At 68.3% G+C, this 57532-nt stretch carries 51 protein-coding genes (2 of these 51 running past the window's edge); 24 read left to right on the forward strand and 27 right to left on the reverse strand.

From position 1 onward, the window contains the following. Positions 1 to 676, reverse strand: the 5' portion of a protein-coding gene (locus tag BKA25_RS06810) for a dihydrodipicolinate synthase family protein (protein ID WP_069851217.1). It extends 482 nt beyond the left edge of the window; only the first 676 of its 1158 coding nucleotides appear in the window; its start codon is at positions 674 to 676; its stop codon lies off the left edge, out of view. A gap of 176 nt (positions 677 to 852) precedes the next feature. Here BKA25_RS06810 and BKA25_RS06815 point away from each other — a divergent pair, with 176 nt between their 5' ends. Further along, positions 853 to 1917, forward strand: a complete 1065-nt coding sequence (locus tag BKA25_RS06815) for a LacI family DNA-binding transcriptional regulator (RefSeq protein WP_069851215.1) — start codon at positions 853 to 855, stop codon at positions 1915 to 1917. A gap of 969 nt (positions 1918 to 2886) precedes the next feature. On the opposite strand, the gene BKA25_RS06820 is transcribed toward BKA25_RS06815, so the two are convergent. Next, complete coding sequence (locus BKA25_RS06820; protein WP_069851213.1) at positions 2887 to 3228, reverse strand: histone-like nucleoid-structuring protein Lsr2; 342 nt, start codon at positions 3226 to 3228, stop codon at positions 2887 to 2889. A 333-nt stretch (positions 3229 to 3561) separates the two neighbouring features. On the opposite strand from BKA25_RS06820, the gene BKA25_RS06825 reads away from it, so the two are divergent. Beyond that, complete coding sequence (locus BKA25_RS06825) at positions 3562 to 4053, forward strand: histone-like nucleoid-structuring protein Lsr2 (protein ID WP_069853951.1); 492 nt, start codon at positions 3562 to 3564, stop codon at positions 4051 to 4053. Positions 4054 to 4310: 257 nt separating this feature from the next. Here BKA25_RS06825 and BKA25_RS06830 read toward each other — a convergent pair whose 3' ends face one another. Together BKA25_RS06830 and BKA25_RS06835 are read right to left on the reverse strand one after the other, a co-directional pair. Continuing rightward, positions 4311 to 5378 carry a LacI family DNA-binding transcriptional regulator gene (locus BKA25_RS06830; RefSeq protein ID WP_069851211.1) on the reverse strand — a complete coding sequence of 356 codons (1068 nt, stop codon included), beginning with the start codon at positions 5376 to 5378 and terminating at the stop codon, positions 4311 to 4313. Between the two features lie 124 nt (positions 5379 to 5502). Further along, a complete protein-coding gene (locus BKA25_RS06835; protein WP_069846115.1) occupies positions 5503 to 6597 on the reverse strand; it encodes an ABC transporter ATP-binding protein in 1095 nt (364 codons plus the stop codon). Between the two features lie 343 nt (positions 6598 to 6940). On the opposite strand from BKA25_RS06835, the gene BKA25_RS06840 reads away from it, so the two are divergent. Beyond that, positions 6941 to 8053, forward strand: a complete 1113-nt coding sequence (locus tag BKA25_RS06840) for a Ppx/GppA phosphatase family protein (protein ID WP_069851209.1) — start codon at positions 6941 to 6943, stop codon at positions 8051 to 8053. A 413-nt stretch (positions 8054 to 8466) separates the two neighbouring features. Here BKA25_RS06840 and BKA25_RS06845 read toward each other — a convergent pair whose 3' ends face one another. Beyond that, entirely contained in the window at positions 8467 to 8718 is a 252-nt protein-coding gene (locus BKA25_RS06845) for a hypothetical protein (RefSeq protein ID WP_157421200.1), read from the reverse strand. Positions 8719 to 9248: 530 nt separating this feature from the next. Here BKA25_RS06845 and BKA25_RS06850 point away from each other — a divergent pair. The 3 genes from BKA25_RS06850 to BKA25_RS06860 are packed head-to-tail and all read left to right on the forward strand — an operon-like array spanning position 9249 to position 10383. Then, positions 9249 to 9671: a phage holin family protein gene (locus BKA25_RS06850; protein WP_069851207.1), complete on the forward strand. Its 423-nt coding sequence runs from the start codon at positions 9249 to 9251 to the stop codon at positions 9669 to 9671. Further along, the gene (locus BKA25_RS06855; protein ID WP_084643292.1) at positions 9668 to 10096 is read left to right on the forward strand and encodes a DUF3618 domain-containing protein; all 429 of its coding nucleotides are present in this window, start codon (positions 9668 to 9670) and stop codon (positions 10094 to 10096) included. The genes BKA25_RS06850 and BKA25_RS06855 overlap by 4 nt, the downstream gene beginning before the upstream one ends. Further along, a complete protein-coding gene (locus BKA25_RS06860; protein WP_311734454.1) occupies positions 10093 to 10383 on the forward strand; it encodes a DUF4235 domain-containing protein in 291 nt (96 codons plus the stop codon). The genes BKA25_RS06855 and BKA25_RS06860 overlap by 4 nt, the downstream gene beginning before the upstream one ends. Positions 10384 to 10407: 24 nt before the next feature. On the opposite strand, the gene BKA25_RS06865 is transcribed toward BKA25_RS06860, so the two are convergent. Both BKA25_RS06865 and BKA25_RS06870 read right to left on the reverse strand, forming a co-directional pair. After that, on the reverse strand, positions 10408 to 11616 hold the full coding sequence (locus BKA25_RS06865; RefSeq protein ID WP_069851203.1) for an AI-2E family transporter: 1209 nt from the start codon (positions 11614 to 11616) through the stop codon (positions 10408 to 10410). Positions 11617 to 11795: 179 nt separating this feature from the next. Next, the gene (locus BKA25_RS06870; protein WP_069851201.1) at positions 11796 to 12368 is read right to left on the reverse strand and encodes a type 1 glutamine amidotransferase domain-containing protein; all 573 of its coding nucleotides are present in this window, start codon (positions 12366 to 12368) and stop codon (positions 11796 to 11798) included. A 290-nt stretch (positions 12369 to 12658) separates the two neighbouring features. On the opposite strand from BKA25_RS06870, the gene BKA25_RS06875 reads away from it, so the two are divergent. Continuing rightward, the gene (locus tag BKA25_RS06875) at positions 12659 to 13609 is read left to right on the forward strand and encodes a 1-phosphofructokinase family hexose kinase (protein ID WP_311734455.1); all 951 of its coding nucleotides are present in this window, start codon (positions 12659 to 12661) and stop codon (positions 13607 to 13609) included. A gap of 4 nt (positions 13610 to 13613) precedes the next feature. Further along, a complete protein-coding gene (gene surE, locus BKA25_RS06880) occupies positions 13614 to 14450 on the forward strand; it encodes a 5'/3'-nucleotidase SurE (protein ID WP_069851199.1) in 837 nt (278 codons plus the stop codon). Between the two features lie 25 nt (positions 14451 to 14475). On the opposite strand, the gene BKA25_RS06885 is transcribed toward surE, so the two are convergent. Next, on the reverse strand, positions 14476 to 15096 hold the full coding sequence (locus BKA25_RS06885) for an SRPBCC family protein (protein WP_069851197.1): 621 nt from the start codon (positions 15094 to 15096) through the stop codon (positions 14476 to 14478). Between the two features lie 168 nt (positions 15097 to 15264). Next, complete coding sequence (locus tag BKA25_RS06890) at positions 15265 to 15675, reverse strand: ChaB family protein (RefSeq protein ID WP_069853948.1); 411 nt, start codon at positions 15673 to 15675, stop codon at positions 15265 to 15267. Between the two features lie 227 nt (positions 15676 to 15902). Between BKA25_RS06890 and BKA25_RS06895 the strand changes: the two genes are divergently transcribed. Genes BKA25_RS06895 through BKA25_RS06905 form a run of 3 tightly spaced genes read left to right on the forward strand, consistent with a single transcriptional unit; the run spans position 15903 to position 18695 of the window. Continuing rightward, the gene (locus tag BKA25_RS06895) at positions 15903 to 17417 is read left to right on the forward strand and encodes an aldehyde dehydrogenase family protein (RefSeq protein ID WP_084643780.1); all 1515 of its coding nucleotides are present in this window, start codon (positions 15903 to 15905) and stop codon (positions 17415 to 17417) included. Then, complete coding sequence (locus BKA25_RS06900; RefSeq protein ID WP_157421199.1) at positions 17410 to 18072, forward strand: hypothetical protein; 663 nt, start codon at positions 17410 to 17412, stop codon at positions 18070 to 18072. Before BKA25_RS06895 ends, BKA25_RS06900 begins: the two co-directional genes overlap by 8 nt. Before the next feature lie 5 nt (positions 18073 to 18077). After that, entirely contained in the window at positions 18078 to 18695 is a 618-nt protein-coding gene (locus BKA25_RS06905) for a DUF488 domain-containing protein (protein ID WP_069851191.1), read from the forward strand. A gap of 44 nt (positions 18696 to 18739) precedes the next feature. Here the strand turns inward: BKA25_RS06905 and BKA25_RS06910 are convergent, their stop codons facing one another. Both BKA25_RS06910 and BKA25_RS06915 read right to left on the reverse strand, forming a co-directional pair. Next, positions 18740 to 19174, reverse strand: coding sequence for an ATP-binding protein (locus tag BKA25_RS06910; RefSeq protein ID WP_172803845.1), 435 nt, complete (start codon positions 19172 to 19174; stop codon positions 18740 to 18742). A 377-nt stretch (positions 19175 to 19551) separates the two neighbouring features. Then, on the reverse strand, positions 19552 to 19872 hold the full coding sequence (locus BKA25_RS06915; protein ID WP_069851189.1) for an STAS domain-containing protein: 321 nt from the start codon (positions 19870 to 19872) through the stop codon (positions 19552 to 19554). A 381-nt stretch (positions 19873 to 20253) separates the two neighbouring features. Here BKA25_RS06915 and BKA25_RS06920 point away from each other — a divergent pair, with 381 nt between their 5' ends. Further along, a complete protein-coding gene (locus BKA25_RS06920) occupies positions 20254 to 20553 on the forward strand; it encodes a WhiB family transcriptional regulator (RefSeq protein WP_069851187.1) in 300 nt (99 codons plus the stop codon). A gap of 43 nt (positions 20554 to 20596) precedes the next feature. Here BKA25_RS06920 and BKA25_RS06925 read toward each other — a convergent pair whose 3' ends face one another. The 7 genes from BKA25_RS06925 to BKA25_RS06955 form a co-directional block, all read right to left on the reverse strand. Further along, a complete protein-coding gene (locus BKA25_RS06925; protein WP_069851185.1) occupies positions 20597 to 21376 on the reverse strand; it encodes a SigB/SigF/SigG family RNA polymerase sigma factor in 780 nt (259 codons plus the stop codon). Then, positions 21373 to 21801, reverse strand: a complete 429-nt coding sequence (locus BKA25_RS06930; RefSeq protein WP_084643290.1) for a hypothetical protein — start codon at positions 21799 to 21801, stop codon at positions 21373 to 21375. Before BKA25_RS06930 ends, BKA25_RS06925 begins: the two co-directional genes overlap by 4 nt. A gap of 167 nt (positions 21802 to 21968) precedes the next feature. Further along, positions 21969 to 23315 carry a glutamate-cysteine ligase family protein gene (locus BKA25_RS06935; protein ID WP_069851183.1) on the reverse strand — a complete coding sequence of 449 codons (1347 nt, stop codon included), beginning with the start codon at positions 23313 to 23315 and terminating at the stop codon, positions 21969 to 21971. 275 nt (positions 23316 to 23590) lie between these two features. Beyond that, positions 23591 to 24538, reverse strand: coding sequence for a glycoside hydrolase family 16 protein (locus BKA25_RS06940; RefSeq protein WP_069853945.1), 948 nt, complete (start codon positions 24536 to 24538; stop codon positions 23591 to 23593). A 623-nt stretch (positions 24539 to 25161) separates the two neighbouring features. Further along, entirely contained in the window at positions 25162 to 27522 is a 2361-nt protein-coding gene (locus tag BKA25_RS06945) for an AAA family ATPase (RefSeq protein ID WP_069851182.1), read from the reverse strand. Positions 27523 to 27788: 266 nt separating this feature from the next. After that, positions 27789 to 30059, reverse strand: a complete 2271-nt coding sequence (locus BKA25_RS06950) for a heavy metal translocating P-type ATPase (RefSeq protein WP_069851180.1) — start codon at positions 30057 to 30059, stop codon at positions 27789 to 27791. Between the two features lie 122 nt (positions 30060 to 30181). After that, positions 30182 to 32185, reverse strand: a complete 2004-nt coding sequence (locus BKA25_RS06955) for a bifunctional copper resistance protein CopD/cytochrome c oxidase assembly protein (protein ID WP_311734456.1) — start codon at positions 32183 to 32185, stop codon at positions 30182 to 30184. A gap of 329 nt (positions 32186 to 32514) precedes the next feature. On the opposite strand from BKA25_RS06955, the gene BKA25_RS06960 reads away from it, so the two are divergent. From BKA25_RS06960 to BKA25_RS06970, 3 genes are read left to right on the forward strand one after another with little or no spacing between them, the layout of a single operon-like run. Next, a complete protein-coding gene (locus BKA25_RS06960; protein WP_069851178.1) occupies positions 32515 to 33558 on the forward strand; it encodes an ABC transporter substrate-binding protein in 1044 nt (347 codons plus the stop codon). A gap of 3 nt (positions 33559 to 33561) precedes the next feature. Then, positions 33562 to 34623 carry a FecCD family ABC transporter permease gene (locus BKA25_RS06965; protein WP_236750346.1) on the forward strand — a complete coding sequence of 354 codons (1062 nt, stop codon included), beginning with the start codon at positions 33562 to 33564 and terminating at the stop codon, positions 34621 to 34623. Continuing rightward, entirely contained in the window at positions 34620 to 35411 is a 792-nt protein-coding gene (locus BKA25_RS06970) for an ABC transporter ATP-binding protein (RefSeq protein WP_069851176.1), read from the forward strand. The genes BKA25_RS06965 and BKA25_RS06970 overlap by 4 nt, the downstream gene beginning before the upstream one ends. Positions 35412 to 35452: 41 nt before the next feature. Here BKA25_RS06970 and BKA25_RS06975 read toward each other — a convergent pair whose 3' ends face one another. Continuing rightward, positions 35453 to 36010: a sigma-70 family RNA polymerase sigma factor gene (locus BKA25_RS06975; protein ID WP_069851174.1), complete on the reverse strand. Its 558-nt coding sequence runs from the start codon at positions 36008 to 36010 to the stop codon at positions 35453 to 35455. Positions 36011 to 36093: 83 nt separating this feature from the next. Here BKA25_RS06975 and BKA25_RS06980 point away from each other — a divergent pair, with 83 nt between their 5' ends. Then, positions 36094 to 36837, forward strand: coding sequence for a zf-HC2 domain-containing protein (locus BKA25_RS06980; protein ID WP_069851172.1), 744 nt, complete (start codon positions 36094 to 36096; stop codon positions 36835 to 36837). Between the two features lie 128 nt (positions 36838 to 36965). On the opposite strand, the gene BKA25_RS06985 is transcribed toward BKA25_RS06980, so the two are convergent. Further along, positions 36966 to 38213: an MSMEG_6728 family protein gene (locus tag BKA25_RS06985; protein WP_236750345.1), complete on the reverse strand. Its 1248-nt coding sequence runs from the start codon at positions 38211 to 38213 to the stop codon at positions 36966 to 36968. 219 nt (positions 38214 to 38432) lie between these two features. Between BKA25_RS06985 and BKA25_RS06990 the strand changes: the two genes are divergently transcribed. Then, complete coding sequence (locus BKA25_RS06990; protein WP_069851168.1) at positions 38433 to 39710, forward strand: ATP-grasp domain-containing protein; 1278 nt, start codon at positions 38433 to 38435, stop codon at positions 39708 to 39710. A gap of 6 nt (positions 39711 to 39716) precedes the next feature. Then, positions 39717 to 41762, forward strand: coding sequence for a CocE/NonD family hydrolase (locus BKA25_RS06995; protein ID WP_069851167.1), 2046 nt, complete (start codon positions 39717 to 39719; stop codon positions 41760 to 41762). Here the strand turns inward: BKA25_RS06995 and BKA25_RS28600 are convergent. The 7 genes from BKA25_RS28600 to BKA25_RS07025 all read right to left on the reverse strand — a co-directional run bounded on the left by BKA25_RS28600 (position 41696) and on the right by BKA25_RS07025 (position 49555). Beyond that, positions 41696 to 42181, reverse strand: coding sequence for a DUF5957 family protein (locus BKA25_RS28600; RefSeq protein WP_375791845.1), 486 nt, complete (start codon positions 42179 to 42181; stop codon positions 41696 to 41698). The genes BKA25_RS06995 and BKA25_RS28600 overlap by 67 nt on opposite strands. After that, on the reverse strand, positions 42087 to 43718 hold the full coding sequence (gene cydC / locus BKA25_RS07000; RefSeq protein WP_069851164.1) for a thiol reductant ABC exporter subunit CydC: 1632 nt from the start codon (positions 43716 to 43718) through the stop codon (positions 42087 to 42089). The genes BKA25_RS28600 and cydC overlap by 95 nt, the downstream gene beginning before the upstream one ends. Continuing rightward, complete coding sequence (cydD, locus tag BKA25_RS07005; RefSeq protein ID WP_216637751.1) at positions 43715 to 45433, reverse strand: thiol reductant ABC exporter subunit CydD; 1719 nt, start codon at positions 45431 to 45433, stop codon at positions 43715 to 43717. The genes cydC and cydD overlap by 4 nt, the downstream gene beginning before the upstream one ends. 23 nt (positions 45434 to 45456) lie before the next feature. Then, positions 45457 to 46233: a cytochrome d ubiquinol oxidase subunit II gene (locus tag BKA25_RS07010; RefSeq protein ID WP_069851161.1), complete on the reverse strand. Its 777-nt coding sequence runs from the start codon at positions 46231 to 46233 to the stop codon at positions 45457 to 45459. A gap of 10 nt (positions 46234 to 46243) precedes the next feature. Beyond that, positions 46244 to 47518 carry a cytochrome ubiquinol oxidase subunit I gene (locus BKA25_RS07015; protein WP_157421196.1) on the reverse strand — a complete coding sequence of 425 codons (1275 nt, stop codon included), beginning with the start codon at positions 47516 to 47518 and terminating at the stop codon, positions 46244 to 46246. Positions 47519 to 47729: 211 nt separating this feature from the next. Then, positions 47730 to 48395 carry a response regulator transcription factor gene (locus BKA25_RS07020; protein WP_069851157.1) on the reverse strand — a complete coding sequence of 222 codons (666 nt, stop codon included), beginning with the start codon at positions 48393 to 48395 and terminating at the stop codon, positions 47730 to 47732. After that, a complete protein-coding gene (locus BKA25_RS07025; RefSeq protein WP_084643289.1) occupies positions 48392 to 49555 on the reverse strand; it encodes a sensor histidine kinase in 1164 nt (387 codons plus the stop codon). The genes BKA25_RS07020 and BKA25_RS07025 overlap by 4 nt, the downstream gene beginning before the upstream one ends. 247 nt (positions 49556 to 49802) lie before the next feature. Here BKA25_RS07025 and BKA25_RS07030 point away from each other — a divergent pair, with 247 nt between their 5' ends. The 6 genes from BKA25_RS07030 to BKA25_RS07055 form a co-directional block, all read left to right on the forward strand. Beyond that, entirely contained in the window at positions 49803 to 50480 is a 678-nt protein-coding gene (locus BKA25_RS07030; RefSeq protein WP_069851155.1) for a hypothetical protein, read from the forward strand. 141 nt (positions 50481 to 50621) lie between these two features. Next, positions 50622 to 51593 (forward strand): nucleoside hydrolase, encoded by a 972-nt coding sequence (locus BKA25_RS07035; RefSeq protein WP_216637750.1) that lies wholly within the window; start codon positions 50622 to 50624, stop codon positions 51591 to 51593. A 149-nt stretch (positions 51594 to 51742) separates the two neighbouring features. After that, positions 51743 to 54220 (forward strand): Tex family protein, encoded by a 2478-nt coding sequence (locus tag BKA25_RS07040; RefSeq protein WP_084643288.1) that lies wholly within the window; start codon positions 51743 to 51745, stop codon positions 54218 to 54220. Between the two features lie 304 nt (positions 54221 to 54524). Beyond that, positions 54525 to 55871, forward strand: a complete 1347-nt coding sequence (locus BKA25_RS07045) for a bifunctional o-acetylhomoserine/o-acetylserine sulfhydrylase (RefSeq protein ID WP_084643287.1) — start codon at positions 54525 to 54527, stop codon at positions 55869 to 55871. Then, positions 55868 to 57007, forward strand: a complete 1140-nt coding sequence (gene metX / locus BKA25_RS07050; RefSeq protein ID WP_084643286.1) for a homoserine O-acetyltransferase MetX — start codon at positions 55868 to 55870, stop codon at positions 57005 to 57007. The genes BKA25_RS07045 and metX overlap by 4 nt, the downstream gene beginning before the upstream one ends. Positions 57008 to 57330: 323 nt before the next feature. Next, positions 57331 to 57532, forward strand: the start of a protein-coding gene (locus BKA25_RS07055) for a helix-turn-helix domain-containing protein (protein ID WP_069851152.1). It continues 1151 nt past the right edge of the window; only the first 202 of its 1353 coding nucleotides appear in the window; its start codon is at positions 57331 to 57333; the stop codon falls past the right edge of the window.

Here is a 57532-nt window from a genome sequence, read left to right on the forward strand (position 1 = left end):
TGACGCCGTCGACCTTGTCGGCGTGATTCTTGATCACGTCGAGGAAGACCTCGGTGGCCAGATCCAGGTCCGTCGACCCCCAGTACCCGGTCAACGCCGGGTCGAACATCGGGCCGAGCCAATGCAGGATGGCGGGCGAATCGAGCTGCCCGAGCAGCGTCGAGTAGACCTGGTGATAGTCCTCGGGGCCCTTGGCGATGGCGGCCAGTCGTCGACTCGCCATCAGGATCACCGTGGCGCCCGCGTCCTGCACGACGGCGGCCTGCTCGGTGTAACCGGCGATGACCTCGTCGATGCTCGTGACGTCGTCGGCGAGCTGGTCGGTACCCGCTCCGCAGGCCAACAGCCCGTCGACGGCCTTGGCCTCTGCTCCGCTGCGCCGAATCAGCTCGGCGGCGGTGGCCCAGTCCAGCCCCATGCCTCGCTGCGCGGTGTCCATCGCGTCGGCGACGCCCAGGCCGTGCGCCCACAGATGGCGCCGGAAGGCCATGGTGGCCTCCCAATCGGGTCGGGCGGGTTGGCCGGGTGTGTTGTCGGCGAGCGGGTCGGCCACCACGTGCGCGGCGGCATAGAGCACCCGACTCGTCGGGCTCGGACCCTTGGCATCGAGCGCGCCGCTCTCGCGGGGTCGGTAATCGAGGAACTCGCCGGTCGAGGTGGGCAGCTTCAAAGTCACAGGGTCAGCTCCATGTCCACGTTCGCAAGGCGCCCGCTCGAGACCCTTGCGCAAGAAGGCCCGAGACGAGACAGTAGAAAGCGCTTACTGTAACCGTAAACTAAGCGCGCCAGTACGCGCTGTCAATAGCCGTGCCCCGTGTGACGAGGGCACTGGTTCGTGATCGGAGGTCGAGCGTGGCGCCGACGTTGGTCGATGTCGCAGCCAGAGCCGGGGTGTCCACCGCCACGGTCTCCAGGGTGCTCAATGGCAACTACCCGGTCTCACCGGCAACCAAGGCCAGGGTGCTCAGCGCACTCCAGGAACTCGACTATGTGGTCAACGGGCCTGCCAGAGCACTGGCGGCGGCGTCCTCCGACATGCTCGGCGTGATCGTCAACGACGTCTCCGACCCGTTCTTCGGCATCCTCTCCAGCGGAATCCAATGGGAGGCGGGCGGCGCCGAACTGCTCGCGGTGATCTGCAATACCGCGGGCTCACCCGCCGACGAGCTGAAGTACATGCAGTTGTTGTTGCGGCAGCGGGCCAGGGCCATCGTCCTGACGGGCGGTGGGCGGGAGGACCCGGTGCACGCCGAGCGGGTCGCGCAGCTCATCCGCCAGTGTCACGAACGCGGCGCCCGCGTCGTCTTCTGTGGACGGCAGGCGCCCCCGGACAGCGAGGCCGTCAGCATCCTGTTCGACAACCGGGGCGGTGCGCGTGCTCTGACCCGGCACCTGTTGGCCATGGGACATCGACGGATCGCCTACGTGGCCGGACCCGACGTGAACACGACGACCAGTTCTCGTGCTGCGGGCCACCAGGACGCGTTGTCCGCTGCCGGACTCGATCCGGCGGAGAGCGTGATCCTGCGCGGCGACTTCTCCAGGGCATCCGGATTCGCCGCAGGCATGGAGCTGGCCCGCCGCTCGGTGGACTGCACGGCCGTGGTCGCGGCCAACGACCTCACCGCGTTGGGTGTGATGGCCGCGCTGCGGGAACAGGGCGTTCGGGTCCCCGAGGACGTCTCGGTCGCGGGCTTCGACGATCTGCCCGCCGCGATCGACGCGGCGCCTGCACTGAGCACGGTGCGACTGCCGTTGCGGGAGGCGGCGGCGAGAGCGGGCCGCCTCGCCATCGGAGCGGAGGACATGCCGGGCCCCGATGGCCTGATCTGGTTGTCCTCGGAATTGATCGTCCGTGATTCGGTGGGCACACCGGGACGCGGACTGGTCTGGGCGTTGGCGAAGACGGGACGCTGAGTCCGCGCCGTCGCTCCGATACCCGCCCCGGGACCGGTGGACTGTCCGCGACGCCGCCGCAGCGGCCCTGCGCGCCGTCCACCGTTCTCGGGTCCCATCGCACCGGGATCATCCGGCGAGGCGCTTGTGGGACGAATCAGCCCCGTTTACCCGTCGGGTTGCTTTGTCCGGCGACCGACTGCGTCGATAGTCGCCCGGATGCGGAGATTTCTCCGCTAGCGCGGTGTTGTGGCCGAGACCGCAGATGGCACGCAGGCCACAGTGGAATTGGAGTACGCATCGGCACAGTTGTGACCGACATCCGTTATGCGCCGTCTGTGAGAGACCCAACTCGCTCCGTTGCAGTGCGAGTTCGCATCCGGCGGTACTGCTTCGACGGATCTCCTGTGCATGCTCATGTTCGTTTCAGTCATGAAGGCGGCCGGTTCGGTGGATCGGTTCCGATCAGAAGGACTTGTTCGGCACCGGGCAAACAACCGTCGGCCGGACGATATTCCCGAGGCTCGCACGGCGGGAGATCACGCCAAGCGCGTTGCGGATTTCACAATCACCATCGGCCACTGGCCATCGCGGTGGGTAGGCAATACGTACCCGATAGCGATCTCGCCTTGCCGACGAAACCGGGCTTGTGTGCTGAAGCACAAAGTCTGCCCGAGACAGTGAACCGGTCACGGAGTCCAGTTCTGAACTCGTGGGCGCCCGCCGCAATGAAGATCGGCTTTTCGCGTCTGCTTTGTGTCGCCGCACCCGCCCGCCAATTGGTTACTCGTCTTGGAGTAACGATGCGGGCGGGCGTCAGGTCGCCCATTACCCATGACCAGGTGCATCTAGCCGATGTCGGTTCGCCCGTTTGATCGGTACGCGATCTGTGTGGGGCCTTCGACATGGGTCTTACTCGCCCGCGTCCCGGCACTGGTGCTGGGGTGAGTGTCCTACTGGTGCCGGGACGGGCGATGCTCGAATCTTGGTTCAGCTCTGCTTGTCGTATGCCTCGATGACCTCGGCCGGGATACGGCCGCGGTCGGAAACCTTGAGGCCCTGAGTCCTGGCCCACTCCCGAATGGCCTGGTTGCGCTCCCGGTCGGCCTGCCCGGAAGGGGCGCCTGCGACTCGGCCACGACCCGGACGCTTACGGCCGCCAGTGCGCCGCGCGTTGTCCATGAACGGAGTCAAAGTTTCGCGGAGTTTGTCGGCGTTGGGGGTCGAGAGGTCGATCTCGAACTCCATGCCGTCTAGTCCGAACTTAACCGTCTGCTCTGCGACGGTGCCGTCGATGTCATCGAGTAGTTGGACGGTGACCTTCTGCGCCACGGGGGCTCCTCAATTTCTTCGTCTGACATTCGGATGCCTATGCGTTGACCGTGAGGTCCGCGCGCGTCAAGGTATCCCACTGGACGACAATCATAAACATGGTCGGGTGGCGATGTCGCTTCACCGCTTGTCTAAGCCGCTAACGGGGCCGCTATCGGGCGTGTGGTGCTTGACGCACGTCGTAGGTATAGGTCGTCGAGGTGGGCATAGTTGCGCTCGGCTCAGCGTGGCGACCGCGGTTTCGGTGGCCTCCGTCGATTAGGTTAGAATCAGGGACGTCGCCGCAGGTCGTAAGCGGCGGCTACGCGGTACCACGGGAAAGACTAGGTGATCATGGCCGAGCGTGTCTGCGTCGAACTGGTTGACGACCTCGACGGAGAGCCTGCCCAGCACACGGTGCAGTTCGCCTTGGACGGGGTTAACTATGAAATCGACCTCTCCGATCGCAACGCTACTTCGCTGCGCGAACTGTTGGCTCCTTATATCACGCACGGTCGTCCGGTCTCGAAGGGTATCGAGGAAGCGGACCCCGTTCACGAACGGGTGGAGCGCAAGAAGGCCACCGACCAGATCCGTGCGGTCGCCCAGCGTTCGAAGGAACAGCACCGTGCTCGTCTAGAGGCCGCTGCCGCCGCCAGGGAGGCCGAAGTGCGCCGGGTGGCCGAGGAGCGTGCCGCCGCTCGGGGTGAGATTCCGCTGGACGTCTCCGCATTGAACCTCGAGGCCGCCCCGAAGGCCGACGAGCCGCAGGAGCAGAAGTCGAAGCCCGAGGAGACGGGCAAGCCTTCGGTGTCGCTCCCACACTTCAGCTCCGCCAATCATTAGAAGGCAGCACTCGCGTCGGGGCCGCCTCGTTCGGCCCGACGCCGCCTGTGCGGTGGTTCGCCTATCGGTGGAATCGCCACGTCCGTGAGCGGCCTGCCGCGTGGCCATCGACCGCTCTTCCGTCGCCGCCGTTCTTCACACAGGCGCGCTGGCGGGCCGTCGGTATCCCGAACCGAACAGTTTTCGGTCGCAAGATTTATCGGGGCTCGCCCGCCAGTGGTGAGTTCTATCGTCGAATTCCCATCCTGCGAGATCGATTAATCGTTGATCTTCGGCGAATGGGAGTTCTGCTTGGCCCTCGGCGTGCTGGCGCGGATGACGACCTCGCCACGCACCCTCCGGGTTCGTGGCTCGGCGGGATCCGGGTCGAGTACCAGACCCACCGCCATCGTTCCGAGTTCCTCCAGCGGCACTCGCACCGTGGTCAGGGCGGGCGTCACGTCGCGCAGCGTCGCGATGTCGTCGAATCCCGCCACCGCCATCTCCTGCGGTAGTTCGCGTCCGAGATCGCGCAGCGCCGCCATCGCGCCGACGGCCATGACATCGTTTACCGCGAACACGCATTCGATGTCGTCCCGGCGGGCGAGCAGTTCCCGCAGCGCGTGGTAGCCGCCGTCCCGGGTGAAGTCGCCGTGCACCACCAGTTGTTCCGGTAGTTCGCCGCCCCGGTCGGCCAGCCCGTCGCGGAAGCCCGCGAGGCGATCGCGGGCCGTCATCAGATTCTCCGGTCCCCCGAGTACGCCGAAGCGTCGGTAACCGCCGTCATACAGGGCCAGGGCGAGGGAACGCGCACCCTCACGGTTCTCCAGGGTGATCGTGTCGACCTCGATGTGGCGCTGGCTGATCATCGCGACCCGGCCACCCGCCGCTTGGAAGCGGGCCAACTCGTCGGCCAGCCGATCCGCCAGCGCCTGATCGGTGACCCGGCTGCCCGCCAGCACCACGGCCTGGGCACGCTGCGCTCGCAGCGCGGCGACGTACTCGACCTCGCGCTCCGGCCTGCGCAGCGTGCTGGCCATGGTGACGATCAGCCCGTTGTCCTCGGCATGACGCATCACACCCGCGGAGATCGAGGAGAAATAGGGATCGGCGATGTCGTGCACGACGAGACCGACCACATTGGTGTGACCCCGAGCCATTGCCTGCGCCTGCGCATTGGGCGCGTAGTTCAGCGCAGCAGCCGCAGTCATCACGCGGACCCGCAGATCTTCCCTGACCTTGCGCGGGCTGCCGTTGAGCACCCGCGACGCGGTCGCCAGTGAGACGTCGGCGGCTCGTGCCACGTCGACCAGCGTTGCGATGCCGGTCGATGGCTGATCGAACATCGAGACTCCTGCCGTGGCCGACCCAGCGCCGATCACCAGCCCTGTCCAGGCAGGGGTATGCGCTTTTCATTCGCAAGCCTAGGCATGCGTATCTGGATGGGTCAAGCCACGGCCAGCGCCCCACTCAGTTGGTGGTGATGCGTTGTCCGGTTTCGGGGTGGAAGAGGTGGGTGTGGTGGGGGGTGGTGAGGGTGGCGGTGATGGTTTGGCCGATGGTGGGTGGGTTGTGGGCGTCGGCGCGGACGATGAAGCGTTCGGGGGTGTCGGTGTTGGTGGTGGTGGCGTAGACGTAGGCGTCGGCGCCGAGTTCTTCGACGAGGTCGACGGTGAGTCCGATGCCGGGTTGGTTGTTGGTGGTGAGGGTGAGGTTCTCGGGGCGGATGCCGAGGGTGATGGTGGTGGTGTTGAGGGTTTTCTGGGTTTCGGGGGTGAGGGGGATGGTGAGGCCGTCGAGTTGGGCGCCTTGGGGGGTGAGGGTGGCGGTTTTGAGGTTCATGGCGGGGGAGCCCATGAAGCCGGCGACGAAGGCGTTGGTGGGGGTGTCGTAGAGGGCGCGGGGGGTGTCGCATTGTTGGAGGAGTCCGTCTTTGAGGACGGCGACGCGGTGGCCCATGGTCATGGCCTCGACTTGGTCGTGGGTGACGTAGATGGTGGTGGTGTCGAGGCGTTGTTGGAGGGCGGCGATGTTGGCGCGGGTTTCGACGCGGAGTTTGGCGTCGAGGTTGGAGAGGGGTTCGTCCATGAGGAAGACGGAGGGTTCGCGGACGATGGCGCGGCCCATGGCGACGCGTTGGCGTTGTCCGCCGGAGAGGGCTTTGGGTTTGCGGTCGAGGTAGTTGGTGAGGTCGAGCATGCGGGCGGCTTCGTCGACCTTGGTTTTGATCTGGTCTTTGGGGGTGCGGCGGAGTTTGAGGGCGAAGCCCATGTTCTCGGCGACGGTCATGTGGGGGTAGAGGGCGTAGGACTGGAAGACCATGGCGATGTCGCGGCCCTTGGGTGGGGTGTGGGTGACGTCGCGGCCGCCGATGTGGATGGCGCCTTCGTCGATGTCCTCGAGTCCGGCGAGCATGCGTAGGGCGGTGGATTTCCCGGACCCGGAGGGGCCGACCAGGACGAGGAACTCGCCGTCGGCGACCTCGAGATCGAGTTGGTCCACGGCCTTGACCGGTGGGGTTCCGGTGAACACCCGAGAAGCACCCCTGTAAGCCACATCGGCCATCGCGATTCTCCTTAGTCGGCGAGTTGATCTTCCTGGAGCGCCCTGATCATGACCTCGGGCCAGAAAGCGCTTACGACCGTAGGAGTGCCTTGCATCACTGTCAATGAAGGTTGGCCGAGGCTGGCCATCGGTGTTGGACCCGGCAAATGGGAGGGCTCACCGCCACGGAGTCGGACCGGGCACACTCGCTGGTGATCTTCTGGGTTCGGTCCCCACCGCCGCGAGCTCAAAAACCATGAAAATTACTCACTGTAGCGGAGAAGGGGAACTGTGGCTACCTTGGGTAGTCGACATGGAGGAGTGTGTTGACGACGATGTCCTATCCCCCCGATAACGGTGCGCGATGAAGATCGCCGTACTCGATGTCGGTTCGGTCGCCGCGAAGCTAGAGATGGTGGACTGCCGTCCCGGCGTGCCCCTCACGATGACCAGGGCGATCAGGGTCAGCACCCGCCTGGCTGAACACACCACCCGCAGCGGCGAGATCCTGCCGCCCGGCATCGAACGGGTCGCCGAAGCGGTGCGGCGGTGCGTGCTGGCCGCCGCCGAGGGTCGGGCGACCGCCTTGCTGGCGTACGCGACCTCGGCGGTGCGCGACGCGGTGAACCAAGAGGTCGCGATCGAGTCCATCCGGGCGCAGAGCGGCATCGACCTGGCCTTCCTGCGCCCCGAGGACGAGGCGCGGCTCTCCTACTTCGCGGCCCGGCGTTGGTATGGCTGGTCATACGATCAATTGGCATTGATCGACATCGGCGGCGGCACGATGGAGGTGGCCCTGGGCGTAGGTGAGGAACCGAGCCTCGCCGCCTCGCTGCCCCTGGGGGCGGCGCGACTGACCAGGGAGTTCCTCTCCGGTGCGCCCTCGTCGATACAACTGCAATCGTTGACCGCCCATGTGCGGGAGGCACTCGAGCGGGCACTGCGCGGCCCGCGCCGCAGGCTCGACGGGCGTACCAGGTTCGTCGGCGGCTCCAAGATCCTCACCCAGCTGTACCGACTGGCGTCCGGCGCCGGGGGCGACGACACGCCTCGCCCGCTGCTGCGCTCCGACCTGCAACGCTGGATTCCGCCGCTCGCCCGACTGGAACCCCGACACCGGGCGGTGCTGCCCGGCGTCTCGTCCTCGCGATCGGCGCAGATCCTGGCGGGTGCGGTCGTCGCCGAGGCCGCGATGGAACTGTTGGGCAGCGAGGGCATCGACATCTGTCCGTGGGGCCTGCGAGACGCCATTTTGTTGCGGCTGGCCGATGCCTACCGACTGGTGCCCGACCTGCTGGAACAGTGGGTCGGCGACGACGAGCTGGTCCGGGTGCTCGGCGTGCACCTGCCCGTGGTTGCTCCGGCGGTCATCGGCGCTCCCCGCGAATCACTGGAGTCCGGCGCAACCATCTCGTCGATCTCTGCGCTTCCTGCGCCCGATCGGGACAGCCGTGTCTCGAAAGACCAGCGGTGGTGATCGGGTGAGATCGGGCGACGGCATCGCCGGTCGGCCTACCGAAATCGAATATCGATAAACCGGCGTCCCGGCTATTGCCGGGACGCACCTCATGGTTCTGGCAATGTCCGCCGGAGCGGGCTCCCGCGAACATCGACAATCACCTACTTAGTCGATCCCTCGATAAACAGTGGGCGAGTCAGCTCGCTGGATTTCGTCGTCATCGGTGGGGAAAGGGCTGTTTCCCTCCGAGATCGGCTCGCTGGTCGCCTCACGAACGCCGTTGCCCTCCTTGGCCCCGCGAGGCTGCGGGACTCCCTGTGAAGCATGTCCGAACATCGCTATCCCTTCCTGACACTCGCGACCTGCCTTGTCAGGGTCGTCAAGGTCAGTTGATCGCGATTGTTCGTCGTTGCCCGTCTCGTAGGAGATGGTCAACTACCTGGGGTGGCCAGTGCGCTCTCCACCTCGGCAAGGACCCTGGGCCCCAGAATGGTGGAAGCCCTCGAACCCCGATATCCCAATTCGTGCAACGCCTGGAGAATGTCGGCCGAGCACAGTCCGAGTCGTTCCGCGACGCAGTAGACACGTTCCCCACCGGGTTGATGGGCACACAGGTCTTCCGCGTGCTCTCGGTTCTCCGGCACGCTCTCGCGTGTCGGTTCTCCTGGCCGCCGATCGGTCATTGTGGTTCTCCTGACGCTGGTCTCGGCTCTTTCCAGACTGCAGCGACCGGGCGATCGCTTGCCACTGCCCGCCCGCTTCTCCACCGAACTGATGACGGTGTTCGTCGCTGGCGACACCCCGTGCGCGGGCGCGGGCCCCGGGCTGGCCCGGGTGGCCTAGCGATTCACTCCGTTGTCGTCCGCCGGACGTACCAGTCTCCTCGCGCTTCGCCGATGGCGCGCGTTGTGAATCGCGATCGGGCCGCCACCTGGGCCACTCGACCTGCGATTGCGCCCGACGACGCACGATCGAGGTCCCCGGCGGGGCGCTGCGCGCCGTGGTCGGGCCACCGGTCGTCGTGACACGGTGGTGGATCGGTCCCCTCGCGATCCGGGCGGCCCCCGTGCGGTCTCGCTGGTCGGCAGGGGCGTTGACCTGCATCTATCTTCAGATGGTCCGGTCGTCTACCCGGCCCCGGTTGTCCTCCATTGGTGATTGCGCCCGCCACGACCGGGGTAGCCGAATGGGGAGCCAACGAAAGGCGGCGATCATGAGTCAAGATGCGAAGCCGAATTACGGGACCCGCCACGACGAGCGGTCGACGGCGGAACTGATGGGTGATCTCTCCGGCCAGCTCAAGCGGCTGGTGCGCGACGAGATGCAGTCCGCCGTGATCGAGCTGCGCAGCAAGGGCAAGAAAATGGGCACCGGCGCAGGCCTGTTCGGCGGTGCGGGGCTGCTCGCGTTCTTCGGCGCGGGCGTGCTTATCGCCACGCTGGTGATGTTGCTGGCCTTGGTGATGACGCCCTGGATCGCAGGGCTGGTCGTCGGCGCGGCACTGCTGCTGGCGGCCGGACTGTTCGCGATGGTCGGGCGGGACAAGACGCGCCGAGCGACCCCACCGGTGCCCGAACAGACGATGTCCAGCGTCCGTGACGACATCGGCACGATCAAGGGAGGTGCACATCGATGAGCGATCCACGACGACGTACGGGCGGTACCCCGTTGGATTCGCGGGCGTACGCGGCGCCGGAGCAGACCCCGCGATCCGGCGGTGGTCGACAGGGGATCACCGATCCCGACGAACTTCGACTCGATATCGACCTCACCCGCGACGAGCTGGGTGGCACCGTCGATGCCTTGGCGCAGAAGCTGAACGTCTCCGGACGGGTGTCCGACGAGTTCCACGACCGGACCCAACAGATGCGGGCCTCCGCCGCGCACCTGGGCGAGCATGCCGACGCCTTGGCCGGTCGGGTGTCCGAACGCCTGCCGGATTCGGCCGCACAGCGTTTCGACAAGGCGATCGCGACAATCAAGGCGAACCCCGGTCCCTCGGCGGCGGCTGCGCTGGTCGGCCTGGCGCTGTTGCGTAAGGCGGGGAGGCGACGTCGGTGATCGGCAGGTTGCTCTACCGGCCGCTGGGCACGCTGTTGGGCATGCTCGGCGGCCTTGCCGCCAGCTCGATCTTCCATCGGATCTGGAAGCGATCGACCGGCCGGGACGATACTCCGGACGCGTCGATGGAGGAGTACGGCTGGCGCGAGGTGTTGGCGGGTGCGGCGCTGCACGGAGCGGTGTTCGGCACCGTGAAGGCAGCGGTCGACCGAGCAGGTGCCGCGGGCTACCGCCGGGCCACCGGTGTCTGGCCCAGCAAGCCGCGTTCGCAGCACGCCAAGAACTGATTGCCGAGGAACGCGCGGAAGCGATCAGTCCGCGGGTGACTCCGATTCGTCCTCCGGTGGGATACCGCGTTTTCGCGGTTCGACCGCCGAGGCCCCTGTTCCCGTGGACTCGGTCGAAGGCCGGTCGCTCGACAGAGCGGCCGGCTTCTCCTCGTCCGGCTGCTCTCGCCACGAACTCACCATCGCGCGCAACGAGGTCAGCAGCGGTACCGCGAGCAGACCGCCGACGATGCCTGCCTGCGACAGACCGATGGTCAGGGTCAACGCGATGGCCAGGGGATGCAGCCGCATCGTCCGCCCCATGATCCAGGGATGCAGCACGTTGCCCTCGATCTGTTGCACCAGCAGCACGATCCCCAGCACGAGAAGCGCCGAGACCAGACCCTGCGAGGCCAACGCGACGAGGACGGCCGCGCCACCGGAGACCAGCGCGCCGATCAACGGGATGAACGCCCCGAAGAACACCAGCGCGGTCAGCGGTAGCGCCAACGGCACGCCGAGGATGAGCAGTCCGAGCCCGATGCCCACCGCGTCGATGACGGCCACCAGGGCGGTGGCCCTGATGTAGTCGGTCAGGGATTGGAAGGCGCTCTTACCCGCCCGATCGGCAAGCTCCCGCTGCCCGCGCGGCACGGCCTTGAGGATGAACGACCAGATCAGCGGGCCGTCGCGAAGCAGGAAGACCAGGATGAACACCACCAACACCAGGCCCGTCACCACGCCGCCCACCGTGGTGACGGTCGTGAGTGCCCCCGAGAAGAGCCGTTGTTGGTTGTTCTGCAACGCATTGCCGAGCTGGCCGATGGCGTCGCTGATCTGGGTGCTCTCCAGCCCCAGCGGGCCGTCGGTCAGCCAGACGCGGATCGATTCGAGCCCCTGTACGAGGCTCGTCTGGAGATCGGGAAGACCACCGACGAAGGTGGCCACGATGAGCGCGAGTGCCGATCCCAGCACCAGGATGCTGCCGACGAGGACGATGGCGGTAGCCAGGCCGCGCGACACCCGGCGGCGTAGTAGGACGTCGACAGCGGGGTAGAGCAGCGCACTCACCAGCAGCGCGATCGCCAGCGGGATCACCACGATGCTGATCCGGGTGAAGATCACCCCGAGTACGTAGGCCGCCGCGATCAGAACAAGCAGCCGCCAGCCTGCCGCCGAGCACACCCGAAGCCACCAGGGGAGGGAACGCCGCACGTCTTCAGCGGTGTCCCTGCGTTGGTCAGCGATGATCATCACCCTGCCAGAGGTTTACGCGCGGGCCGCGAATGAAACGTGGTGTCGCGATGCTTCGACTAGCGTTCCACCGGCCCGCCGGAGCGGCACGCTGTCATCCCCATGGTGCCGGTGGTGCGGCGTGTTCGCTCAGGGGCGCGTGAACCTCGGCGGCAGGATGATGTCTATCGGTGCGCTGATCAGATTCCGACGTATTGCGAGTCGCGCTGTGCCTCGGCGAACTGCGAGACCAACATGGAGCAGAAGACGGGCAGGTCACCGGGTTTGCGGCTGGTGGTCAATCCCATGTCCACCACGACCTCTTCGTCCACCCAGTTCGCGCCGGCATTGCGCAGGTCGGTCTGCAGACTCGGCCACGAGGTCAGGGTCCGTCCTCGGACCACGCCTGCCTCGATCAACGTCCAGGGCGCGTGGCAGATCGCCGCGACCGGCTTGGCCTGGTCGAAGAAGGCCCGGGTGAAGGCGACCGCGGCCTCGTCGGTGCGTAGGAAATCGGGATTCGCCACTCCACCGGGCAATACCAGCGCGTCATACCGATCCGCGTGGACCTTTCCGACGACCTCGTCCACCGGGAATCGATCCGCCTTGTCCAGGTGGTTGAAGGCCTGTATCTCGCCCGGACCGGTCGAAACCAGTTCCGGGGTGCCGCCTGCCGCGCGGACGGCGGCCCAGGGCTCGGTGAACTCGACCTGCTCGACGCCTTCCGGTGCGACGAGGAAGGCCACCCGGTAGTTCGTGAGTAGCTCCGCCATTCGGTCCTCCGTTCCGATGCTCGTTCATCGCCACAGCGATGGGTGCCGTCTCTTGGCACTCTTCTCCAGGCGTACCCGACGCGGGCGAATCTCATTCGACGTCGGGATTTCGAGGTGGGCGGTGCCGCACCGAGGGGTTTGTTTGATCATCACGATGGGTACCCGCCGAACGGCCACTGCTATCGGTCCGTTCCGGGAGGCGACGTGTTGACGGAATCGACGACCACAGCGCCGCCCGTAGTCCCCTCGGCCGCTGTGCCTGCGGGACGGTACGCGGAGTCCGGCGCGCCGTGGTGACCGACAACGTGATGGTGTTCGCGCCCGCGCCCCAACTCACGGTCACCATCGAGGATCGGGGCAGCGAGGCGGACCTGCATCTGCACGCGGGCGGCCAGGGCGTCTGGCAGGCCAGGATGATCGCTTCGCTCGGCGTCCCCGTGGTGTTGTGCGCGGCACTGGGCGGCGAGACCGGCGCCGTTCTGCAGCATTTGATCCTGGAGGACGGGCTGGATCTGCACGCGGTGTCGGTCGGCACCCGCAGCGGTGGTTACGTGCACGACCGCCGAGGCGGTGTCCGCCGGTCGATCGTGGAGGCACCGGGCGAACCGCTGGCCCGACACGAACTGGACGACCTCTACGAGTTGACCCTCGTGCACGGCCTCTCGGCACGCTTGTCCATCCTCAGCGGCCCCGCTCGGCTCGGCACCATCCCGGCGGACACGTATCGCAGGCTGGCCGCCGACGTGACCGGCAACGGCGGACTGGTACTCGTCGACCTGGCGGGCGAGCAACTCGACGCCGCACTGGTCGGTGGGGTGTCGATCGTCAAGATCAGCCATGAGGAGCTGATCACGGACGGCCGCGCCACCGATGACGACGAGCGGTCCCTGATCAAGGCCGCCACCGAGCTGCGGGCGGCGGGCCCGGAGGCCGTGCTGATCTCCCGGGCGGCCAAGCCGTCGGTGGTACTGCTCGACGACGTCGTTTACGCGGTGCATCTTCCCGTGTTGCAGCCTGCGGAGAACCGGGGCGCAGGCGACTCGATGGCCGCCGGGGTGGCCGCCGCCCTGGTGCGGGGCGACTCGCTGCACGAGGCCGTTCGGTTGGGCGCGGCGGCTGGCGCGGTGAACGTCATCCGGCGCGGCCTGGGGACCGGCGGCGACGAGAGCATCGAGGCCTTGGCGGAGAAGGTGGAACTGCGGGAGATCGCCACGGTGACTCGCCCGGTCCTGGGCTCGTAGGGGGATGAGACAGGTGCGCGTGCTGATCACCAACGATGACGGGATCGAGTCTCCGGGGCTGCATGCGCTGGCCTCGGCTGCGGTGCGTCAAGGCTGGAACGTGTTGGTCGCGGCACCCGCACACGAATCCAGTGGTAGCTCCGCCGCGATCACCTCGGTCCAGCACGACGACCATGTGGTGGCCGACGAACGGGCCGTGCCGGGACTACTGGGCGCGCAGTGCTTCGCCGTGCAGGCGGCTCCCGCGTTCATCGCCCTCGCTGCCGCGCGGGGTGCATTCGGCGCGGCCCCCGAACTGGTGCTCTCCGGCATCAACCTCGGACAGAACGTGGGGCGATCGGTACTGCACTCGGGGACCTTGGGCGCGGCATTGACCGGCGGCCTGCATGGGGCCCGCGCGATGGCGGTGTCCTTGGACACGGCCAGTCCCAAGGTGTCCACCACCGCGTGGGAGGCGGCGGCCAGCGGCGCCTGGTTGGCGGTGTCGCGGCTGTTGGCCGCCGATGCCGGGACCGTGTTCAACGTCAATCTGCCGGTGGTCGAGGATCCGGTCGATGTGTTGCACAAGGCCTCGCTGGCCAGGTTCGGTGCGGTGCAGGGCCATGTCGACGCCCTGACCGACGGTCGGCTGCGGGTGACCACGACACGGCTGGACGTCGAGCCGGACGAGGGCACGGATGCGGCACTGTTGGCGACCGGGCTGGCCACCATCACCGAGGTCACCTCGGTGTGCGAGTCCAACCGAGCCCGGCTGCCCACCCGCCTGGATGTCGAGGCGGGTGGCGGCACGCCCGTCGGGACGGGCTCCGACGCGGTACGGCGTGGTGCGGGCCGGGGCTGATCGCAGCTGCGTCGATCAGGGAGCCTCAGTTGCCGGGGCGATACCGGGGGTCCGTGAACGGGGGAGTCGGACCCAAGGGGGTGCCGGGTGTTCCCGGCATGGCCTCGGCGGGACTCTCGATCCTCGGCAGCGCGTGCTCCGCAGGCCGCGCGGTGGGCACGTCGTTCTCGGTCGGCCAGACCGGTTCCGGTTCGCCACCGCTGTGCCGGTCGATCGAACCACCCGCCGCCTGCTCGGCGAGTCTGCGGGCGGACTCCGCCAGCGCGGCCTGGGCCCAGTGATCGACGATGCCGAGAAACCTGGTGACGTGCTCGGGCGTCGAACGCGGTCGCCACACCGCGCGGACCCGGAGCACACAGCGCTCCTCATCGATCGGTTCGAAGGTCACGATGCCCGCGTGCTCCGGCTCGCCCGCCACGGACTGCCATCGCAGCTCACGCGCGGGATGCCTGCTGTGCACCCGGATATCCCACGTCGCCTGATCCGCCGCACCGAACGAGACCTGCCAGCGGCTCCGATCGGCGTCGAGGGAGACTGCCTCGTCGACTTCCGGCAGGAGCTTCGCCAGTCGCTCCGGCGCTGCCCACCAGCGATATGCGGTCGCGGCGGGCACCGGGACGTTCACCGACCTGTCGATGATGGCCACTGCTGCTCCTCTCCCTCGATGGGTGAGACTCCTGCGAGGACCGGTCCTGGTTCGGGTGCGGCGGCCCTGGCACGAGTCACCTGCTTGCGCTCGGTGATACCCGAGATCATCTCGTGATAACACCATTGTCCGACCCCGTCCCGGATCACCCAACGCCGGTCGCATGGATCAGGAGCGGGCCCTGGCCGTCTGGCGTCGATTGGCGCGCTCGATGGCGGACACCAGCTCTGGCTTGGTCATGGTCGACCGGCCGGGGATATCGAGCTTGCGGGCGACCTGGTAGAGGTGCTCGCGGCTGGCCTTGGCATCGACGCCCTGCGCGCTGCCCCGGGATCCGCCTCGCTTACCGGGTCGGGGCGAGCGGGCCGCCCGTGCGTCCGATGGCCCCTTGCTCGGCTTGGGCTCCCAGTGGTCGCCGACCTTCTCGTAGGAGTGCTTCACCGCTGCGATGGCGGTCTGCTGGGCTCGTCTGCCCTCGCCGTAGGTCTTCAGGGCGGAATCATGGGCCTTCACCCAGGTGCGCCGAGCCTTGGGCTCCGAGCGGCGCAACGTGCTGGGCAGACTCTTCTCTCCTGGCATCGGTTTCACCTTCCTCGGGTTCATGGGCTACCTGGCAGGGTTTCCGAGCCGGGGATCACTCAAACGTGGCGGCGCGCCGAACTTGATCAAGGATTCGGGATGGCGCTCGCGAGCAGGTACGGGCCGGGTGGACGGCGCCACCACCGGGGTGGGCCGCCGCGCTCAGGTGTACCGCGCCTGCCATCGGGTATTCGGGGATCTCGATCGCAGGAGGCGTAATGCTCGGGATGCCCGGCTCAGTGATCACCACAACCCGACCGGTGCTGCTCGAACAGGCGGCGCGTGAGCATCTGAGAGTCCACAGCCCGATCGACGGTGCGCTGGTCGGGTTGATCCGGATCAGCGATGAGACGGAGATCATCGACGCCGTGCGCACGGCGCGAGCGACGCTGCCTGCATGGTCGGGCACTTCGGCGACGGACCGCGGGCGGCGGATCCGGGCGGCCGCCTCGGCAGTGCGCGGCGTGATCGACGAACTCGCCGCATTGCAGCACGCCGAGACCGGACGTCCGGTGACTTACGCCAGGGCCGGGGTGCTCGCCGGGGTGGAGATCCTGGAGCGCTATGCCGAGCTGGGGCCGGTCCATCGGGGACGCAGCGTGCTGGGGAAGCAGGCTGCGGTGGATCTGACGGTTCCGGAGCCGCTCGGTGTGGTGGCCGTGTTGACCTCGTGGAACGACCCGGTCGCGGTGTCCTGCGGGCTGCTCGGCGCGGCCCTGGCCACCGGCAACACCGTGGTCTTCAAACCGAGTGAGCGCACCGCGCACCTGGGCCTGCGACTGGCTGAGGTGGTGGCCTCGGCACTGCCGACCGGGGTGCTGGGCGTGTTGTCCGGCGATGGACGCACCGGCGCCCGGTTGACCGCCGAGCCCGGTATCGACCTGATCGCCCATGTCGGCTCGGCCGAGACCGGCCGCGACATCGCCGAGGTGGCTGCCAGGGCCGGAACCGCCGTGCTGCTGGAGAACGGCGGCAACGACGCGCTGATCGTCGACGAGGGAGTCGACATCGGCTGGGCCGCCGAGCAGACGGCCCGCGCCGCCTTCGCGGAGACCGGCCAACGCCGAGCCTCCGTGGAACGTGTCTACGTCCACCGTGCGGTGGCGGCGGTCTTCCAACACCGGCTGGCCGCCGAGGCCGACCGGCTGGCCGCCGGTTCGGGCCGATTCGCCGAGACCTGGCCCAGCGATGACGAGCTGGGCCCGCTCGTCGATCGGCACAGTCGCGAACGGGTGCACGACCAGGTCAGCGAGGCGGTCGCACAGGGCGCCTGGGCACTCGCGGGCGGCCGGATTCCCCGCGGCCCCGGCGCCTACTACCCGGCGACGGTGTTGGCGGACTGCACCCCGCAGATGCGGGTGATGCGCGAGGAGACCTGCGGGCCGGTCGCGGCGCTGCGGGTCGTCGAGGACTTCGACCAGGCGTTGACCGAGGCGGCCCAGGATCGACACGGTCGGGCGGCCACGGTGCTCACCGCCTCGATGAGCCGGGCACAGCGGGCCTGGCGGGAGCTTCCGGTGGGGACGGTGCGGGTCAACTCGGTCGCCGGAGCGGGGCCGGGAAGCGACGTCCGACCCCGGCGTGGTTTCGGTACCGGCCTGAGCTTCGCCTTCGGTCCGGAACTACTGGATGAGATGACGGCGATGAAGGTGGTGCATCTAGGGCTGGCAGTGCCAGGAGAGCGTCCGATCAAGCGGGTTGTGACGGCGATGTACGGCGGCGAGGAGGAGCACGATGCATGACTTTGGGAGCGAGACCGTTCGGTCCGGTGGCCCGCTCGTCGTCGAGCACGGCCCGCCCGGAGGTCCTGCGGTGCTGGTGCTCGATCCTGCGGGGGAGGCCAGTCACGGCGGTCTGCCGGGCACCTGGCGGTCCCTGGCCGAGCGGGTGCGGGTGATGTGGTGCAGGCTGCCCGCGACCGAGGCCGGGGTGGAGTCCAATGCCGAACTGCTCGACGAGCTGGCGGAGTTCGGCATGCCCGCCTACCTGGTCGCCAGCGGTACCGCCACCCAGGACGCCCTGCTCCTCGGTGCCGTCAAATGGCAGTTGGTGCGTGCCGTTCTGCTGATCGAACCGGACCAGGAGGCCGCCGACGTCGATTCCCCGGTACCGGAGGGCGCCACCGACCGCCTGGTCCGGGAGCTGTCGGCTCGAGGGGTGCCGACCAGGATCATCCGGCGTGACCCCGCCCTGGCCAAGGAGATGACCGGGGTGCCGTTGCCCCTTGGCCATCCCGAAGTCGTCGATCAGATCATCGCGACCATGGCAGAGCTGGAATCGGCCGCGGGTTCGCTGGGCGGCCCCGGCGACCGGCCCGCACTCACCCCGCAGGACTGGACGCGAATCCGCACCAGCCTCAACGAAGAGCTGCGCCGGGTCCGGCGTCGACGGCGTTGAGCCCGATGAACGAACAGTCGGCGGCCGAGGCATCGCCGGTACCCGAACTCGATCAGGTCGGTCTGATCACGGTCGGACACGGAACGCTCGACCGTGCGGAGTTGGCGAACCTGTTGAAGGGCGCCGACGTGCGCGCGCTGGTCGATGTCCGCACCGTGCCCGGCAGTCGACGCAACCCCGACACGGCTCGAGAGGTGCTCGCGCAGTGGCTGCCCGCCGAGGGGATCTCCTACCGCTGGGACGAACGACTCGGCGGATTTCGCAGGTTGCCGGAGCACTCGCCGGACATCTTCTGGCGCAACAAGAGCTTCCGGGCCTACGCCGGATACACCCGGACCCCGGCGTTCCTCGCCGGGATGGCCGAGCTGCTGGCCGAGATCGACGAGCACAGCGCGAACGGCAAGGCAACGGATGGACGGGTCGCGGTGCTCTGCGGCGAGACGGTGTGGTGGCGGTGCCACCGACGAATCATCGCCGACTACGCGACGCTCGTCGGCGGCATTCCCGCCTGGCACCTGATGCACGATGGTCGACTGGTCGATCACCCGACGACCGCCGGGGTACGCGTGCAGTCCGACGACCTGCTGGTCTACGACGTCGATCCGGCCAAGGCCACGAACTGAAAGACCCGCCGCGCCGGGACGCGGCGGGTGGGACGAGATCCGACTCAGCCGCCCGCCGCGCCCGCCTCGGCGCCGGGCGTGCTGCCTGCCTGTTTCGGCACACCGAACTCCGCCCAGACCCATTTTCCCGCGTCCTCGGTGGCGAACCCCCAGTTCTTGCTGATCGCGGCGACGATCAACAGACCCCGGCTGCGTTCACCCAGCGGGTCCGAGAAGGACAGTTCCGGTGATTCCAGGCTGTGGTCGTGTACCCGCAGCGTGATCCGAGCCGGGGTGTGCTCCAACTCCAGTCGAATCGGCGCCGAGCCGTGTTCGACGGCGTTGGTGACCAACTCGGAGGTCGCCAGCAGCACGTCGTCGACGAACTCGCCGGTCAGACCCCAGTCGCTCAGTGCGGCACCCACCGTGCGCCGCGCCTCGCCCGCCGCCTGGGCGCCGCCCGGCGACTCCATCCGCACCAGTGCACGCGTGTCCATCATCAGTCGCCCGCCTGCTCTCGTGTTCTCACTGCCTCCCCCAGACCGTCGCCGTGAGCGGACCGATTGCGAGCCGGGCGTCGGCCCGAACGCCTCAGGTGCTCCGGTGACGAATACCGCCATCATCCTCTACCCGTCGGACAACAGCGGAGTCCAGCATCCCTGACCAGCGGTGACCGGATGAGGCCGCCCGGCCCGCCTGCCGCGATCGTGTGCTGTCGAGCCGAAGCCCTCGGGTATCGAGCAAGAGCTGCCCGGTCCAGCGCTGTGTCAACCGCGTGGATGCCTTGCGGCGGACCGGGTTCGAACGTAGCCGCGTCGTGGTGACTCACAACGGCTGGTTTACCCATCGGCCGGTGGGATCAACCATCGCCGGATGATCACGCCGTCGCGGGACCGTTCAGCCCGAGCACCTCCGAGAGCCCGGTGATCTCGATGATCTTGCGGAGTTGGGACTGCGGATTCACCACGGTCAGTCGGACTCCGCGCTCGTCTGCGAGTCGCAGCGCGCCGACTAGCACCCGAAGTCCGGCCGAGTCCATGAACGAGACCCCGGCGACATCGGTGACGACCTCTTCGGTGCCTGCTGCCCCGATCGCCTTGCCGAGTTCGGCTTCCAGCTCCCCAGCAGTGCTGAGATCCACCTCGCCCGAGACGCTCAGGGTCGTCGAGGGATGTCCCTCGGAGGTGATGTGCAACATCACGGTCCTCTCCTCATACCTGGCTCGTCATACCCGACGACGAGATCGACGTGTTGCGAGCAAAGCCCGCCGCGAACATACCGGGATTGAAACGGTCGACCTGTTCGCAGCGTGTGTGATGCGCACCGGCGAGCAGGCCAGGTGCCGTGGTGCGCGCCTACCGCGACCTCGCCGATCGCTCGCCGCGCGATCGATCCCTTGCGGCGCCCAGGGATCGCGTCTAGCGACGTGTACTAGATCACTTTCCGAGACCGTTTCGCCTTCGAGGAGACGGGTACCTAGCCCAGCGTCGGCGGTGATCGAACCACGGAGACCTCTAAGCCCTCTCCGGGTTCGCACCGATTCTCGGCATACCGTGCTGGAACTACTTCGGGAGTCTTCATGGCTGAGACGAGGCGCCTGCCCACGCCGGTGACGGAGTACTGGGACTGGCAGCTCCACGGCGCCTGCCGGGGCGCCAACAGCAGACTGTTCTTCCACCCCGAAGCCGAGCGCGGGCATGCCAGAGAGAAGCGAGAGAACCGGGCCAAGGCGATCTGCGACTCGTGTCCGGTGCTGACCCAGTGCCGCGACTACGCCCTGACCAGCCAGGAGACCTATGGAGTCTGGGGTGGCATGGGCGAGGGCGAGCGTCGCGAGCTCCTCAAGAGCAGGCGGCGGGAACTGCGCATGGTGAGCTGAGACCCGACCGGTCCGGCGGACCGCAGGCAGCGATTCGTGGCCGTCAATGGGGATGCTCGCTCCCGATGCTGGTGCGCAGCTTCTCCAGGATCGCGGCGAGCAACCGGGAGACCTGCATCTGCGACACACCGACGCGGCGAGCGATGTCGGCCTGACTCATGCCACCGAAGAAGCGCAGCACGACGATCTTGCGATCGCGCTCGGTGAGTTCGTTCAACAACGGGTGCAACAGCCTGCGGTTGTCGACCTCGGTCATCTCGGGATCCTCCGCACCGAACTCGGTGTTCGGGGAATCCTCCAGCAGGCGGTCCAGCGAGGTGCCCTGCCTGCCTCCGCTGGCGACCAGCGCCTCGAAGACCTCTTCGCGGCTGATGTCCAGGTGATCGGCGATCTCACTGGGCTTCGGGGTTCGACCGAGTCGTTGGGTCAGCTCCGCCCTCGCTCCGATGACCGAGGAACTGAGTTCCTTGAGCCGTCGGGGAACGCGGACCGACCACGCGGAATCGCGGAAGTGCCTGCGCAACTCGCCCATGATGGTCGGCACCGCGAAGGAGAGGAAGTCGAAGCCCTTGGCGGGGTCGAAGCGGTCGACGGCGTTGATCAGCCCGACCGTGGCGACCTGCACCAGGTCCTCCAGCGGCTCGCCGCGTCGGTCGAACTTGCGGGCCAGGTTCGTGGCCAGCTGCAGATGCCTGGCCACCAGGGCGTCTCTGACCGGCTTGCGGCGCTCGTCCTCGGCGTCGTGTTCGGCGAGTTCGAGGAACAGCTCCTCGATGCTCGTCTCGCCTGCGTCGGGGGCGGACACGGCCCGATCCGTCGTCATCGGGTGGCCTGCCCGGCCGCCCGACGACGGACGAGTTCGATCCGGACCACCCGATCCTCGCCCTCGGACTCCACGCGGTCGGTCACGGAGTCGGCCAGCGCTGAGAGGACCTGCCAGCTCAGGGAACTACGGAAGTCGATGTCGTCCTGCCGGGAGCGGACCGTCGCGGTGATGGTGATCCCGTCCTCCGCAGGCAGGAAGGAACACATCAACCGCGCTCCGGGCGCGGCGATCGCCACCAGCAGGGAACCCGCCTCGTCCACGGCCATTCGCAGATCGTCGATCGCATCCAGATCCAGGTCTTCGCGCATCGCGATGTCGGCCGCGACGGTGCGCAGGATCGGCACCTGGGTGGCCACCGCACCGATCTCGATCTCGACCAGAGCGGCGGACACGGTTCCTGCCACGGTCTCGGGCTCTGCCACGGTTCATCTCCTCAGTCGCCTGGCGACGTCGCCGGTCGCCCATCCCTGCGATGGTCTCCTTGCGAGGAACCTAGTCGCAATGGGTTCGCCCTCGCCGTCGGCGCCCACTCCGCACATAGACGCTCGCCGTTCCCGGGGACCACCGCCCGACCAGGCGCCTGCTGTGATCAGATCCGATAGGCGGCGACATAGCGGGCCCGATCGGCGGCGAGGTCGCCCTCCCACCGGTCTAGGGTCTGCTCGGCGAAGGTTCGACCGCTGTCGACGACGGCTTGGATGGGATCGAGATAACCGAGCACCGCCGGGCGTTCCAGGCCGTCCCGCACCCTGGCCGCCAAACCCGTTCTGGCCAACCGAAGCAGCTCGGCGCCCAGTTCGCGGACGGAGTCACCGGCCAACGTCGTGGAGAGACCGTGCTTGGGTAGGTCCTCGGTCGCGTTGCGCAGCTCGGCCAATTTGTACGGCCTCAGCAGTTCCCCGGCGGCCTTCAGCGTGGGGCGGTGGTAGGTCAACCCGGTCCACAACGCCGGGATCGCGGCCGTATCGGGATAGGCGGGGCCGTCGGCCGCGCGCAGTTCGAGCGTCTCGCGCAGCCGGACATCCGTCCAGACCTGGGAGAGGTGTGCGCGCCAATCCGCCGTCGTCGGCAGTGCGCCGGTGGCGAATCCGGTGGCCAGCAGCTCCCGGAAGCTCTGCCCGGACCCCAACCGGTAGTCGTCCCCGGCAACGTGGTGGTACATCATCGGCAGGTCCGCCGCCCACTCGACGAAGTCGTCGATTCGCATCTCCGGATTGGTGGCGGGCGGCAGAACACCGCAACGGGCCGCGTCGGTCTTCTGCCAGCACTGACGGCGGCGGGACAGCACACCGGCGGGTCGGCCGCCTGCCAGCGGTGAGTTCACGAACATCGCCGCGACCACCGGGGAGGCCGCGGTCTGCATTCGGATCTTGTCGCGCAGATCGTCCTCATCGAGATAGTCGAGGGTGACCTGGGTGGACAGCGCCAGACTCATCACCGTCGGCCCCCATCGGCCGGGTTCGCCGAGCGAGTCGAAGAACTGCCGCATCAGATCCCCGCGCACCTTGGGTACCCGTCGGACGTCCTCGACCCGGTCGAAGGGGAGGTTCCCGCCCGGCATGATCGCCATGTCCAGTCCTCGGGCCACGTCGGCGACGCGCTCCAGGGTCTGGCGCATCGCCTCGACGACCGTGACCACGTCGGCGCCGGGGACCGAGGAGTACTCCAGGGCGCCGCCGTGTTCCAGGGTGATGGATAACCCGGAGTCCTGGGTGAAGCCGGTCAGATGTCCTCGATCGTGGATGGGGGCGCCGCCGAACTCGGCGAGGATCGCGTGCATCAGCGTCTCGACACCGTTGTCACCGAGGAAGGGGACGGCCAGTCCGGTCGCCGGATCGACGACGGCGGTCTCGATCTCCACGCCGATGAGCCGGGGAGCCTCGGCGGGCCTCCGGAACAGCGCCTGTAGGTCCGACTCGGTCAGCTGCTCGGACATCGCCAACGCTTAAGCACCTCTCCTCACGTTCGAGTCCGGCCAGCGGAGTCCGCCTACGCCCGGGGTGGATTTCGCCTGCGTCCAGTCGTCGTGTCACTTTCTTGGGCAAGTCGTCGTCCCTCCGCCGAGTGAAGAACGCGGAGGTTTTCCCACTGACAGTAGTCGCTTGACTCCGTGTCGCCTATGTGGAGAGCCCGCCGGCCACACTCGCCCAGTGCGTGAGACCGGCCAGCCCGGCCGGTGCCGCCGGTGGACGCACCGGCGGCACCGATCGATCAGGGAGCGGGAACCGTGTCCACGTGCTCCACGCCGGAGGCCCGGTAACCGGCGATCTCGTCGCCGACCTGGGCCGGCGTCAGGATCTCGTCCTTGGCATGGAACACCCAGTCCACCTGCTGTTCCCAGGTCCGCGACTCCGAGCTGTCGAGGAACCCGGTCTCGATGAACCACTGGTTGAAGTGGATCGCCATCGGGGTGCTCGGGTAGTTCGCGCCACCGTGCTCGGCGACCAGCTCGCCGTCGACGAAGTACCGCAGCGTGCTGCCATCGGCCTGGACGACCAGGTCATGCCAGCCATCGTGGCTGCCCGGCACCGCCGTCGACTCGTTGAGCGACTCGGGCGGGTCGACGCTGTAGGTCTCCCAGGTGGTCAGGAACATCGCGGAGTCCTGCTGACCCCAACCACCGTTGGACAGGTACTCGAAGTCGAGCTCGCCGTACTCGGGGTCGTACCCGAAGCGCAGCGGGGTGATCGTGAAGAACGCCTGCACGAGTTCGTCGCCGTCCGGCCCGCTCACCGGGGTGTCGGAGAACCGGACTCGGGCGGCGTAGGTGCCGTGGTGGAACTTCCGTTGTTGGAGGATCTCCGCCTGCGCGGTGCCCTCGACGGTGCCGTCGGTGGTCGACTCCAGCCGCAGCACCCGGCCGCCCTGTCCGTCGGTGAAGCTGACGTTCTCCGGCTCCCAGGTGTCGCCGCCAAGGCCGGGGCCGCCGCCGTAGGAGCGGACCGTCCACCCTCGGTCGGTCAGGTTGGAGTCGGTGCGCGAGGAGTAGTTGAAGTCGTCGAACAGCACCGGCGTCTGCGCTGCGGTTCCGACGCCGCCGTTGCCGTCCGGGGTGGCGGCCGGACCCGCGTGCGCCACGCCTAAGGGAACGAGTCCGGCGACGGCGACGGCGACGATGCAGCGCTGTGCTCCTCGGCGCCAGGTCACGGGTTTGATCATGATCAGGTCCTCTCCTGGCCTGGCCGCCATCGGGCCTTCTCGCCCTGCGGGGGAGGCCGATCGATAGACGCCGAGAACGGCAGGCGATTCGCTTGTCGTCGAATACTCGAATCGTCGGATGAGTCCACATTCGACGGTTGCGGAAACGATGACCGCGAGGCGACCCTAGAGCATCTGATCTTCACCGAGCAATGGACATCATCACACCACCGGATGCTCGATTCGACGCAATAGATGCGGTACCCGATGCGTCGAACCCGGCCTGCGCTGCGCGAATGATTCCGTGACCATGTCGACCGACACTCTTCGATAGTGCAGGCCAATCCGAGCGGACGAGCCGAGTAGTCGGGAACCGGTTGCGATAGTGCGCCGAATCGGCTGTGATCCGCCGTTCGGCCCAACTTCGGCGGCGATCGGGGAAATCGTCCCTAATGGGTGTGGCCCGCGAATTCGAGGGCGCCGACACGTGATCGACGACGGCATCGACCCGTAACGAGATCAGGCTGTGATCGACCGACTACGGGTGCGACGGGGAATCAATGGAATAGAGCCGGACCGGCAGGAAGTACGAGCACCATTGGCCGATCAGCCATCGCTCGTACCGCCTGCCGGTCGAGGAGCGCTCATTCCGTGCCGTTGGCGGACACGTCGGTACGGACCCGCAGACCCGACAGCTCGTCGGGCAGCTCGTCGGTGTGCACGACCCCGAGCCTGCGGGTCGTCCTGGTCAGAGCCACGTAGAGATCGTTGAGACCCCTCGGCGATTCGGCGACGATCTGCTGCGGCTCCACGACCAACACCGAGTCGAACTCGAGCCCCTTGGCCTGGCCCACGGTGAGCACCGTGGTCTGCGAGTCCAGATCGCCCGTCGGTCCCGGTGCCGAGACGGTCCCGGCGATCTCCTCGGTCGCCTCCTCGGCCTCCGAGGCCAGCGCCTGACCGACCTGTCCGAGCAGGGCACCGGGGACCAGGACCGCGATGCGACCGTCGTCCACCTCGGCGATCTCCTCGGCGACGAGTTTGGCCAGGGTCTCGGTGGTGGCGGCCGGGTCGATCCGTAGCGACCACGGCGGCACGCCGGTCTCGCGAACCGATTGGGGAGCGCGCAGATCGGGGTCGATCGCGGTCGCCACCTGCGCGGCGATCGACATGATCTCGGCGGGCGTCCGGTAGTTCACCGTCAGCTCCTCCAACCGCCAGCGCTCGGCGACGTAGGGCCGCAGGATCTGCGACCAGGAGTCGGCACCGCCCTCGGCGCCGGTCTGCGCGACATCGCCCACCAGGGTCATCGACTTGCTGGGGCAGCGCCGCATCAGGATCCGCCACGCCATAGCCGACAGTTCCTGCGCCTCGTCCACCACGACGTGGCCGTAGGTCCAGGTCCGGTCGCCCGCGGCCCGCTCGGCCGTGGTCTCGTAGCGCCGCTCCTCCTGCCGCGAGGCCAACTGATCGGCGTCGACGATGTCCACCGCGCGCAGCAGCTCTGGATCCAGGTCCTCCTCCAGATCCAGGATGTCCAGCACGCCCTGCGCGTAGATGATCTCGGCGCGGCGCGCCTGCTCCTCGCGTTTGCGGGCGGCCCTGGTGTCCTCGCCGAGCAGCTCGTCGGCCTCGTCGAGCAGCGGGATGTCGGCCGCCGACCAACCGTCGCCCTCGGTGCGCAGCATCGCCGCGCATTCCTCCTGGGTGTAGAGCCTGCGTGCCGCGGTGGCCAGCCGCTTCGGCGAGCTGAACAGTTCCCGCAGCAGCCGTTGCGGGGACAGCGTCGGCCACAGCTCGTCGAGCGTGCTGCGTACCGCGTCATCGGAGGACAGCTCCTCCTTGATGTCGTCGAGATCGGCCCGGTCCAGCAGGTGCCTGCCGAGTCGATCGGCGACCTGCAGGGTCATCGAGGACAGCATCTCGCGGAGGAAGATCTCCTTGGCCTCGTTGTGCGGCTTGCGGGACCGTCGAGCGCGGCCTCGGGCATCGGTGACCATCGAACGATCGATCGTCACGGTCTCCCGGTCGACCTGCAGCTCGATCGGTTGGCGCGGCACCAATTGGCGATCCTTCACCGCCGCCGACATGAGCTTGATCATCTTTGCGTCGCCCTTGAGCGCCGCCACCGACGGCGATTCCTGGCGGGTCGCGGTGACACCCGGGTACAGCTCGGCGATGGTCGACAACACCACCCCCGTCTCGCCCAGTGAGGGCAGCACCTGGCTGATGTAGTGCAGGAAGGTCGGGTTCGGGCCGATGATCAGGGTGCCGCGCTTGGCGAGCTGATCCCGATGGGTGTAGAGCAGGTACGCGGTGCGGTGCAGCGCGACGGCGGTCTTACCGGTGCCGGGTCCGCCCTGCACCACCAGCACGCCGCTGCGTGGCGAACGGATGATGCGGTCCTGCTCCTGCTGGATGGTGGCGACGATGTCGGTCATCCGGCCGGTCCGGCTGCGACTCATCGCCGCCAGCAACGCGGCTTCGCCGGTGAGTGAATCCGAGCCGGCCTCCGAGGCGGTCGACAGATCGAGCACCTCGTCGTCGATCGCCATGACCGTGCGGCCCCGGGTGCGGACGTGGCGTCGCATCCGCACGTCCTCGGGGGAGGCGGCCGTGGCGGTGTAGAAGGGGCGCGCGGCGGGAGCCCGCCAGTCCATCAGCAGCGCCTCGTACTCGTTCTCGTCGTCGAAGAGTCCGAGCCTGCCGATATGGCGCTGTTCGCCGCCTTCCAGGTCCAGCCTGCCGAAGTAGAGCCCTTCCTCGACGTCGCGGAGCCGGGTCAACTCCTCGGCGTACATCGCGGCGGCGATATCGCGTTCCAGCCATGCCTGTGGAGTCCCCGCGTGTTCCTGGCCGAGTACGGCGGCGTGGCGGGCGCTGGTCTCCTTGCGCAGCACATCGAGCCTGGCGTAGAGCATCGAGACGTAGTCCTGTTCAAGGCGGATGTCTTCGCAGTGCGAGTCATCGTGCGGCCGATGCGAAGATTTTGACAACGGGCCCATCCCTTTGCTAGAGTCGAATTACTCTTCGAGTTCATGTGCGCCTCTGCGCCTTGACAAGGAAAAGATTTTAGCAGTCCAACGCATTTTTCGGTGCATGGATCATCGGAGCCGACCGTAATGCGTACCGCAGAGCTGGGCTGATGAGTGTCGATCTCGCCCTGTGCTCGTCTTCTTGTTCTCGACCCGCAAGCGATACCCGTCGGAAAGCGAGCCGACCGAGGTGGAGCGGGCACCTGATCCGGTCCACCCCGGTCGCTCGGCGGTGTCTACGCCTGCTCGGTGTTCCCCTCCCCACCGGCGAAGCGCCGCAGTCGCAGACTGTGGGCTACGACCAGCAGCGAGGACAGCGACATGGCCGCACCCGCGATCAATGGATTGAGCAGGCCGAACGCCGCCAACGGGATGGCAGCGAGGTTGTAGGCGAAAGCCCAGCCGAGGTTGCCGTGGATCGTGCGCAACGTCTGATGTGCGAGCAGGACCGCGTCGGGGACCACCCTGAGGTCGTCGCGCACCAGGATGATGTCGGCGCTACGCAGCGCGATATCGGTGCCGCGTGCCATTGCGAGTCCGAGATCGGCCGTGGCCAGCGCCGGTGCGTCGTTGACGCCGTCGCCCACCATGGCGACCCGGCGGCCCGCAGCCTGCAACTCGGCGATGGCGGCCGCCTTCTCCGCGGGCAGGACTCCGGCCGATACCTCGGTGATCCCGATCCGTGCGGCGACCGCGTTCGCCGTGACCTCGTTGTCCCCGCTCAACAACATGGTGCGCAGCCCGATCCGGTGCAGCTGATCGACGGCCTCGCGCGCTCCGCTCTTGATCACATCCGTGATCACCAACAACCCTGCCACGGCGTTGCCGACGGCCACGACGACGACGGTCGCGCCGGTGTGCTGTGCCTCGACGATCCGCTCGGACGTCGTGGTGTCGATCATGATCCCGTTGTCGGAAAGCAGGGTGGCTCGACCGACCACGACTTCGCGGCCATCGACCTCGCCGCGTGCACCGAGCCCGGGAAGCGCGGTGAAGTGCTCCACCTCGGGCAGCGTGGTGAACTCGGCATCGGCCCGCGCCACCACGGCCGCCGCGATCGGATGTTCCGAAGCGCTCTCCACCGCGGCTGCGAATCGAAGCAGCTGTCCGGAGTCGAAACCGGCGACGGGGATGATCTCGGTGACCGTCATTCGTCCGGTGGTGACCGTCCCGGTCTTGTCCAGCACGACCGTGTCGATCCCTCGGCTGGTCTCCAACGCCTCCGGGCCCTTGATGAGGATGCCGAGTTGAGCGCCTCGACCGACGCCGACCATCAACGCGGTCGGTGTCGCGAGTCCGAGTGCGCAGGGGCAGGCGATGATCAGCACGGCGATCGCGGCTCGGAAGGCCTCGGTCGTGGCATGGCCGGTGACCAGCCAGCTCACGAAGGTGATGGCGGTGATCACCAGCACGACCGGGACGAAGATCGCACAGATCCGGTCGGCCAGCCGTTGGATCCGGGCTTTGCCCGCTTGCGCCCGTTCCGCCAGGGCACTCATCTGCGCCAGTTGCGACCGGGCGCCGACTGCGGTGGCGACAACGACGAGCCTCCCGCTGAGATTGATGGTCCCGCCGACCACCGTCATCTCCGGGCCGACCTCGGCGGGCATCGATTCGCCGGTGATCGCGCTGGTGTCCACCGTGGACAGCCCACGGTCCACCCGGCCGTCTGCCGCGATCTTCTCGCCGGGGCGGACGACGAACAGTTCGCCGGGGGCGAGGCGGCCGATGGGGATGACTGTTTCCACGCCCGCCCGCAGAACTCGGACGTCTTTGGCCGCCAGCCCGTCCAACGCGGTCAGCAGGTCCACCGCGCTATGCCGGGACCGCATCTCGAAGTACCGACCGGCCAGTAGGAAGGTCGTCACACCGGCTGCGACCTCCAGGTACACCGCGTCGGCACCGCCTGCGGTGGCGCCGAAGCCGAGCCAGTAGCCGGGTTCGGCGGACCCACCCAGTAGGAGGGAGAACACCGACCAGCCGTAGGACGCGAGCACCCCGAGAGACACCAGGGTGTCCATCGTCGAGGAGCCGTGTCGCAGTGCCCGGAGTGCGGCGCGGTGGAATGGCGCTGCGGACCAGAAGACGACGGGCGTGGCGAGCACCAGGCACAACAGCTCCCAATAGGGAAACCGCAGCGCGGGAACCAGGGCGAGGGTGATCGAGATGTTGCCCAGCGGCACGGCGAGCAACGCCGCCACCGCGAGCCGCAGGCGGAGCTCTCTGACCTGCGCGAACCGGGACTCTCGTTGTTCGGCATCGCCCGGGGCCCGGCGCACCGTTGCCTGGTAGCCGGCCCGCTGGACCGCATCGAGCAGCTGATCCTGCGTCACCGATGGCTCATGGTGAACGACCGCCCGTTCGGTCGCGAAGTTCACCGAGGCGCGGGCGCCGTCGACCTTGTTCAGCGCACGTTCCACCCGTGCGGCGCATGCTGCACAGGTCATCCCGGTGAGGACCAGCTCGACGCGCTCCTCGGTGGTGTCCGGGGATGTGGTGGGGGACATGGTTCTCCGTCATTCTCGGTGGTAGGGCGCGAACCGATGGGTTTCGCAGTGCCGACTGTCTTGCGCTCGGGGTCCGGGCGGCGCGGGCGAGCGCCCGGCGGGATACGGCGTCGTGCTTCTGATCAATCTCGTCGTTCGGACAGCGCAGCCAACATCGCGTTGTACGAGTCGAGGTCGGGGCTCGCACCGGGTGTTGCGTTCGTCCGGCGATCGTGACGACGGGCGTCTCTGTCGTCCTGCCGGGACCACTGGACGAGCAGTGCGATCAGTACGAACACCATCGGAATCTCACCGGCCACCCAGGCGATCCCGCCGCCCATCTGTTGGTCGGCGAGGAGATCGGGTACCCACCACAGATCGAGCGAGCCGTAATACATCTCCCCGATCAGCGTCGGCCGGGTCATCAACAGCACCCCGAAGAACGCGTGGAAGGGCATGGCGGCGAACAGCATCCCCAGCCTCGCCAGATGTGGCAGCGGCCGAGGCGTTCGGTCGACGCCGATGATCAACCAGTAGAAGAGGTAACCGGACACCAGGAAGTGGATGGTCATCAACTGATGAGCCCAATGTTCCGGCATCGCCTGATCGAAGAGACCGGTGAAATAAAGCCCGTACAGCGAGCCGATGAAGATCACGGAGGCGGTGACGGGGTGCAGGAACAGTCGCGCGGCTCCGGAATGGGACAGCGACACCAGCCATTCCCGTGGCCCCGGCGGCAGCCCGTTCCCCGCAGTGGGCAGCGCGCGTAACGCCAGCGTGATCGGTCCGCCGAGCACCAACAGCAGCGGGGCCAGCATGTTCAACGTCATGTGGGTCGCCATGTGGATGCTGAAGGCACCGGAGGCGAAACGGCCCAGCCCGGATGACGTCGTGACCAGGACGATCAGGCAACCCGCCAACCAAGCCGAGGTGCGTTGGATCGGCCAGCGATCGCCGCGTTGCCGCAACCTGCGCACGCCGAGGAGATAGAGCACCAGACCCGCCAATGCACCGACCCCGACCACGAGATTCAGTCGCCAACCCAGCACCATGCCCGCGAGGTCGGGGGCCGAGGGCAGCTCGTAGCCGATCATCGTCTCCAGGATCGACGCGGGATCGGACAGGAACGATGGCAGCACGAGCCGACCCAACGCCGCCGACACACCGGCTGCCAGCCCGAACACGATGACCTCGACCACCAGCAGGCGCGTCACCGGTCGACGTCCTTCGACGCCGGATCGTGGCAGCGAGTTTCGGCGCAGAGCCACGACGATCGCCACCAACGCGAGCAGAATCAGAACCTTGACGAGGAGCAGCAGTCCATACCCGGTCCCGATGAGACCTGCGGGGCGGGCCGCGACCAATCCGCCGATCACCCCGGAGACGCCCAGCACGGCGAGGCAGCCGAGCGAGAGACGGTGATAACGCCGGAGGGCCTGCTCGTGGTCGGTGCCGCCGCGTCGCAGGTGAAGCAACAACGCGACCAGCGTGCCCAACCAGGACGCCGCCGCCACCGCATGCCACAGCATCGCGTTGGTCGCCACATCGTGCCAAGCGCCGACAGCGGCGTGACCGACGACCACGGGCGCCAGCACCCCGAACACCGCGATCACCAGCAGCAACACGATCGGACGCCAGGACAGCGTCCACCGTGCCCCCACCGCGACGGCGACGGCGCAGCCCAGCACGAACAGCCAGGCCTTCGGCTCTTCGAGTGCGTCGACGAGTCCCCACACCGCGCCGGGGTCGCCGAGCACCGACGCCACCGGCGAACCGGCGGTATCGCCCGCGCTGAAGGGGATCAGTAACACCGCCGTTCCCGCCCAACAGACCGCGGCACGCCCCGCCGTCCGCAGCGCCGCATAGCCATCGGCGGTGACGGTGCCCGTCGGTGCGGACGGGGTGCAGAAGGCGGCGAACAACAACGAGCCCAGGCAGACCGCGCTGGCGATCCGGGCGAACAGTCGAAGCAGCGTTGCCCCCAGGGAGGTGACCGGGCCGGGGTCCGTGTCGCCGAGCGGCGCGTGGACATCACCGGCGAGAGCCACGGTCAGGGCGACGACCACCACGGCGATCGTCACCGAGATCGTCAATCCACCGCGAACCATGCGTTCGATACCGAAATCGGGCTTGCCACGTCTGCGCACTTCCCAGGGGTCGGCTGAACCGACATGTTGGTTCCCGGCCTGCCTGCGGGCCGGCCTCGACGTCTCGTCCTCCCGGTCGGCCGTGCCGGCTCGCCCGCAGGTCAGACGTGCGGGACGGCGGATTTCCGGCTCGGGTATCGCGGCGGGGAGATCCCCGTCACGCCTCGAGTTCTCGGTGTGCCGCAACGCCTTCCGCGCTTTGTCCTAACGGGGCTTCCATAGGAAGGGAGCGCCGCCTTGATCGGGTTTCCGGGAACTTTGCCCCGGGCGGCTCCGACCGATGAGAGGACATCTCGGACCCCGTCGAGATGGCGCGATGACGAGGAGCGATGACTGTGGTGGCTCGGCGACTCCGGATTCCGATCACGGCAGCGGTCCTACTGGCCTCGACGGGCTGCTCGAACGCCACACCAGAGACCGCCTCCGCTGACGGCGACCCGGTGAGTAGCCCGGCGGGGTACCCGGTGGTCATCGAGAATTGCGGGGAGGAGTTCACCTTCCTCGCTCCTCCGGAACGCACCGTCGTGATGAATGGCGGTTCGGTCGCAGAGGTCTCCACGATGCTGGCACTCGGATTGGGCGACCGGATCGTCGCCAATGCCCAGAACTACGGCATATCCGAGGTCGAGGGGAGACAGGCGGAGATCGATGCCCTTCCCACCGGTGATCTCGACCTGAACGATGCGGGAGACATTCCGCGCGAGGCGATGCTCTCGCTGCGACCGGATTTCGTGGTCTCCACCTACGACGGCGGATTCGCCGCCGATCTCGGGCATGCCACCAGGGACGAACTGCGACAACTGGGCGCGAACAGTTACGCCCCGGCGCACAGCTGCGCGGGAGACGTCGCCGAAGGCACCCCTAGCATCGAGGACAGCTATGAATTGATCACCGATCTCGCCACGATCTTCGGCGTCGAGGATCGTGCCGAGGAGATCATCCAGACCTCCCGCGCCGAGATCGACGCCGTCGAAGCCCTCGTGGCGGACGCGGAGGAACCCCAGGTGCTCGTCCTGTTCGTCGGCATGAGCATGGGTTCGGGTGGGCTCGGCGACGTCGGAGCCACCGGTATCTGGAACGACATACTGGCCCGGGCGGGAGCCACGAACGCCTTCGCTAGCGCCTCGGCGGGGATGTTCGCCGATGTGAGCCTCGAACAGGCCGCCGACGCCTCGATCGACGGCGTGGTCATCGTGAGTTATCAGCACCCGGATCCCGAATCGGAAGCGCACCGGCTGTTCGAGGAGTTCCCACAATGGGCGGCGTCGCGCAACGAGGACTTCGTGGTGTTGTCGGACTCGATCTATCTCGGGCCGAGCAATGCGGCGGCCGTCGAGGCGATCGCGCGCATGTCGCATCCCGAGAGGTTCTGAGTCGTGGCCCAACGGCAACGGGCGACGGCGCTGTTCAACCGGGTGCCGTTGATTCCGCTGATGACCGGTCTGTCGGTCCTCCTCGTATTGACGATGCTGCTTGCGGTCGGAGTGGGCTCGGTCCAGATCGGGTTGTCGGACAGTTGGCGGGTGGTCGTCGACCGATTGACCGGGACACCACCCGCCGACGTGGTCCAAGATCAGATCCTGTGGACCTATCGGGTTCCCAGGGTGTTGTTGGCGGCGCTCTGTGGCGCAGGCCTGTCGATCGCGGGCGTCGTGCTGCAGGCCGTCGTCGCCAATCCGCTGGCCGATCCCTACATCCTGGGTATCTCCTCCGGTGCCTCGGTGGGCGCGGTCGTCGTGATGACGGCGGGCTCCGGGGTTCTCGCCGGACTGACCGGACTCGGGGTCACCGGTGCCGCCTTCCTCGGTGCGCTGCTGGCAGTGGTACTGGTCTTCGCGCTGGGCCAACGCAGCGGCAGGCTGGTGCCGACCCGATTGGTGCTCTCCGGGGTGGCGATCGGCTATGTGCTGGCCGCCGTCACCAGCTACCTCCAGTTGCAGGCGAACCCGAACGAGCTGCGCAGGGTGATGTTCTGGATGCTCGGCAGCGTCGCGGGGGCGCAATGGGAGCAGTTGCCTCTCACCGCGACCGTGGTCCTGATCAGTACCGGGCTCCTCGTGCTCTACGGCAGGCGGCTCAACGCACTGGTCACCGGTGACGAATCGGCCACCGCACTGGGCGTGGACGTGTGGCGGCTGCGCATCGGCCTGCTGGTCACCGCCTCGCTGCTCACTGCCTCCCTCATCTCGGTCGCGGGCGGCATCGGTTTCGTCGGACTGATGATCCCGCACCTGGTTCGGCTGACATTCGGCATCGACCATCGGCGGTTGTTGCCGTTGGCGGCGTTGATCGGCGCGTCGTACCTCGTGCTGGTCGATCTGCTCTCCCGACTCGTCGACCCACCCAACGAGCTGCCACTGGGCATCTTCACCGCAGTGTTCGGCGCGCCGTTCTTCATCTGGCTGATCAGGCGCGGCCGAGGATTGGATGCCACATGAGACTCCTGCTATCCGACGTCGACCTATCACTCGGCGATCGGCGGATCGTCCACCGTGCCTCGCTAGAGGTGCCACCGGGTTCCTTCGTGGGACTGGTCGGCCCCAATGGCAGTGGCAAGACCACGCTGCTGCGTTCCGTCTATCGCTCGTTGCGGCCCGATGCCGGTGTCGTCCGCGTCGGTGACCGCGAGGTGTGGCGGATGAGCTCGCGGGACGCGGCGCAGCGCACGGCCGCCGTGTTGCAGAGCGACTCCTCGTCGGCCGGTCTGACGGTCGAGGAGGTCGTCGCACTCGGTCGGACTCCGCACCATGGATTGGTGGGGCGGTGGCGCCAGCGTGATCGAGAGATCGTCGAGGACGCCTTGGCCAGGACCGCGACGGCTGCCTTCGCCGACCGGGCATTCGGGACCTTGTCCGGTGGTGAGCGGCAACGGGTTCTGGTCGCCAGGGCACTCGCCCAGCAACCCCGGCTGTTGATCCTCGATGAGCCGACCAATCATCTGGATATCCGGGCCCGCTTCGAGCTACTGGCCCTGGTACGTGCCACGGGTGTGACCACCCTGGCCGTACTGCACGAACTGGAGATGGCGGCGCGGACCTGCGACGAACTGGTGGTACTCGACGGCGGCCGGATCGTCGCGGCAGGCCCGGTCCTCGAAGTGCTCACGCCAGGCCTGCTTCGCGAGGTCTTCGGCGTCAACGCCGAGGCACAATGCCATTCCGACGGCGTGGTGCGGCTCCATTACGCCGCCGATCCACTGGCGCCCACACACCATGGACTCGACTAGCCGCGTTCCCCTCGCGGGGCCGGTGGGAAGCGGAAGCGACGTCAGCCGGTGTCCTGTGCCCGTTCCCGCGCTCGGAGCAGATCTTCGCGGGCCCGTGCCACCCGGGAGCGAATCGTGCCGATCTCGCATTCGCAGACGTCGGCGGCCTCGGCATAGGACAGCCCGAGGATCTGGGTGAGCACGATCGCGGAACGGCGTGATTCGTCGAGGGCGTCCAAGAGCATGTTGAGCTCCACGATGTCCTCGAAGCCCGCCGCCTTCTGGTGTCGGCGCGCTGCATCGGCTTCGGCCGCCTGCTGCCAGTCGACCTCGCGTGCGAGGCGCGGGCGCGCCGTCTGCGAACGAATCTTGTCCACGACCACTCGACGGGCGATCGAGATGAGCCAGGTCCGAGCCGAGGATCGAGCGGCGAACCTGGGTAACGAGGAGAACGCCCGCAGATACGTCTCCTGCGTCAGGTCGTCGGCACTGCCGGGATCGGCCAGGTGCGCGAGGAACCGCCAGACGTCCCGTTGGGTCGCGCGAACCCAGGCCTCCAGGGCGGCTCGGTCTCCACGACCCGCAGCGAGCGCGAGCGCCGTGACCTGCTCCTCGGTCATCCGATCACTTTCGCGCGCCACGACGATCACAGTAGTGCAGATGCGCGGGAACCCAACCCCCTGCGGCGACGACAATCAGGGGCATGGACTGTGAGCGTTACCGGGAGGCATTGTCGGCACGCATCGACGGAGAAGCCAGTGTCCTGCCCGAGTCGGAGATCAACCGACATGTCCAGGGCTGTTCGGAATGCCACGCCTGGGAGGGCGCGGTCACGGACATGCGACGCTCGATGCACGTCCGGTCCGCCCCAGCGGTACCCGACCTCACCGACCGAATCATGGCGATGCCCGCCCCGGCGAAACCCAGAAGGCAGCGGCGTCGCATCCTCCTCGGCATCGTGGCGGTCACCCAGATCCTTCTCGGGGTCGGTCAGCTCCTCGGCGGCGGACACCATGTGCATGGTGCATCCGGGGGCCTCACCGCAGGACACCTGATCAACGAGAGCGCGGCGTGGAATCTCGCGTTGGGAGTCGGCCTGCTGTGGGCTGCGGTGCGCACGCGCGCGGCGGCCGGTCAACTGCCGATGCTCGGCGGCTTCGCCGTGGTCCTGGGGTTGGTGTCGATCGGTGATCTCGTCGGCGGACTGGTCACCGCAGAACGAGTTCTCTCGCACAGCCTCGTCTTCATCGGGGTGATCCTGTTGATGACCGTGGCGCGCGGACACCGTGAGGAGGGGCTGCCCGGACCAGCCACGACCGGTAACTCGGGGTCGGCCGAGTCACCGGTGATCACGCCGAACGCGCTCGCTCTGATAACCGGTGCCAAGAATCCTCCGGGGGCGCAGGCCCGGGCACAGTCGAGAAGCGATCTGGACCGAGCCGCCTGAATCAGCGTGACCCGCGTCGTCGGGCGAGCCGCTGCGACCGAGGCACGGAACACGTTTGTCCCACGGTGGCGGTGGGCTCGCGATGCTGTCACCGAGCTGACGGAAACTGCGCTGCGGGCCCGCCGCTGCTACTCGGTTCGCGGACGAAGCCGAAGCACCGGCAGGCCGATCGCGGGGCGGGGGAGTCCGCCGCTCTCCTCGGCGCTCCCGCCCGTGGCGGGAACCGGGCGATCGGCGCCCGCGTGCCCGTCCGGGACGATGTCGAGGTCGGCACGTCGGCGTCGTGCGGTATCGGGGAGCGCGCGATCCGGCAGGCCGACCGGGCCTGCGGCGGGCGTGCCAGCTCTCCGGCGTCGAGACGTGCCGGTGCGCCGTGGCAGTGCCCGCACCTCGGCCGCCGGGGGCCCCTGCTGCGGCGGATCCGCGAGCACGACCAGTCCGACGTCCGCAGGCAGCGCGTCGAGCAATGCAGGCAGCGGTTCGCTCGCCGCACCGATGCCGGGCGGATGCAGGAAGAGGAACTCGGGCTGTTCCTGCCATTCGGCCTGTTCGGCCGCCGTCTCGATCGGTCCGGGCTGCCTGCTGGCCGCTGCACCGGCGGGGCCCCGCGCTGTGGCCTTGCCCCCGAGCTCGCGGCGAGGCCGGATCGCGGGCGGTGGCAGTTCCGATTCGGTGCCACGGAGCGAAAGCCAGAGCGTCCGTCCCGTCGTGCGAAGCCCGGCGTAGACGGCGAGCAGGTCGCAATCCGGCGCCGAGCCGGTGAACTCGGCATCCCGGCCCGCGGCGAGTCGGGCCACCGTCCAGTCCGTCTCCAGCGGCAGGGTCGGCTCGGCCAACAGGCCCATGGCCTCCCGTCGGGTGGCGGCCCGCTGTGTTCCCCGGCGCAGCGGCCAGTGCGGGAAGACCGGGCGCGGCCAGAAGTACGGCAGCCCGTCGGGCACCTCGGGGAACACCGGCCGATAGTGCTCGGGGTCCTTGGCGACCAACGCGCAGCGATGTGAATTGTGCAGGTCCGCCAGCCCCAGCCATGGCGGAAGCAAACCCGACTCGTCCAGTTGCTCCTGCGTGTCACGGACGCCGCCGGTGAACATCAACAGCTGTGGCAACACGGTGTCTCGGCCGCCGAGTGCCCGCCAGTCCTCACAGATCGCGACGCCGTAGCAGACCAATGCCCTGGTGAAACCGCGCCACATCGCGACCGCGGGATGGTTCTTCCAGCCGTAGTCCGGCCAGACCAGAGCTCGGAGGATCTGCAGCACCTCGACCCGCTGTTTGCCCAGCCGCCGGGCATCCAGGACGGCGGCGCAGTCGTCGAAGTCGACGCAGGGCAGGAAGGTCTGCACCGGGAGGGAGTGCCCGACGACGTGCTGTTCCACGCGCCCCGGCGTCGGCCTCGGGGACTCCGCCGGCCGGACGTCGGCCTGGGTCTGGTCGACGCCGTGCCTCGCTGTCTCCGATGCCACCACGGCCGCACGCACCCCAGGAGCAACAGGTGGCTCCATTCCTCGACGGACCGGCAGGCATCGGGTGCTGGAACCAGGTTTAGTTACCGCATCGGATGACGATCCTTCGGGGTACACCCGTGGGAGGTGCCCATGCCAGCGGCCAACATCTTCGTCGTAGGGCTCGACGAACCGAACCGAGAAGTCATGCGGTCCATGCCGAACGCCGACCGGTATCGGCTGCATCAGCTGTTGAGCATCGAGGAGCTGCAACACGGCACGATCCCCATCGTCGAGCTGATCGCCGAGGCCGAGCAACGTTTGACCGCCTTCGACGGCCCCATCGATGGGATCGTCGGGTTCTGGGACTTCCCCGTCAGCACGATGGTGCCGATCCTGTGCAGCCGCTTCGGCACCAGAGGGGCGGACCTGACCTCGGTGCTGAAATGCGAGCACAAGTACTGGAGCAGGCTTGAACAGCAGAAGGTCATCGACGAGCACCCCCGCTTCGGCTTGGTCGAGCCGGGGGATCAGCGGCCGCCCGCCGATCTGCGCTATCCGTTGTGGCTCAAGCCCGTGAAGTCGTTCTCCTCCGACCTGGCGTTCAAAGTGGACGACGACACGGAGTTCCGGCAGGCGGTCGAGCGGATCGTCGAGGGCATCGGGCGGATCGGCGAGCCCTTCGACCACATCCTCGGCCATGTGCGACTGCCACCCGAGATCGAGACGGCGGGCGGTCAGGCCATCCTCGCCGAGGAGGCGTTGTCCGGTGTGCAGGTCGCGGTCGAGGGCTACGCACTGGCAGGACAGGTCGAGATCTACGGCACGCTGGATTCGGTCGACTACCCCGACAGCCCGTGCTTCCTGCGCCACCAGTACCCGTCGTTGCTGCCGAGCGCGGTGCGCGACCGCCTGGTGGACATCTCCACCCGGGTCATCGCACACATCGGCCTGACGAACGCGACCTTCAGCATCGAGTACTTCTACGATCCGGAGACCGACGACATCGGACTGTTGGAGATCAACACCCGGCACTCGCAATCGCACGCCGCGCTGTTCCAACAGGTGGATGGCTTTCCCAACCACCACTGCATGCTCGCCCTGGCGACCGGTGAGGATCCGACGCTGCCGCGCGGCGGTGGCGAGCACGGCATCGCGGCCCGCTGCTACCACCGCAGGTTCTCCGACGGCGTGCTGCGTCGCGGACCGACGCAGGCCGAACTGGACCGCATCCACCAGCAGCTTCCCGGCGTCCGGGTGTACCCGGTGGCCAAGGAGGGCGAGCGACTCTCCTCGTTGGAGGCACAGGACAGCTACAGCTTCACGTTGGCCGAGATCGCCGTCGGCGCCGAGGACGAGGCGGATCTGATCGACAAGTACGAGCGCTGCGTCGCCGCGCTCACCTACGAGTTCGTCGACGAGGAAGGATGATCGCCGATGCGGACGGTGGCCTCGCTGCCCTATACGATCACGTCGGAGGAGAACGTCTGGATTCCGATGTCCGACGGTACCCGGCTGTCCGGCCGAATCTGGCGACCGACCTCCGCCGACGCGCAGCCGGTGCCCGCAATCCTGGAGTACATCCCCTATCGACATCGGGACCTGACCTCGCTGCGGGACTCGATCAACCACCCCTATATGGCCGGTCACGGCTACGCCTGTGTTCGCGTCGACATCAGGGGTACCGGCAATTCCGACGGTGTGCTGACCGACGAGTACCTGGAGCAGGAACAACAGGACGCCGAAGAGGTATTGGCCTGGTTGGCCGAACAGCCGTGGTGTGACGGACAGACCGGGATGATGGGCATCTCCTGGGGCGCGTTCGCCGCGCTCCAGGTGGCGGCCCGCCGCCCGCCGAGCCTGCGGGCGATCGTGATCGCGAGTTTCACCGACGACCGATACGGCGACGACATGCATTACATGGGCGGCTGCATGTTGTCCGACAACCTTGCCGAGTCCTCGACGATGTTCGCCTACGCCACCTGTCCGCCCGACCCGGCCGTGGTGGGGGACCGATGGCGGGACATGTGGTTCGAACGGTTGGAGAGCGGCGGGCCCTGGGTCGCGGAATGGCTGCAACACCAACGACGGGACGACTATTGGCGGCACGCCTCGATCAGCGGCGACTACGACGCCGTGCAATGCCCGGTGTTCGCGGTGTGCGGTTGGGCGGATGGCTACTCGAACGCGGTCTTCCGGTTGTTGGAGAACCTCAACGTCCCGCGAAAGGGACTCATCGGCCCGTGGTCCCACAAATATCCGCACGTGGGAGAGCCGGGTCCGGCGATCGGCTTCCTTCAGGAGGTGGTGTGCTGGTGGGACTACTGGATGAAGGACGAATCGGAACGCGAGTTCGACGACTTCATCTGCCTGCCGGGCGAACCGATGCTGCGTACCTGGATGCAGGACAGCGTCCCGCCGTCGACGGCCTACCAGGAACGGCCAGGACGGTGGGTCGGCGAGCCGTCGTGGCCCTCGCCACACATCCGCTCGATGTCGTACCGACTGGCGCCCTATCGAATCGTCGATGAGGACACCGAGGCCGAGGAACGCGAGATGACGGTCCAGTCGCCGTTGTCGGTCGGCCAGTTCGCCGGGAAGTGGTGCTCCTACAACGCCCCGCCGGACCTGCCGTACGACCAGCGGGAGGAGGACGGCGGCTCACTGACCTTCGACAGCGACATTCTTACTGAGCAGCGCGAGATCCTGGGTGCGCCGCGGGTGGAACTGGACGTCACGGTGACACAGCCGGTGGCGATGATCGCGGCCCGACTATCCGATGTGTCCCCCGACGGCCGCGCCACCAGGATCACCTACGGGCTGCTGAATCTCACCCACCGCGACAGCCATGAGGACCCGACACCGATGGAACCGGGGAAACGCTGCCGGGTGTCGTTGTCGCTCAACGGTGTCGCGCAGGCTTTCCCACCCGGACATCGCATCCGCCTCTCGCTGTCGACCTCCTATTGGCCGCTGGCCTGGCCGCCGCCGCATCCGGGCCTGCTCAGCGTGCACACCGGCACGAGTTCGCTGATCCTGCCGGTACGTCCGATCGCGGAACCGGACGGCGTCGCAAGCCAGCCCTTCGGACAACCGGAGGGCGCGCCGCCGATCGAGACCTCGCACCTGCGGCCCCCCGAGGAGGGCTGGACGGTATCCAGGGACCTCATCGGCTACCGCTCCGCGTTGGAGGTGCTCAAGGACATCGGGGTGGTTCGCTTCGAGGACATCGACCTCGAGGTCGGCAGGCGTGCCTTCGAGCGATACGGCTGGGTTGCCGACGACTTCTCCTCGGTTCGGGGCGAGACGGAGTGGACGATGGAGTTCGCCAGGGGAGACTGGCGGGTCTCGATCACCACCAACACGACGCTGACCTGCACACCGGAGAACTTCGTGCTGCACGCCCGGTTGGATGCCTATGAGGGACCGGACCGGGTCTTCTCGCAGAACTGGCACCACGTCGTCCCGCGCGATCTGGTGTGAGGGGTCCGCGTCGATCCTCGGAAGGTGTTCCCGAAGCATCGCGCCGGATGCGCTCGCCGCGGACCGGGATCGGTGGTTCGCCGCCGCATCCGGATACCGGCGAGCACCGGCGCGACCAGTGCGCCCACCGATGCGAACGTCAGGGGGAGGAACCGACGCAACTGAAGATCGGCCGGAATGCCCTCGACGAGACGGTGGATCAGGTCGAGAACCTGTGCCGACACCAGACCGCCGAAGAAGCCGAGGAACAGCCCGATCATGATCGCCAGCGCGGTCCGCACGAGCCGCGGCTCCTCTCGGCTCTCGCGACGGCCATCCTGTCGATCAGCGGACGACATCCACCGTGAACACCTCTCGGTAGGTCGGATCGTCTCGACGCAGCACCGCATCCGAGCCGATCGCCGCGATGCGACCGGCATCGAGCAGCACCACCGTGTCGAACAGCGACAGAGATTCGGCGCGATGCGTGACCACGACGGTGGTTCGTCCCCGCCGACTCGCCAACACCTCGGCGAGAACGGCGTCGGCTGCCTCGGGAGCCAGCCCCTCGGTCGGCTCGTCGAGCAGCAGCACGGCCGGTCGGGCCAGTAATGCCCGGGCCAGCAGTAACCGCTGGCGTTGCCCGCCGGACAGTCGGTGGCCGCCCTCGCCGACGACGGTGTTCACACCCTGCGGCAACAGCTCGATCACCTCGGTCAACCCGGCCATGGCCACCGCCTCGTGCAGCGTCCGCTCATCGGCATCGGGCCTGGCCAACAGGAGGTTGGCGCGCACCGAGGTACCGAAGACATGGGCGTCCTGGGTCATCGATCGGATTTCCGGGACGGCGATGTGTCCCGCGCTCGGCTCGATCAGCCCCGTCATCGCCGCCAGCAAGGTGCTCTTGCCCGCGCCCGAGGCGCCGACCACGGCCACGGCGCTTCCCGGAGGTATCCGCAGATCGACCCCACTCAACGCGGGCGTCGCGGCCTGCGGGTAGCGGATCTCGACCTCGGTCAGAGTGATGCCCGCCTCGGCGGCCACGGGTTCACGCGGGGGCGCTCCGGGCGGAGTGCGGAGCAACGCCGCGATGCGACGTGCGGACGGCCGTAGCTCCACGAACCGGTGCGCCACGTCGACCGACGGCAGGATCCCCTCGAATGCGGCGAGAACGGCCAGGGTCACGACGGCGGTCAGCGTCTCGTCGGCGCCGGAGCGCAGAGCGACCAAGGCCACCGACAGGGTCGTGGCGCCCTGAAGGAACAACCCGACAGCGGTGGCCGTCGAGGTCACCGCCGCTGCCCGCCGGTCGATCGCGGCCAGCCGGGCCAACAGCAGATCGCCCTGCGCCCTGACTCGATCCATGGCACCGAAGGCCAGCAGTTCGCGGTCACCGTCGACCATGTCCAGCGCGTGCTCCGCCAACTCCGCGCGGGCCCGGGCCAGCGCCGCACCGGTCCGACGCAACGCCACCGCCACCCACAGCGGGAGGGCGACACCGACGAGCAGCAGGCCGATGCCGGCCGGGATGGCCGAGGCGGGCAGCAGCGAAACACAGAGCAACAGCACTCCGGAGCCGACCGCCCCGGCCGAGACCATCGGCAACAGCACACGCAACACGAGGTCCTGCACGCTGTCGACGTCGGCGACCATGGTCGACAACGCGTCGCCGTCGCGGTTGCCCGCCCCGCGCACCATCGCCGCGTACACCCGGGACCGCAGTCCGGCGACGGCACGCAACGCCACCTCGTGTCCCGCGAGCCGCTCGACGTAGCGGAGACCACCCCGGAAGACCGCGAAGGCCCGGACAGCCACGATCGCGGTACCCAGGGCGGCCAACGGCGGCTGACCGGCGGCGGTGGTGATCAACCAACCGGCCGTGGCGGTCAACGCCACGGCACACAGTTCGGCGAGGACACCGGCGATGGCGGCGAGCGACAGCCGGTAGAGCCCCGAGGCACGCAACAGGGCGATCATGCGAGCACCCGCGGTCGAGCCGGCCCGGCCGCAGGCGACTCGCCGTCCACCACGCGACCCTCGACCAACCGGACGCTGCGATCAGCCATGGCCACGAACGCGGGACGGTGTGCGACGACCAGCGCGGTGCGGCCCGCCAGGAGGCCGACTGCGGAATCGACCACGGCCGACTCGCTGTGCAGGTCCAGCCGAGCGGTCGGCTCGTCGAGCAACACCACCGGGGTGTCGCGCAGGAACGCCCTGGCCAGGGCGATGCGCTGTCGTTGACCCGCCGAGACGCCTGAGCTTCGTTCGCCGATGGGCGTGGCGTAACCGTGGGGGAGTGCGTCGATGAACTCGGCCGCGTCGGCAGCGGAGGCCGCCGCCCGGACCCGGGACAAATCGGCCTCCGGTCGGCCGAGTCGGATGTTGTCCAGCACGGTGGTCGCGAACAGTCGGGGCTGCTGGGGAATCCACGAGATCGCGGCCGACCACCGTGCCCAGGCGAGTTCGTCCGTGCCCGGCTCGACGCCGTCGATCAACACCCGGCCCTCGTCGGGGGCGACGAAGCCGAGCAGTACATGCAGCAGGGTCGACTTGCCCGCACCGCTGGGTCCGGTGATCGCCACCCGTTCGCCGGGAGCCACCGTCAGCGAGACACGGTCCAGCGCGGGTCTGTCGCGGCCGGGGTAGCGCACCGTGACGTCGACCAGCGTGATCTCGACCGGACGTCCGCGATCGGCGACGTCGAGCGGTTCGGATCCGGACACCGCCCGACCCGGCGGGATGCGCTCGACGACAACTCTCTGCCGGGCTGCGGAATCCGGTCCGCCTGCTGCGGCCTCGGCGGCTGCGGGCCCGTCAGCCGAGGGCTCGGCGAGGATGTCCCGCACCCGGCCCGCCACCGCCAAGCCCTCCGCGCCCGCGTGGAAGCGGGTGCCCATCGCGCGCAGCGGCAGCAACGCCTCCGGTGCCAGCAGCAGGACGACCAGCGCCGGGGCCAGGGCGAGGTCGCCTGCGATGAGCCGCAACCCGATCGGCACGGCGACCAACGCGACGGTGAGCGAGCACACCAACTCCAGGACCAGCGCCGAGAGGAACGCCACCCGAAGGGCGCTCATCGTCGCCCTGCGGTGACTCGTCGCCATCTCGCGCACCACCCGCGCCTGATGCCCGGTGCGGCCGAAGACCCGCAACGTCGACAAACCGGCCAGGACGTCGCGAAAGTGCCCGCCCAACCGTTGCAGTTCCGCCCAGCGATGCTCGGTGACCTCGCGGGTACGCAGCCCGATCAGGATCCCGAAGACCGGGATGAGCGGCAGCGCGGCGAGGATGATCAGCACCGAGATCCAGTCGGCGACCCCCACTCGAATCAGGACCAGCGGCGGCACGATCACCGAGATGACCAACTGCGGCAGGTAGCCGGTGAGGTAGGGATCCAGGGCGGCCAGACCCGGACCGAGCAGGGTGCCGAACTCCCCGCCCCGCCGTCGGGAATCGGCGTGACGCAGCAACCGGGAACCGAGGTCCTGGCGGATCGCGATGCCTGCGCGTCGTGTCGTCCCGGCGAACAGTCGGGCGACGCAGGCCCGCACGACGATGACCGCGGCCAACCAGCCCAACCAGCTCGTCTCGAGTCCGGCGATGGTGCGGGCCAACAACTCCGCCTGCGCGATGATCAGTCCGCCCTGCACCGCCGCGAAGACCGCCCAGGACACGAACATCGGACGGGGCACCAGATCCCCTGGCCGGATGGCGCTCATAGGTAGGACGGCCCCGTCACCCGATGCCGGAACAGCCACCACACCCCGCCCTGGATGGCGGCCAGTATCGGGATCAACAGCAGCAGCACCGGCGCCAGCACCGCGAGCGTCGCGCCGTCGGCCGCAGAATCCGACAGCGGCAGTCGCAGGCCCGCGGTGATGGTGATGGCCGCCAGCACGGCGGAGGTCAGCAGGAACGTGCGGGCCTCACCGGCCTCGCCGGACAACCGCCGGGCCCTGCTGCGCAGGATGCCGGTGCACCGCAACGCGGCGAAGGCCAGCCCGTGTACGGCGAAGACCACGGTGATCCCCAGCGTCACCAACACCGCCCCCGCACCGACGGCGAATCGGTCGAGTGTCCCGGTGAACACACCAGCGAACAGCCACCCCCAGCTCGCGGCGACCGCCCAGCTGCCCAGCACGATCGCGCCGTCGCACAACGCCCACCAGACCCGGTTGTTCTCGCGGCCACGCAGCCACAGACCCATATCGCGGGTGACCCATCCGGCGATCAACAGCACGATCACCGGGAGCATCCCGGTCAGCAGCACGCCATCGAGGATGGGGAAGCCCCCGATCAACACCCCCACCGTCGCGATGAGCCACACCTCGTTGCCGAGGAAGAACGGTGCGATCGACGCGATGACCACCCGACGCTCGGCGTGGTCGCGCCCCAGGAAGGGCAACAGCATTCCCACCCCGATGTCCGCACCGCCGAGCACCAGATAGCCGGTGGCGAAGAAACCGAGGGCGGCGATGACGATCATCTCCATGATCGGCTCCTTAGAAGGTCGCTGGCGGAAGGGGATTGCGGCGGGTCTCCGCCGGGACGCTGCCCAACGTCACCGCGTCCGGGCCCCGGGCCGCTTGGCGGGCCAGCAACCAGTAGTTGACGAGGACCAGCAGTCCGAACAGGACGGAGAAGACGATCAGCGAACCGCGCATCGCCCCGGACGAGATCGGCGATACCGCCTCCTCGACCCGAAGCAGCCCGTACACCACCCACGGCTGCCTGCCCACCTCGCGGAATACCCAGCCCGCGAGCATCGCGACGAAGGGCATCGGAATCGCCGCGATCAGCAGCACGTGCCAGAGCCGGAATCGCAGCACCACCGGGCGGAACCACATCAGCAGTGCACTGCCGAAGGAGAGCATCAGCATCAGACCGAAGCTCGCCAGCATCAAGGTGGCGCTGGTCTGCACCCATTCCTGTGGTGGCAGGTGCTCACCCGGGCCGAACTGTCCGATCAGCTCCCCCTCCAACCGGTCCAACTCCTGCTGATCACCGACGTAGCTCGCGAGTTTCGCAGGCTGAGACTCGCCCATCGGCGCGAACTGCATGCCGCCGAAGGACGCCGTGAAGATCAACGCGGGTAGACCGACGGCGACGCCGATCCGCAGCGAACGCACGAAGAACTCCTGCTCGGTGGTGCGCCGTAACAGGTGGAACGCACTCACCCCGGCCATCACGAACGCCCCGGTGACCAGGGCACCGCACAGGATGTGGAAGAACGGCAGGATTGCCGAATGGTTGGTCAACAGGGCGTTCAGATCGGCCAACACCAGACTTCCGTCCTCCACGCGGTAGCCGACCGGGTTCTGGAGGAATCCGTTGGTGACCAGGATCCAGTAGGCCGATGCGTAGGCGGTGAGCGTGATCCCCCAGATCAACGCCAGGTGCACCCACCGGTTCAGTCGATGCCAGCCGAAGATCCACAGACCGAGGAAGGTGGATTCGAGGAAGAACGCCACCAGCGTCTCCATCGCCAGCCCCGCGCCGAAGACGTTGCCCGCGAAATGGCCGAGGCCGCTCCAGTTCATCCCGAACTGGAACTCCATCACGATCCCGGTGACGATGCCGACGGCGTAGTTGATGACGTAGAGCTGCCCCCAGAACCGGGTCATCCGCCAGTGGATCGGGCTGTGCGTGAGGGTCGCCCTGGTCTGCAGGCAGGCGACGATGGTCACCAGGCCCAGGGTCAGCGCGACGAACAGGAAGTGCGCGCCTGCGGTGATCGCGAACTGCAGCCGCGCGAGATCGAGCGTTTCGGAACTCACCGGACGAGCATCTGCCGACGGTATCGCCCGAGTCGTCATCCGAGAGCGGTCTCTCGGTGTACCCCAGCGGGAGTACGTCCCGGAGAACCCCGACGCCTCGGGAGAGCGGATCACCTAGGGGTCGGCCGCAGCGGTCCCCGAGCACGAACCTATGAGCACGCCGCGATCCACCGGCGTTCGGCGACCACGGCGAGCACCGCCCGCCCTGTCCTCAGCTCAACCAGCGGGGCGTGATCACCCCGGACTCGTAGGCCAGCACCACGAGCTGCGCCCGGTCCCTGGCGTGCAGTTTCGTCATGATGCGGCTGACGTGGGTCTTGGCCGTGGCGGGGCTGAGCACCAGCCGGGTGGCGATCTCGTCGTTGGACAACCCCTCACCGACCAGCACCAGCACCTCGCGTTCCCGCTCGGTGAGCCTGTCCAGCAGTGGCGGCGGGGCAGGCGCTCGACGACGCCCCGCGATCTCGGCGATCAACCGACGGGTCGTCGAGGGCGCGATGAGCGCGTCACCTCGGGCGACCACCCGCACGGCGTGGATCAACTCCATCGGCTCGGTGTCCTTCACCAGGAAACCGGCGGCGCCCGCGCGCAGGGCGTCGTAGACGTAGTCGTCCAGATCGAAGGTGGTGAGGATGACGACCCTGGTGGCGCTCAGCCGTGGATCCTCGGCGAGCCGCCGGGTCGCCGCCAGTCCGTCCAGCTCGGGCATCCGGACATCCATCAACACCACGTCCGGCCGATGCTCGGCCGCCAGCCGCAGCGCCCCGTGCCCGTCGGCGGCCTCGGCCACCACCTCGATATCGGGCTCGCCGTCCAGGATGGAGCGGAAGCCCGCGCGCACCAGGTGTTGGTCGTCCACCAACAGCACTCGGATCATCCGGCTGTCCCGGTGGGCAGGAGCGCCGTCACGCGAAAGCCGCCGTCACGTCGGGCACCGATGGTGAGCTCGCCGCCCAGGGCCCGAGCACGTTCCGCCATCCCACGCAGACCGTTGCCCGGCACCGGATCCCCGCCGCGTCCGTCGTCGTCGATCGTCACCCGGACATCCTCGTCTCCATAGACGACCTCCACGCGTGCGGTGTCGGCGGCCGCATGCCTGCCCACGTTGGTCAGCGCCTCCTGGACGATGCGGTAGGCGGCCAGATCGACCTCGTCGGGCAACGGCCTGCGGGTACCGATCACCACCTCCGTCACCTCCAGCCCGGTGGACCGGGCCTGTTCGATGAGTTCGGGCACCCGATCCACGTTCGGGGCCGTCGGTGCGGCCTCGGCGTCGGCCCGCCGCAGGATGCCCAGGGTGTCGCGCAGTTCCCGCAACGCGGTCCGGCTGGTCTGCTTGACCGCGTCGAGGGCGGCCCTGGCCTGTTCGGGGTCCTCGTCGAAACGGTGCAGTGCCGCGCCCGCCTGCACGTTGATCAGGGAGATGTTGTGCCCGAGCGCGTCATGCAGCTCCCTGGCGATCCGCAGTCGTTCCTCGCTGGCGAGTCTGCGGTTCTCCTCCAGCCTGCCGCGTTCGGCGATGGCCGCTCGCCTGCGCGTCTCGTGCAGCAGCGCGAGCCGGTTGTGCTGGACGGTTCCGATCGCGATGACGGCCACCAGCCACCCGGCGAGCAGGAAGATCGCGGCGTCGTCCAGGTTGCGGTACTGGACGCCCGCCTCCAGGTAACCGACGGTCAGCATCGCGCAGATCGCCAGGATGATCGCCACCGCCAGTCGCCCGGTCGAGGACACCGTGTAGAGCGCCACCGCGAAGGTCAGCAGCAGCGGCCCGTCCACGGTGAACAGCGGGTAGTACACGTTGCACAGTGCGAGGGTGAGCACCGCGACCGACAGCGGGAATCTGCGCCGGACGAGCAGGGCCGCACAGGCCAGCACGACGATCGACCATCCGGGGAGGCCCAGCGCCGACTCGGCATCGACGGATCGGTGCCCCAACAGGGTGCCACCGACGACGATCACGGCCACACCGACCGCGACCAGCACGTCGCCGTGGCGACGGAACAGCCGCAGGAGCCCGCCGCGACCACCGTCCGTCATAACGCGCAGTGTAGGGCGGCTGATCGATTGCCGGGCCGGTTCCGGTGGTGGCCATCGAACGAGGCGGTCGGCTGCCACGCCGGACGAGTGAAAGTGGATCGACGGCTGCGTACGGTGCGCCCGCCCGGGGCACTCGCACCGAGCGGCGCGGCACGCTGGAGGCGGCGGAGTCCTGAGGTGTGGGCGCCTGTCCCGGGATGAGATCGCCCAAGACCCGACTGCGGGGCTTGCGAGGAGGGGAGGGCCGATGTCCGGTCGCCGCGACCACCCACCCAACATCGACCGCCCGGACGCCGGTACGGCGTTGATGGGACGCTGGTACGTCGACAGCCCCGAGCATCAGGCGGGCGCGGCGGACGCGCTGCTCGCGGAGCGATCCGGCTGGGGCTGGTTGCGGGGGCTCATCTCGATCAGCTGCTTCGCCTCGACCGATGGCAAGAGCGTGCTCACCTACTCCCAATGGGTGGATGAGGCCTCGCTGAAGCACTTCATCGCCGTCGAGCGCCCCTCGATGCTGCGGTTCGTCGACGAACGTGTTCCCGGCCGCGTCGAGCGACACGGCACCATCCCTTATCAGGTGTACGCCAGCACCATCCTGCGCGAGACGCGGCCCGCCTTCGACCGGGTCGGCATCACCGTGTACGAGACCGCAGGTCACGATGCGCAGCGTGCGTTCTGCGACATGGTGATCTCGGTGCTGGAGGAGGGCCGTCCGCCCGGTCTGATCGCCGCGCACCTGCATGTCAGCCTGGACGGGAATCGGGTCCTGGAATACCTCGAATGGGTCGACCAGGGTGCCCAGGACGAGTTCACCATGACCAGCGCGAGCCGGGAGAAGCTGCGCATGCTGGCGAGGAGCCCCGGCGTCTGGCTGATCGAGGTAGGCCAGTTCCGCTTCCTGAGCGGAGTGGAGACGGTCAGCTGACCGCGCCGAGAACCTGATCGGCGGCCACCGCAGGCCCGATCGCGGATGCGGATCTTCCCCTTAGGTTCGGTCACTCGAACGTGATCTACTCGCCGCCAGGTGCCGCCCGATCCCGGCGGCCGGGCGGAGGGACCGACGGCGATGACCGACATCAGACTGATCGTGGACACCGATCCCGGAGTCGACGACGCGATGGCCCTGCTCTACCTCGCGGCACAGCGCGAACGGGTGGAGCTCGTCTCGGTCGGCAGCGTGCACGGCAACCTGGGAGCGCGACCGGGCGCCGAGAACGCCCTGCGCATCCTGGAGGTAGCCGGGCTGGGTTCGGTGCCCGTCGCGGTCGGCGCCGATCGGCCGTTGGATTTCTCGTACCTCCCCTCGGGGCAGTTCGTCCACGGTGCGGATGGGCTCTCGGGCGCGGCCGGACCCGCCGCCTCGGCCCGTCCTGTCGCCGAGAACGCCGCAGTCCGGCTGGTCCGGTTATGCCGCGAGAATCCGGGCGAACTGACGGTGCTGGCCCTCGGCCCGCTTACGAACCTTGCCCTGGCGCTGCACCTGGAACCCGAACTGCCGAACCTGGTGCGGTCGGTGGTCTGGATGGGCGGCGCCATCGACGCACCCGGCAACATCACCGCCCACGCGGAGGCCAACGCGGCCCACGACCCGCTGGCCGCAGACCAGGTGCTGGGCGCGGGTTTCCCGCTGACGGTCGTCCCCCTGGACGTGACCCGCCGGGTATGGGCCGACGCCGACTGGTGGGCGTCGATCGCCGCCGCCACGGGCGCACGAGCCAAGGCCATGACGGCCTGGTCCCGCCAGTATCTGCGGGCAAACAGCGAGTTCGAGAAGCATCGCGGCGGGCCGGGAACGCTGTGCCACGACCCGGTGGCCGCGATCCTGTTGCTCGAACCCGAGCTGGCGGAGTACGAGAGGCACCCGGTTCTCGTCGAATTCGCGGGCGGTCAGACCAGGGGGGCCACACTGGTGGACCGACGGGGTTACATCACGCCTGCCGACGCCTCCGCAGGCCGACCCTCGGTGCGCATCGCCACCGATATCGACGTCCGACCCTGCCTGGGCCGGTTGCAGGCAGCATTGTCGGCCGAGGACTAGCGACCACCGCGTCGCAACGAAGCCCGGCCGATCGCCCGGCGCGGCATGCGGTGCTTCGAGGTGCCACGCCTGGTCAGCGTCGTGATGGACGATCGGCGGGACGCGCCGACTGCGGCCAGCGCACCCGCGATGGGGCCGGGACCGGCAGAATGCACGGCGACCGGAAGCTCTGGAGGCGGGCCGAAACTGTGACGACGTCCATTCATCAGAAGATCGCCGACGAGCTGGGTGTGCAGACCACCCAGGTGCGTTCGGCGGTCGAGCTGCTCGACGGTGGGGCGACGGTGCCCTTCATCGCGCGATACCGCAAGGAGGTGACCGGCACCCTCGACGATGCGCAGCTCCGCAGCCTGGAGGAGCGACTTCGCTACCTGCGTGAACTGGAGGAACGCCGGACCGCGATCCTCGAGTCGGTCCGATCTCAGGGCAAGCTCGACGACGCTCTCGAAGCCAGCATCATGGCCGCCGACTCCAAGGCGCGGCTGGAAGACGTCTATCTCCCGTTCAAACCCAAGCGGCGCACCAAGGCACAGATCGCTCGCGAGGCGGGCCTGGAGCCGCTCGCGGAGAAGCTGCTCGGCGATCCCACCCAGGATCCGCAGGCCTCGGCCGCCGAGTTCGTCGACGCGGAGCAGGGCGTGGCCGACAACCAGGCCGCCCTGGACGGCGCGCGTTCCATTCTGGTGGAGCGGTTCGCGGAGGACGCCGACCTGATCGGTGAGCTGCGTGAACACCTGTGGACGCAGGGCCGGCTCGCCGCCAAGGTCCGCGAGGGCAAGGAGGAGGCCGGGGCGAAGTTCTCCGACTACTTCGAGTTCGCCGAGCCGCTGACCCGGTTGCCCTCACACCGGATCCTGGCGATGTTCCGGGGCGAGAAGGAGGAGATCCTGGACCTGGTCATCGATCCGGCCACCGAGAACGCGGCCGCCGACGAGGAGGCCGCCGCAGGCGTGCGGCCCGGCCCGACCGAGTACGAGACGCGCATCGCGGCCCGGTTCGGCATCGCCGATCGCGGCAGGCCCGCCGACCGCTGGCTCGGTGACGCGGTGCGCTGGGCGTGGCGGACGCGGATCCTGACCCACCTGGGCATCGACCTGCGGACCCGGCTGCGGCAGGTCGCCGAGGACGAGGCGGTGCGGGTGTTCGCGGCGAATCTGCGCAACCTGCTGCTCGCGGCGCCTGCGGGCAGCCGCGCGACGATGGGACTGGACCCCGGTTTCCGAACCGGTGTCAAGGTCGCGGTCGTCGACGGCACCGGCAAGGTCGTCGCCACCGACACCATCTATCCGCATGTGCCCGCGCGGAAATGGGACCAGTCGCTGGCCACCCTGGCCAGGCTGGCCAAGGAGCACCGGGTCGATCTGATCGCGATCGGCAACGGCACGGCATCGCGGGAGACCGACAAGCTCGCCGCGGACCTGATCGCGAAGAACCCCGAACTGTCGTTGACCAAGGCGATGGTCTCGGAGGCGGGCGCCTCGGTGTACTCGGCCTCGGCCTACGCCTCGCGGGAACTGCCCGGAATGGACGTCTCGTTGCGCGGCGCGGTCTCCATCGCCCGGCGGCTCCAGGACCCGTTGGCCGAGCTGGTCAAGATCGATCCGAAGTCGATCGGGGTCGGTCAGTACCAGCACGACCTCTCGGAGGTGCGCCTGTCGCGGTCGCTGGACGCGGTGGTCGAGGACTGTGTGAACGCCGTCGGTGTCGACGTCAACACCGCATCGGCGCCGCTGCTGACCAGGGTGTCGGGCATCGGGGAGACGCTCGCGGTGAACATCGTCGCGCACCGCGACGGCAACGGGCCGTTCCGAACCCGTAAGGACCTCAAGGACGTCGCACGTCTCGGGCCGAAGGCCTTCGAGCAGTGCGCGGGCTTCCTGCGTATCCCCGGCGGCGACGACCCGCTGGACACCACCAGCGTCCACCCCGAGTCCTATCCGCTGGTCCGTCGCATCCTCGATGCGGGTCAGACCGAGATCGGCTCGGTACTGGGCAACGAACGCGCGCTGGCGGCGTTCTCGCCGAAGCAGTTCGTCGACGACACCTATGGTCTGCCCACCGTCACCGACGTGTTGAAGGAGTTGGAGAAGCCCGGACGCGACCCGCGACCGGCGTTCGCCACCGCGACCTTCAAGGAGGGCGTCGACAAGATCGGCGACCTCGAACCGGGGATGCTGTTGGAGGGCGTGGTCACCAACGTGGCAGGCTTCGGCGCCTTCATCGACATCGGGGTGCACCAGGACGGACTCGTGCATGTCTCGGCCATGTCGGAGAACTTCGTCAGCGACCCGCACGAGGTGGTCAAGTCCGGCGATGTGGTGCGGGTGAAGGTCCTCTCGGTGGACGTGCCCCGGCAGCGGATCTCGCTGACCCTGCGGTTGCGGGACGAGGCACAGCCGCGCGGCAACCGGGACGCCGGTAATGGTGCGGAGAGCCGTGGCGGCCGTCGCAACGGCGGGCGACAGAACGGCTCCGGCGGCGGGCACGGCGGTGCGCGCGGCGGCAAGGGCGGCTCCGGGTCCAGGGGCGGCAACGGCCGGGATCGGGACCGTGCGGGCTCCGGCGGCGGCGCGATGGCCGACGCCCTGCGGCGGGCAGGCTTGGACAAGGGACTCGGCGGCCGCTGAGTTCGATGCTCTCGGCGGACGGCCTCGGTACCGCGCGGTACCGAGGCCGTCCGTTCGGTGGGCTCGGTATGGCCGGCCGGCCGCGCGGGCTGGATACCCGAGACGGAATCGCAAGCTTGTCCCACTAAAGAGTGAATATCGGTCCATATCGTGGACGTAGTGGATCGGATGCTGAGAGCGACCTAGCCTCGGCCGCATGGCGGCATCGACGCACCCAGACGGCGTCACTCCCACGTCGCCCGATCACGCTCGCCGAACCACAGTCCACCGTGGCCGGTCCCCACTCTCGCAGTAGGAGTCATCGATGACCGTCGAGGCACCCGACACCACTCCCGTTCCCGAGCCGACCGCCCCGGACACGGCAGGCTGGTCCTTCGAGACCAAACAGGTGCACGCGGGCGCGGCACCCGACCCGGCCACGGGCGCCCGGGCCACGCCGATCTACCAGACGACGTCGTTCGTCTTCCGCGACACCCAGCACGGCGCCGATCTGTTCAGCCTGGCCGAACCGGGCAACATCTACTCGCGGATCATGAACCCCACCCAGGACGTCCTGGAACAGCGGATCGCGGCGCTGGAGGGCGGCGTGGCCGCGGTGGCCTTCGCATCGGGTTCGGCGGCGACGACCGCGGCCATCCTCAACCTCGCCAGTGCGGGCGACCACCTGGTGGCCAGCCCCGCCCTCTACGGCGGCACCTACAACCTGCTGCACTACACGCTGCCCAAGCTCGGCATCGAGGTCAGCTTCGTCGACGACCAGGACGACCTGGACTCCTGGCGGGCGGCCGCCAAGCCGAACACCAAGCTGTTCTTCGCCGAGACCCTGGCCAACCCGGGCAGCAACGTGCTCGACATCAGGGCGGTGGCGGACCTCGCGCACGAGGTCGGCGTGCCGCTGGTGGTGGACAACACCGTGCCGACGCCGTATCTCCTGCGCCCCATCGAGCACGGCGCGGACATCGTGGTGCACTCGGCGACCAAGTACCTCGGTGGCCACGGGACCACCATCGCCGGTCTGGTCGTCGACGCGGGCACCTTCGACTTCGGCGCGGGGGACCGCTTCCCCGGCTTCGTCGAGCCGGACCCCAGCTACCACGGCTTGAAGTACTGGGAGGCGCTCGGCCCGGGTGCCTTCGCCGCGAAACTGCGTGTCCAGCTGCTTCGAGACACCGGCGGCGCGATCGCCCCACTCAACGCCTTCCTGATCCTGCAGGGCATCGAGACCCTGTCGCTGCGGCTGGAACGCCACGTCGCGAATGCGCAGGCGCTCGCCGAATGGTTGGAGGCCAGGGACGAGGTCGAGAAGGTCTACTACGCGGGTCTGCCGTCGAGCCCCTTCCATGCCGCAGCGCAGAAGTATCTGCCGCGCGGCGCGGGGGCGGTCGTGTCCTTCGATCTGAAGGGTGGCGTGACTGCGGGCCGCGCGTTCGTCGATGGCACCGAGCTGTTCAGTCAGCTCGTCAACATCGGCGATGTTCGCAGCCTGATCGTCCACCCGGCCAGCACCACGCACAGCCAGCTCGCCGAGGCCGAACAGCTCGCGAGCGGCGTCACCCCCGGTCTGGTGCGGCTGGCCGTCGGACTGGAGGGCATCGAGGACCTCAAAGCGGACCTCGAAGCAGGTTTCCGGGCCGCCAAGGGACACCGATGACGCCTGCCTCCAGTGGGCCGCCCACCGAGGACGGCCGGTTCTGGCGGGACGGCGACGATCCCGGCGACCGGCGGTGGGCGGCCCTCGGCCCCGTCCTGGGCCTGGAGTCGGGCGCGCAGCTGCCCGGCGCCCGGCTCGCCTACGAGACCTGGGGCACGCTTGCGGCCGATCGCTCCAACGCGGTGCTGGTGCTGCATGCGCTCACCGGAGACAGTCACGTCGTCGGGCCAACCGGACCGGGGCACCGCACCGCAGGCTGGTGGGAGGGCCTGATCGGCCCCGGCCTGCCGCTGGACACCGACCGGTTCTACATCGTCGCGCCCAACGTCCTCGGCGGCTGCCAGGGCAGCACCGGTCCCGCCAGCCTCGCCCCGGACGGCCGATTCTGGGGCTCGCGATTCCCGGCGATCACCGTGCGGGATCAGGTCGCCGCCGAGGCTCGATTGGCCGATGCCCTGGGCATCGATGCCTGGGCGGCGGTCATCGGCGGGTCGATGGGTGGGATGCGCGCGCTGGAATGGGCGGTGGGCCTGCCGGATCGGGTGGGCGCGCTGCTGGTGTTGGCCGCCCCGGCCGCGACCTCCGCCCAACAGATCGCCTGGACCTCCGCGCAACTCCACGCCATCCGGTCCGATCCGCATTGGCATGGCGGTGACTATTACCGGTATGGCACCAGCCCGGACGCCGGATTGGGCCTCGCACGCCGCATCGCGCACATCACCTACCGCGCCGAGCTCGAATTGGCCGACCGATTCGGCCGTCAACCGCAGACCGGTGAGGACCTCACCGAGGGCGGCCGGTTCGCGGTCGAGTCCTATCTGGACTATCACGCGGCGAAGCTGGTGGGCCGTTTCGACGCGGGCAGTTACCTGGTGCTGGCGAGGTCGATGAACTCCCACGACGTCGGCCGAGGCCGAGGGGGAGTCGAGGCCGCCCTACGCCGCATCACCGCTAGGGCCCTCATCGCCGGGGTGGACACCGACGAGCTGTATCCCCTGCACCAGCAGCGCACTCTGGCGGCGGGCATCGGAGCGGAGCTGCGGGTGATCCGTTCGCCCTATGGGCACGATGCCTTCCTCATCGAGGTCGAGCAGGTCGGTGCGATGGCACGGGAGCTGCTCGCCGGGTCGCGCTGAGACATTGATCGACGTTGTACTCCCTCGAACGCGCGTCCCGGTGCCCCCGTCCCGGACGGAATTCGGCGGATTCGCGGAATTGATGCGCGAGCAAACAACTCCAGTCGATCTTCGTTCGATTTTCAACGACCTTTGTCCGGTGTCGTATTTCCCCGCGCGCCGGAGTGCACTTCGGCGATGATGATCGATTGCCGTCGGAACCACACGGTGGGACGGCATGATCCGGGCGGGTGATCTGCTTGGCCTATCACCTTGCTCCGAAATGCACATTGCGAACGTGCTTCGGATACGTTGAGCGCGGGGAGCGGGTATAGGGGGGCGGCATGAACACAGCCGGCGACAGTCCGAAGGCACCCGTTGATCCGGCGGTGTGGCGAGAACCGGAGATGCGCGCCGCACTGGCCGTGCGAGATATCGGCGCGGTCTATCGCCAGTTGAAGCGACGTGGTGTCTCGCAGCGCAGGATCGCGGGCCTCACCGGCCAAGCACAGCCGGAGATCTCCGAGATCATGAACGGCCGCCAGG

The sequence above is a fragment of the Actinoalloteichus hymeniacidonis genome, assembly GCF_014203365.1.
Classification (GTDB): Bacteria; Actinomycetota; Actinomycetes; order Mycobacteriales; family Pseudonocardiaceae; genus Actinoalloteichus_A; species Actinoalloteichus_A hymeniacidonis.

Bases quoted from the DNA above. Each gene is read 5' to 3' on its own strand.
- BKA25_RS06825 (WP_069853951.1), top strand. From the start codon at position 3,562: ATGGCCGAGCGTGTCTGCGTCGAACTGGTTGACGACCTCGACGGAGAG.
- BKA25_RS06830 (WP_069851211.1), bottom strand. From the start codon at position 5,378: ATGTTCGATCAGCCATCGACCGGCATCGCAACGCTGGTCGACGTGGCA.
- BKA25_RS06835 (WP_069846115.1), bottom strand. From the start codon at position 6,597: ATGGCCGATGTGGCTTACAGGGGTGCTTCTCGGGTGTTCACCGGAACC.
- BKA25_RS06840 (WP_069851209.1), top strand. From the start codon at position 6,941: ATGAAGATCGCCGTACTCGATGTCGGTTCGGTCGCCGCGAAGCTAGAG.
- BKA25_RS06845 (WP_157421200.1), bottom strand. From the start codon at position 8,718: ATGACCGATCGGCGGCCAGGAGAACCGACACGCGAGAGCGTGCCGGAG.
- BKA25_RS06850 (WP_069851207.1), top strand. From the start codon at position 9,249: ATGAGTCAAGATGCGAAGCCGAATTACGGGACCCGCCACGACGAGCGG.
- BKA25_RS06855 (WP_084643292.1), top strand. From the start codon at position 9,668: ATGAGCGATCCACGACGACGTACGGGCGGTACCCCGTTGGATTCGCGG.
- BKA25_RS06865 (WP_069851203.1), bottom strand. From the start codon at position 11,616: ATGATCATCGCTGACCAACGCAGGGACACCGCTGAAGACGTGCGGCGT.
- BKA25_RS06870 (WP_069851201.1), bottom strand. From the start codon at position 12,368: ATGGCGGAGCTACTCACGAACTACCGGGTGGCCTTCCTCGTCGCACCG.
- surE (WP_069851199.1), top strand. From the start codon at position 13,614: ATGAGACAGGTGCGCGTGCTGATCACCAACGATGACGGGATCGAGTCT.
- BKA25_RS06890 (WP_069853948.1), bottom strand. From the start codon at position 15,675: ATGCCAGGAGAGAAGAGTCTGCCCAGCACGTTGCGCCGCTCGGAGCCC.
- BKA25_RS06895 (WP_084643780.1), top strand. From the start codon at position 15,903: ATGCCCGGCTCAGTGATCACCACAACCCGACCGGTGCTGCTCGAACAG.
- BKA25_RS06900 (WP_157421199.1), top strand. From the start codon at position 17,410: ATGCATGACTTTGGGAGCGAGACCGTTCGGTCCGGTGGCCCGCTCGTC.
- BKA25_RS06905 (WP_069851191.1), top strand. From the start codon at position 18,078: ATGAACGAACAGTCGGCGGCCGAGGCATCGCCGGTACCCGAACTCGAT.
- BKA25_RS06910 (WP_172803845.1), bottom strand. From the start codon at position 19,174: ATGATGGACACGCGTGCACTGGTGCGGATGGAGTCGCCGGGCGGCGCC.
- BKA25_RS06915 (WP_069851189.1), bottom strand. From the start codon at position 19,872: ATGTTGCACATCACCTCCGAGGGACATCCCTCGACGACCCTGAGCGTC.
- BKA25_RS06920 (WP_069851187.1), top strand. From the start codon at position 20,254: ATGGCTGAGACGAGGCGCCTGCCCACGCCGGTGACGGAGTACTGGGAC.
- BKA25_RS06925 (WP_069851185.1), bottom strand. From the start codon at position 21,376: ATGACGACGGATCGGGCCGTGTCCGCCCCCGACGCAGGCGAGACGAGC.
- BKA25_RS06935 (WP_069851183.1), bottom strand. From the start codon at position 23,315: ATGTCCGAGCAGCTGACCGAGTCGGACCTACAGGCGCTGTTCCGGAGG.
- BKA25_RS06940 (WP_069853945.1), bottom strand. From the start codon at position 24,538: ATGATCAAACCCGTGACCTGGCGCCGAGGAGCACAGCGCTGCATCGTC.
- BKA25_RS06945 (WP_069851182.1), bottom strand. From the start codon at position 27,522: ATGGGCCCGTTGTCAAAATCTTCGCATCGGCCGCACGATGACTCGCAC.
- BKA25_RS06950 (WP_069851180.1), bottom strand. From the start codon at position 30,059: ATGTCCCCCACCACATCCCCGGACACCACCGAGGAGCGCGTCGAGCTG.
- BKA25_RS06960 (WP_069851178.1), top strand. From the start codon at position 32,515: ATGACTGTGGTGGCTCGGCGACTCCGGATTCCGATCACGGCAGCGGTC.
- BKA25_RS06970 (WP_069851176.1), top strand. From the start codon at position 34,620: ATGAGACTCCTGCTATCCGACGTCGACCTATCACTCGGCGATCGGCGG.
- BKA25_RS06975 (WP_069851174.1), bottom strand. From the start codon at position 36,010: ATGACCGAGGAGCAGGTCACGGCGCTCGCGCTCGCTGCGGGTCGTGGA.
- BKA25_RS06980 (WP_069851172.1), top strand. From the start codon at position 36,094: ATGGACTGTGAGCGTTACCGGGAGGCATTGTCGGCACGCATCGACGGA.
- BKA25_RS06990 (WP_069851168.1), top strand. From the start codon at position 38,433: ATGCCAGCGGCCAACATCTTCGTCGTAGGGCTCGACGAACCGAACCGA.
- BKA25_RS06995 (WP_069851167.1), top strand. From the start codon at position 39,717: ATGCGGACGGTGGCCTCGCTGCCCTATACGATCACGTCGGAGGAGAAC.
- BKA25_RS28600 (WP_375791845.1), bottom strand. From the start codon at position 42,181: ATGCCGGTCGCATCGCGGCGATCGGCTCGGATGCGGTGCTGCGTCGAG.
- cydC (WP_069851164.1), bottom strand. From the start codon at position 43,718: ATGATCGCCCTGTTGCGTGCCTCGGGGCTCTACCGGCTGTCGCTCGCC.
- BKA25_RS07010 (WP_069851161.1), bottom strand. From the start codon at position 46,233: ATGGAGATGATCGTCATCGCCGCCCTCGGTTTCTTCGCCACCGGCTAT.
- BKA25_RS07020 (WP_069851157.1), bottom strand. From the start codon at position 48,395: ATGATCCGAGTGCTGTTGGTGGACGACCAACACCTGGTGCGCGCGGGC.
- BKA25_RS07025 (WP_084643289.1), bottom strand. From the start codon at position 49,555: ATGACGGACGGTGGTCGCGGCGGGCTCCTGCGGCTGTTCCGTCGCCAC.
- BKA25_RS07030 (WP_069851155.1), top strand. From the start codon at position 49,803: ATGTCCGGTCGCCGCGACCACCCACCCAACATCGACCGCCCGGACGCC.
- BKA25_RS07035 (WP_216637750.1), top strand. From the start codon at position 50,622: ATGACCGACATCAGACTGATCGTGGACACCGATCCCGGAGTCGACGAC.
- BKA25_RS07040 (WP_084643288.1), top strand. From the start codon at position 51,743: ATGCACGGCGACCGGAAGCTCTGGAGGCGGGCCGAAACTGTGACGACG.
- BKA25_RS07045 (WP_084643287.1), top strand. From the start codon at position 54,525: ATGACCGTCGAGGCACCCGACACCACTCCCGTTCCCGAGCCGACCGCC.
- metX (WP_084643286.1), top strand. From the start codon at position 55,868: ATGACGCCTGCCTCCAGTGGGCCGCCCACCGAGGACGGCCGGTTCTGG.